Annotated in this window: 52 protein-coding genes, 1 pseudogene and 1 riboswitch (1 of these 54 running past the window's edge); of the genes and pseudogenes, 14 read left to right on the top strand and 39 right to left on the bottom strand. The window is 38.3% G+C overall.

Annotated elements, in window-relative coordinates; all coding sequences use genetic code 11:
• The 9 genes and pseudogenes from IPU53_RS12035 to IPU53_RS12000 form a co-directional block, all read right to left on the bottom strand.
• Window positions 1-908, bottom strand: the 5' portion of a protein-coding gene (locus IPU53_RS12035; RefSeq protein ID WP_242698247.1) for a cache domain-containing sensor histidine kinase. 886 nt of this gene lie to the left of the window's left edge; 908 of the gene's 1,794 nt are visible here — the first part of the coding sequence; the start codon lies at window positions 906-908; its stop codon lies beyond the left edge, outside the window.
• Between the two features lie 241 nt (window positions 909-1,149).
• Window positions 1,150-2,691: a response regulator transcription factor gene (locus tag IPU53_RS12030; protein ID WP_207450991.1), complete on the bottom strand. Its 1,542-nt coding sequence runs from the start codon at window positions 2,689-2,691 to the stop codon at window positions 1,150-1,152.
• A gap of 249 nt (window positions 2,692-2,940) precedes the next feature.
• On the bottom strand, window positions 2,941-4,344 hold the full coding sequence (gene gnd, locus IPU53_RS12025; RefSeq protein WP_207450990.1) for a decarboxylating NADP(+)-dependent phosphogluconate dehydrogenase: 1,404 nt from the start codon (window positions 4,342-4,344) through the stop codon (window positions 2,941-2,943).
• 53 nt (window positions 4,345-4,397) lie between these two features.
• Window positions 4,398-4,640 (bottom strand): annotated as a pseudogene (locus IPU53_RS12020) (GntT/GntP/DsdX family permease); the annotation flags it as partial.
• Window positions 4,555-4,755 carry a GntT/GntP/DsdX family permease gene (locus IPU53_RS25630; protein ID WP_396019945.1) on the bottom strand — a complete coding sequence of 67 codons (201 nt, stop codon included), beginning with the start codon at window positions 4,753-4,755 and terminating at the stop codon, window positions 4,555-4,557. The gene IPU53_RS25630 and the pseudogene IPU53_RS12020, both read right to left, overlap by 86 nt.
• Entirely contained in the window at window positions 4,728-5,837 is a 1,110-nt protein-coding gene (locus IPU53_RS12015; RefSeq protein WP_242698246.1) for a PA2928 family protein, read from the bottom strand. Before IPU53_RS12015 ends, IPU53_RS25630 begins: the two co-directional genes overlap by 28 nt.
• Window positions 5,838-5,879: 42 nt before the next feature.
• Window positions 5,880-6,695, bottom strand: a complete 816-nt coding sequence (locus tag IPU53_RS12010) for a S1C family serine protease (protein WP_207450987.1) — start codon at window positions 6,693-6,695, stop codon at window positions 5,880-5,882.
• A gap of 111 nt (window positions 6,696-6,806) precedes the next feature.
• Window positions 6,807-7,172: a hypothetical protein gene (locus IPU53_RS12005; protein ID WP_207450986.1), complete on the bottom strand. Its 366-nt coding sequence runs from the start codon at window positions 7,170-7,172 to the stop codon at window positions 6,807-6,809.
• Window positions 7,173-7,239: 67 nt separating this feature from the next.
• Window positions 7,240-8,319, bottom strand: a complete 1,080-nt coding sequence (locus IPU53_RS12000) for an AI-2E family transporter (RefSeq protein WP_207450985.1) — start codon at window positions 8,317-8,319, stop codon at window positions 7,240-7,242.
• Between the two features lie 298 nt (window positions 8,320-8,617).
• Here IPU53_RS12000 and IPU53_RS11995 point away from each other — a divergent pair, with 298 nt between their 5' ends.
• Both IPU53_RS11995 and IPU53_RS11990 read left to right on the top strand, forming a co-directional pair.
• A complete protein-coding gene (locus IPU53_RS11995; RefSeq protein ID WP_207450983.1) occupies window positions 8,618-8,902 on the top strand; it encodes a hypothetical protein in 285 nt (94 codons plus the stop codon).
• A 90-nt stretch (window positions 8,903-8,992) separates the two neighbouring features.
• Window positions 8,993-9,463 (top strand): DinB family protein, encoded by a 471-nt coding sequence (locus IPU53_RS11990; protein ID WP_207450982.1) that lies wholly within the window; start codon window positions 8,993-8,995, stop codon window positions 9,461-9,463.
• A gap of 423 nt (window positions 9,464-9,886) precedes the next feature.
• Here IPU53_RS11990 and IPU53_RS11985 read toward each other — a convergent pair whose 3' ends face one another.
• Window positions 9,887-10,396, bottom strand: coding sequence for a DoxX family membrane protein (locus IPU53_RS11985; RefSeq protein ID WP_207450463.1), 510 nt, complete (start codon window positions 10,394-10,396; stop codon window positions 9,887-9,889).
• Window positions 10,397-10,940: 544 nt separating this feature from the next.
• Window positions 10,941-11,041, top strand: a riboswitch (purine riboswitch).
• Window positions 11,042-11,121: 80 nt separating this feature from the next.
• Between IPU53_RS11985 and IPU53_RS11980 the strand changes: the two genes are divergently transcribed.
• Window positions 11,122-12,291, top strand: a complete 1,170-nt coding sequence (locus IPU53_RS11980) for an MFS transporter (RefSeq protein WP_207450981.1) — start codon at window positions 11,122-11,124, stop codon at window positions 12,289-12,291.
• A 55-nt stretch (window positions 12,292-12,346) separates the two neighbouring features.
• On the opposite strand, the gene IPU53_RS11975 is transcribed toward IPU53_RS11980, so the two are convergent.
• The 10 genes from IPU53_RS11975 to murA form a co-directional block, all read right to left on the bottom strand.
• On the bottom strand, window positions 12,347-13,306 hold the full coding sequence (locus IPU53_RS11975; protein ID WP_207450980.1) for an alpha/beta hydrolase: 960 nt from the start codon (window positions 13,304-13,306) through the stop codon (window positions 12,347-12,349).
• A 449-nt stretch (window positions 13,307-13,755) separates the two neighbouring features.
• Complete coding sequence (locus IPU53_RS11970) at window positions 13,756-14,115, bottom strand: hypothetical protein (protein WP_207450979.1); 360 nt, start codon at window positions 14,113-14,115, stop codon at window positions 13,756-13,758.
• 271 nt (window positions 14,116-14,386) lie between these two features.
• Window positions 14,387-15,088, bottom strand: a complete 702-nt coding sequence (locus tag IPU53_RS11965; protein WP_207450978.1) for an SDR family oxidoreductase — start codon at window positions 15,086-15,088, stop codon at window positions 14,387-14,389.
• 241 nt (window positions 15,089-15,329) lie between these two features.
• A complete protein-coding gene (locus tag IPU53_RS11960) occupies window positions 15,330-15,917 on the bottom strand; it encodes an AAA family ATPase (RefSeq protein ID WP_207450977.1) in 588 nt (195 codons plus the stop codon).
• Between the two features lie 309 nt (window positions 15,918-16,226).
• The gene (locus tag IPU53_RS11955; RefSeq protein ID WP_207450975.1) at window positions 16,227-17,702 is read right to left on the bottom strand and encodes an MFS transporter; all 1,476 of its coding nucleotides are present in this window, start codon (window positions 17,700-17,702) and stop codon (window positions 16,227-16,229) included.
• 254 nt (window positions 17,703-17,956) lie between these two features.
• The gene (locus IPU53_RS11950) at window positions 17,957-18,160 is read right to left on the bottom strand and encodes a hypothetical protein (protein ID WP_207451143.1); all 204 of its coding nucleotides are present in this window, start codon (window positions 18,158-18,160) and stop codon (window positions 17,957-17,959) included.
• A gap of 164 nt (window positions 18,161-18,324) precedes the next feature.
• Window positions 18,325-18,765, bottom strand: coding sequence for an OsmC family protein (locus tag IPU53_RS11945; protein ID WP_207450974.1), 441 nt, complete (start codon window positions 18,763-18,765; stop codon window positions 18,325-18,327).
• A 42-nt stretch (window positions 18,766-18,807) separates the two neighbouring features.
• The gene (locus IPU53_RS11940) at window positions 18,808-19,326 is read right to left on the bottom strand and encodes a hypothetical protein (RefSeq protein WP_207450973.1); all 519 of its coding nucleotides are present in this window, start codon (window positions 19,324-19,326) and stop codon (window positions 18,808-18,810) included.
• Window positions 19,327-19,362: 36 nt separating this feature from the next.
• Entirely contained in the window at window positions 19,363-20,907 is a 1,545-nt protein-coding gene (locus IPU53_RS11935; RefSeq protein ID WP_207450972.1) for an ABC-F family ATP-binding cassette domain-containing protein, read from the bottom strand.
• A 564-nt stretch (window positions 20,908-21,471) separates the two neighbouring features.
• Window positions 21,472-22,764, bottom strand: coding sequence for a UDP-N-acetylglucosamine 1-carboxyvinyltransferase (murA, locus tag IPU53_RS11930; protein WP_207450971.1), 1,293 nt, complete (start codon window positions 22,762-22,764; stop codon window positions 21,472-21,474).
• 251 nt (window positions 22,765-23,015) lie between these two features.
• On the opposite strand from murA, the gene IPU53_RS11925 reads away from it, so the two are divergent.
• The 6 genes from IPU53_RS11925 to IPU53_RS11900 all read left to right on the top strand — a co-directional run bounded on the left by IPU53_RS11925 (window position 23,016) and on the right by IPU53_RS11900 (window position 28,859).
• Window positions 23,016-24,092 (top strand): FecCD family ABC transporter permease, encoded by a 1,077-nt coding sequence (locus IPU53_RS11925; protein ID WP_207450970.1) that lies wholly within the window; start codon window positions 23,016-23,018, stop codon window positions 24,090-24,092.
• Window positions 24,092-24,889, top strand: coding sequence for an ABC transporter ATP-binding protein (locus tag IPU53_RS11920; protein WP_207450969.1), 798 nt, complete (start codon window positions 24,092-24,094; stop codon window positions 24,887-24,889). The genes IPU53_RS11925 and IPU53_RS11920 overlap by 1 nt, the downstream gene beginning before the upstream one ends.
• A 26-nt stretch (window positions 24,890-24,915) precedes the next feature.
• Complete coding sequence (locus IPU53_RS11915; RefSeq protein WP_207450967.1) at window positions 24,916-25,941, top strand: ABC transporter substrate-binding protein; 1,026 nt, start codon at window positions 24,916-24,918, stop codon at window positions 25,939-25,941.
• Between the two features lie 4 nt (window positions 25,942-25,945).
• A complete protein-coding gene (locus IPU53_RS11910; protein ID WP_207450966.1) occupies window positions 25,946-26,860 on the top strand; it encodes a ferrochelatase in 915 nt (304 codons plus the stop codon).
• A 244-nt stretch (window positions 26,861-27,104) separates the two neighbouring features.
• Entirely contained in the window at window positions 27,105-28,268 is a 1,164-nt protein-coding gene (locus IPU53_RS11905; RefSeq protein ID WP_207450965.1) for an MFS transporter, read from the top strand.
• Window positions 28,269-28,430: 162 nt separating this feature from the next.
• On the top strand, window positions 28,431-28,859 hold the full coding sequence (locus tag IPU53_RS11900; protein WP_207450964.1) for a DUF2383 domain-containing protein: 429 nt from the start codon (window positions 28,431-28,433) through the stop codon (window positions 28,857-28,859).
• A 102-nt stretch (window positions 28,860-28,961) separates the two neighbouring features.
• Here IPU53_RS11900 and IPU53_RS11895 read toward each other — a convergent pair whose 3' ends face one another.
• From IPU53_RS11895 to IPU53_RS11865, 7 genes are all read right to left on the bottom strand, one after another.
• Window positions 28,962-30,206, bottom strand: coding sequence for a cytochrome P450 (locus tag IPU53_RS11895; RefSeq protein WP_207450963.1), 1,245 nt, complete (start codon window positions 30,204-30,206; stop codon window positions 28,962-28,964).
• Window positions 30,207-30,395: 189 nt separating this feature from the next.
• Window positions 30,396-32,111, bottom strand: coding sequence for an ABC transporter ATP-binding protein (locus tag IPU53_RS11890; RefSeq protein WP_207450962.1), 1,716 nt, complete (start codon window positions 32,109-32,111; stop codon window positions 30,396-30,398).
• A gap of 48 nt (window positions 32,112-32,159) precedes the next feature.
• A complete protein-coding gene (locus IPU53_RS11885; protein ID WP_396019944.1) occupies window positions 32,160-33,188 on the bottom strand; it encodes an ABC transporter substrate-binding protein in 1,029 nt (342 codons plus the stop codon).
• Window positions 33,189-33,202: 14 nt separating this feature from the next.
• Window positions 33,203-33,964: an ABC transporter ATP-binding protein gene (locus IPU53_RS11880; RefSeq protein WP_207450961.1), complete on the bottom strand. Its 762-nt coding sequence runs from the start codon at window positions 33,962-33,964 to the stop codon at window positions 33,203-33,205.
• A 3-nt stretch (window positions 33,965-33,967) separates the two neighbouring features.
• Window positions 33,968-35,020 carry a FecCD family ABC transporter permease gene (locus tag IPU53_RS11875; RefSeq protein WP_441297447.1) on the bottom strand — a complete coding sequence of 351 codons (1,053 nt, stop codon included), beginning with the start codon at window positions 35,018-35,020 and terminating at the stop codon, window positions 33,968-33,970.
• Window positions 35,021-35,286: 266 nt separating this feature from the next.
• Window positions 35,287-36,366, bottom strand: a complete 1,080-nt coding sequence (locus IPU53_RS11870) for an N-acetylmuramoyl-L-alanine amidase (RefSeq protein WP_207450959.1) — start codon at window positions 36,364-36,366, stop codon at window positions 35,287-35,289.
• Window positions 36,367-36,633: 267 nt separating this feature from the next.
• A complete protein-coding gene (locus tag IPU53_RS11865) occupies window positions 36,634-37,467 on the bottom strand; it encodes a mechanosensitive ion channel family protein (RefSeq protein ID WP_207450958.1) in 834 nt (277 codons plus the stop codon).
• 220 nt (window positions 37,468-37,687) lie between these two features.
• Between IPU53_RS11865 and IPU53_RS11860 the strand changes: the two genes are divergently transcribed.
• On the top strand, window positions 37,688-39,733 hold the full coding sequence (locus tag IPU53_RS11860; protein WP_207450956.1) for a catalase: 2,046 nt from the start codon (window positions 37,688-37,690) through the stop codon (window positions 39,731-39,733).
• A gap of 73 nt (window positions 39,734-39,806) precedes the next feature.
• On the opposite strand, the gene IPU53_RS11855 is transcribed toward IPU53_RS11860, so the two are convergent.
• From IPU53_RS11855 to IPU53_RS11820, 8 genes are all read right to left on the bottom strand, one after another.
• The gene (locus IPU53_RS11855; RefSeq protein ID WP_207450954.1) at window positions 39,807-40,712 is read right to left on the bottom strand and encodes a DUF4367 domain-containing protein; all 906 of its coding nucleotides are present in this window, start codon (window positions 40,710-40,712) and stop codon (window positions 39,807-39,809) included.
• Entirely contained in the window at window positions 40,702-41,247 is a 546-nt protein-coding gene (locus IPU53_RS11850; RefSeq protein WP_313886479.1) for a sigma-70 family RNA polymerase sigma factor, read from the bottom strand. Before IPU53_RS11850 ends, IPU53_RS11855 begins: the two co-directional genes overlap by 11 nt.
• 304 nt (window positions 41,248-41,551) lie before the next feature.
• Entirely contained in the window at window positions 41,552-42,025 is a 474-nt protein-coding gene (locus IPU53_RS11845; RefSeq protein ID WP_207450952.1) for a hypothetical protein, read from the bottom strand.
• A gap of 398 nt (window positions 42,026-42,423) precedes the next feature.
• Window positions 42,424-43,161, bottom strand: a complete 738-nt coding sequence (locus IPU53_RS11840; RefSeq protein WP_207450950.1) for a 5-formyltetrahydrofolate cyclo-ligase — start codon at window positions 43,159-43,161, stop codon at window positions 42,424-42,426.
• Window positions 43,162-43,307: 146 nt separating this feature from the next.
• Window positions 43,308-44,735 carry a sodium:solute symporter family transporter gene (locus tag IPU53_RS11835; protein ID WP_207450948.1) on the bottom strand — a complete coding sequence of 476 codons (1,428 nt, stop codon included), beginning with the start codon at window positions 44,733-44,735 and terminating at the stop codon, window positions 43,308-43,310.
• A 1,289-nt stretch (window positions 44,736-46,024) separates the two neighbouring features.
• Window positions 46,025-46,585: a class I SAM-dependent methyltransferase gene (locus IPU53_RS11830; protein ID WP_207450946.1), complete on the bottom strand. Its 561-nt coding sequence runs from the start codon at window positions 46,583-46,585 to the stop codon at window positions 46,025-46,027.
• Between the two features lie 45 nt (window positions 46,586-46,630).
• Window positions 46,631-47,671: a serine hydrolase domain-containing protein gene (locus IPU53_RS11825; protein ID WP_207450944.1), complete on the bottom strand. Its 1,041-nt coding sequence runs from the start codon at window positions 47,669-47,671 to the stop codon at window positions 46,631-46,633.
• 200 nt (window positions 47,672-47,871) lie between these two features.
• A complete protein-coding gene (locus tag IPU53_RS11820) occupies window positions 47,872-48,417 on the bottom strand; it encodes an NADPH-dependent FMN reductase (RefSeq protein WP_207450943.1) in 546 nt (181 codons plus the stop codon).
• A gap of 451 nt (window positions 48,418-48,868) precedes the next feature.
• On the opposite strand from IPU53_RS11820, the gene IPU53_RS11815 reads away from it, so the two are divergent.
• Together IPU53_RS11815 and IPU53_RS11810 are read left to right on the top strand one after the other, a co-directional pair.
• Complete coding sequence (locus IPU53_RS11815; protein ID WP_207450942.1) at window positions 48,869-49,249, top strand: DUF308 domain-containing protein; 381 nt, start codon at window positions 48,869-48,871, stop codon at window positions 49,247-49,249.
• Between the two features lie 16 nt (window positions 49,250-49,265).
• Window positions 49,266-49,859 (top strand): PadR family transcriptional regulator, encoded by a 594-nt coding sequence (locus tag IPU53_RS11810; protein ID WP_207450941.1) that lies wholly within the window; start codon window positions 49,266-49,268, stop codon window positions 49,857-49,859.
• 431 nt (window positions 49,860-50,290) lie between these two features.
• Here the strand turns inward: IPU53_RS11810 and IPU53_RS25625 are convergent, their stop codons facing one another.
• From IPU53_RS25625 to IPU53_RS11795, 3 genes are all read right to left on the bottom strand, one after another.
• Entirely contained in the window at window positions 50,291-50,404 is a 114-nt protein-coding gene (locus IPU53_RS25625) for an NUDIX hydrolase (protein ID WP_396019947.1), read from the bottom strand.
• Between the two features lie 219 nt (window positions 50,405-50,623).
• Window positions 50,624-51,379: a phosphoribosylformimino-5-aminoimidazole carboxamide ribotide isomerase gene (gene hisA, locus IPU53_RS11800; RefSeq protein WP_207450939.1), complete on the bottom strand. Its 756-nt coding sequence runs from the start codon at window positions 51,377-51,379 to the stop codon at window positions 50,624-50,626.
• Between the two features lie 86 nt (window positions 51,380-51,465).
• Window positions 51,466-52,371, bottom strand: a complete 906-nt coding sequence (locus IPU53_RS11795) for an aminoglycoside phosphotransferase family protein (RefSeq protein ID WP_207450938.1) — start codon at window positions 52,369-52,371, stop codon at window positions 51,466-51,468.
• Window positions 52,372-52,587: 216 nt separating this feature from the next.
• Between IPU53_RS11795 and IPU53_RS11790 the strand changes: the two genes are divergently transcribed.
• A complete protein-coding gene (locus tag IPU53_RS11790; protein ID WP_207450937.1) occupies window positions 52,588-53,850 on the top strand; it encodes an MFS transporter in 1,263 nt (420 codons plus the stop codon).
• 415 nt (window positions 53,851-54,265) lie between these two features.
• Window positions 54,266-55,459, top strand: a complete 1,194-nt coding sequence (locus tag IPU53_RS11785; protein WP_207450935.1) for a chromate transporter — start codon at window positions 54,266-54,268, stop codon at window positions 55,457-55,459.
• A gap of 364 nt (window positions 55,460-55,823) precedes the next feature.
• On the opposite strand, the gene IPU53_RS11780 is transcribed toward IPU53_RS11785, so the two are convergent.
• The gene (locus IPU53_RS11780; protein ID WP_207450934.1) at window positions 55,824-57,044 is read right to left on the bottom strand and encodes a hemolysin family protein; all 1,221 of its coding nucleotides are present in this window, start codon (window positions 57,042-57,044) and stop codon (window positions 55,824-55,826) included.
• Window positions 57,045-57,671: the final 627 nt, after the last annotated feature.

Raw genomic sequence — 57,671 nt, 5'->3', positions numbered from 1 at the left:
TTTTTGTCTACTAAATTCTTTTTGATATTTTCGCGATCGATCAAATTAACAAGATACATATCAAAGGTCGGTACATATCGCGAAAACAATAAATAGTCCTTTCCAAATACATTGATTTGTTTAAATTCTAATTCATTATGCTCAATCTCCTTCACTTGTTTCAGTAGATTATCTTCCTCTTGGCCAATCAAATCCCGTTTATTACTTGAGACAATCTTGCCCGTTTGATCCATTAGATACACATCATTTCCATTTCCTGTATACCTTGAATACATCTGTCTAAAATCGTCTTCTCGCAACGATACATACATAACACCATAAATATGATTCTTAGAGCGATCCATCAATGCTTTAGTTGCGACAATCAGAGGTACTGTAGCATCTTCAGGATCTGCTGATGCATATTGATAGAGGATCTGGTTCGGGTTTTTATATGTATTTAATGTGATCGGGTGCTGACATAATGTTTCCGCTGCAATAGGCCAAGGCCACTTCACATAATTGGTGGAAAAGGTGCGCTGATTCTCTCCCATGATCACAATATTCCCTCCATCATGATTCAATAATGAATCATAATAGTTCATCTGTTGTTTAATTCTATAAGTGGCCTTTGCTAAGACAATCGGTTCATTATTGTGATCGGTCAAATAATTTTTGACCGATCCACTTTGTTGAGCTTGATGAATAGCAGAAGCAGTAGAGAAGCTATAACGTTCGAAATTCGCGGTGATTTGTTCCATCACTTTTACATTCGTTATACTAAATTGATTTATAAATAGCTTTTCAGACATTTGAATCATGGCAAAGGTGATACAGATCGACACCGCCACAATACTTGTCACCATCACAAGAAACATTTTAAAAAATAAACTATTCCTTTTAAATTTGCCTATATAATCTCTCATCATTTTATCCATTCCTATACCCGGCCTGAACGCCAGCCTGGATCCGCCCAGAGGACAAAGTGGCAGCGTTACTTTATCGTGCTTTTATCCCGGCGCAACCATCCGTAAGACCCCCACTTCAAGACTAGGAAATTTCAAAGAAGTCTAAGTGGGGGGTAACGGGCGCTAACACCCCGATAAGTCTCGCTAACCATCAGTGAGGATGAAGAAAACCCCTACTGATGGCAGTCTCACTTTATGTCCCTTATCCTAGGGAGATTTTCCGATATTTACTAGGCGACATTCCTGTCATTTTTTTGAATACTTTACAAAAATAACTATGGTCTGAATAGCCTACAAACCCACTGATCTCTGCAATGGAGACATTTTTGTTTTCCAAATAGGCTTTTGCTTTATCTATCCGAATTTGATTAAGATATTCATTAAACCCAATTCCGTGATGCTGACTAAAATAAGTCGATAAATAGGATGGGTTAAAATGAAAATGATCTGCTAAATCGCTTAGACTTATTGGTTCAGTATAATGTTGATCAATATAGCTGAGTAATTGTGGCATATTGGATTGGTTGTTCTCGTTCATTTGCGAAGCAAGCAAATGGTGAACTTCTTCTAAAAACGAGCTGAAATAGCTTATGGCGTGTTCAACGTCGTGCGCTTCATTAAGCAACGCAAAATATTGATATTGATCTTGTTGCATTTTGTTGATATCAAACTTTAAACCTTCCAAAACAATCGTAATGTTAAAAATAATATTGCCTAAAGTCGCTTTAAAATCATTTTCAGTCATAGTATATTTCCCAGAAATGTATTGGGTATATTGATTTAGTTCTGCGAAAGCCTTTTGGAAGTCAAAGCGCTTAAATAGATCTATGACATGATTTAATTCAAACCTGCTGTCCTCTGTAACCGCTGGCAATTCAGTTAACATAAAAAAGCTTTGATTTGGAAAATAAAATTGATAGTTTCTTAAGCGTTTGAGGTCGTCTTGATAATGCTGCTTCAATTCACTTATTTCTGCAAATGGTTCTCCTAGTATCCACACGAGGGACTGGCCTGATCTTTCTCCCTTTTTTGCTGTCTCCTTAATCTTTCTTGCAAGAGCTGAAAATTCCCCCATATCGGTATTCACGACATACGAGAAATGGCGATCCTCTAACAAAATCGGATAATAAAGTAAACCATCTAATAAATGAGACAATTGCTCTGTGATATGCTTTTTCTTTTTCTGGGCATCTATCTCTAATTTAAGATCAATTCCCACTAAGCAAAAATGGCTTTTCGGAAATGACTCATACTCTAATTGTTTCCGATTGATCGGTTCATGGCCAGCCATCAAATGCTGAATCCATTCTTCCATTGTTATAATTGATTGTTTAGACAAGCTCAAAGCAAAATTGGGCAATCGACGCAATGCCTGTTTAAGCGCTCTTAGTAATTCCGTACCTTCCAAATTTGGTTTCAGAATGTAATCAGCCACACCATTTTGAAAGGTCGAACGCACATAATCAAAGTCACTAAAGCTACTTAAGATTATTACTTCAATCTCTGGATAGTCTGCTTTCACCTTTTTGGTCAATTCGATCCCGTCCATTATCGGCATCACAATATCCGTAATAACAATCTGGGGATTTTCCTTTTTAATAATTGCGAGAGCCTCCTCACCATTGGAAGCCTCTCCAATCATTGTAAATCCTTCCTCCTCCCAATTCACATAATGCTTAATCCCTTGCCTAATTAACACTTCATCATCAACAATCAGTACCTTACATCGTTCTTGCTCAACCATTTTCTATCCTCTTCCTTGTCTCCCATATTAATTGTAAAGGTATCCAACATTATATCACTTTTTGTCGAATTCTTTATCGCTACCGCTCTATCATTGTTGAGGAAACCGTCTGAAAACACTTTATCAGTTGATGTTTCTCTAACACAAGTAAAATACTGGCTAACCAAAGCAAAACCCCTCTTTACATATGCCTTGGATCATCAACCAAAGCATATGAAAGGGGGAATCAAATTTTCATCTTGCTATCCTCTATAACCAGTCCGTATGGAAGGTCCCTTCCTTATCCACTCGTTCATACGTATGAGCACCAAAATAATCTCGCTGCGCTTGGATAAGATTAGCGCCACTTTCGGAAGAACGATAGCCATCGTAGAAGGATAAGGCGGCACTGAAACATGGTAAAGACAAGCCATTTTCAAAGCCTTTGATGACAACCTTCCTTAAGGAAAATTCAAATTGATTCGCTTTTTCCATAAAGAATGGTGTTAACAATAGGTTAGTGACCTCTTGATTTTCCTTATATGCGTCACTAATGTCATTGAGGAAGTCAGCTCTAATAATGCAGCCGCCACGGAAAATTAAGGCGATCTCTCCTAGATCCAGTGCCCAGTCTTTTTGCACGGAAGCCGATTTATATTGGTAAAACCCTTGGGCATAAGCACAGATTTTCCCCATATATAAAGCCTCTTTGACAAATTGAATCCACGCTTCCTTGTCACTTTCACCTGCTACAAACTCAGGGCCTGTTAAATGCTGCTCCGCATAGGTTCTTTCTTCTTTTAAAGAAGACAAGTATCGAGCGAATACAGATTCCGTCAGAATTGAGGAGGGTACACCCAAATCTAATGCATCCTGGCTTGTCCATTTTCCCGTTCCTTTTTGACCAGCTTTATCTAAAATTACATCAACCATTGGCTTACCTGTCTCTTCATCTATTTTTGTCAAAAGCTCAGAAGTAATGTCCATTAGATAGCTTTTTAACTCAGCTTCATCCCATGACTGGAATACTGTGGCAATCTCCTGAACGGTTAATCCAAGCTTTTTACGTAAAAATAGATATGCTTCGGTAATCAATTGCATGTCCGCATACTCAATCCCATTATGCACCATCTTCACATAATGACCGGATCCCGCAGGACCAATATAAGTACAGCATGGTTTCCCATCGACTTTTGCCGCGATTTTTTCTAGGATTGGGGCTACTTGTTGATAGGCAACTGGATTTCCACTCGGCATAAGCGCAGGGCCATGTAAAGCTCCCTCTGCTCCACCAGATACCCCGACACTAATAAAATGAATGCCTTGTTTCTCTAACTGCTGATATCTTCGGTTAGAATCATGGAAATCAGAGTTTCCCCCATCCATAATAATGTCACCTTGATCTAACAAAGGCACAAGTGATTGAATGACTGAATCTACAATCGGACCAGCTGTCACCATTATAAATATTTTACGTGGCTTCTCTAATGAATCAACAAAGTTTTCTAATTCAAAATGTGGCATCACATCTGGATGGGAGTATCCATCCACAAAAGCTTCTGTTAAATCCGGCATATAGTTAAATATGGAGACACGCTCCCCGTGATGAAGCATATTTTTAGCTAAATTCGCTCCCATTACACCTAATCCATAAACGCCAATTGTATTTTTCACTGTTCGATCCTTCCTTTACATGTGCATATTCAAAGTAGTTTTGTACGTCCTCTCTAAACAAACAAATTTATCACCAAGACACCGACTAAGCCGACTACTGAAATAATCGATTCTAGCGATGTCCAAGTTGCAAATGTTTCCTTTAAATTTAACCCAAAGAATTCTTTAAACATCCAAAACCCTGCGTCATTAACATGAGAAGCGATCAAACTACCAGCACCAGTCGCCAACACCATTAAAGCAGGGTCCACCCCTGTTCCTTGCATTAATGGAATCACAAGACCAGCCCGGAATAGAAATAATCGCCCCATAAATTAAAACCATACCAATATTCGCTTCATATTGTTGTGCAATAACTGTTGGTCCTGGATGAGGTGGAATGTTTAATTTTGATAGACAGGGATATTCCAACGCAAATGATACCTCAATGTTTCTTTTCCCGTCTTTTTATCTAACAATATAAACTCATCACCCGCTTGAATCACATAATAGCTTTTTAATACTCGAAGCCCAGGAATCTTTTGTTCTGCATTCACAGCACCAATATTTTCTTCAAACAAAATATGGTGTTCGTTCATGTCATAGAGCAATATCATTCGATTTGCACTTTCTCGCTTTGTTTCTTGATATGTCACCATCGCTGTTTTGTTCTGCAGATTCACATCTAACACATGAACTCCTAGATTTGCGAATGATTGAATGGCAGGCTCTGCCAAGAGATCGCTCATAAAATCCTTGATCTCTTGATACTCTCTCTTCTCTACATACGAATCAAAGTAAGTTGGCAAATCAGAATCCAAGGAAAAACGTACAGAAAGGAGATTTTCTGCTTCACTATCTTCGTTTAAATTTTTTCCGTCAAACTGGTAGTACTTTCCATCAATCCCTGCTAAATAAAGTTTATTTTGCCAGACCATTAGATTGTATGCACCCTGATCAAGAATATCTATTAAGCCTTTATGCTTCTGTGTAAATTCTTTCTTAGATAGCTCTTCTTTCCCCGTTTGAATGTTTAAAAGAGATAATTTTCCTACTTCTCCATCCCGATGATGAATAAGAAGTCCTCCCATAAAAGGTCCAATGATTGTCTCCTTACCTGAAGACGAGTTCGTCCATTGCTTTTCACCCGATTTTAAATCAATTGCGATAATCTGGTAATGAGAAATGAGCTGAGTAATACCGTTAGATGTTCCATTATTTTCAGTCCCTCTAACCATTTGGATAGCAATGTTTTGCGAATCATCTGTATAAACTGGTGATATAGCATTAATCGGAAAGCTTCTACCAGCGAGTCCGAATACAATCATCACAAAACTACTGAAAAAAGCATACGAAATAAAGGCAATTACAAATGCCCCAACACGTCGATATTTAAACATAATAAATAATAATAGTAGAATTCCTACACCTATCACGATCGCTAAAGTAATATCGTGACGAAGCCATCCGTTAAAGCGCCACGAATAAAAGAATCGTTGAAAAAAACTTTCCAATCCCATTCCTCCCGCTATTTTCTTACAATCAAAGCTTCCTCTTTACTGGGTGACAGCTTGATACAATTCGATTGGAATAAATAGGCCCACTTTTCCATATTCGGGAGGCTCCATTGTCGCAAAGATCACCCCTACTACTTCTCCTTTCTCATTCAGGACTGGACTCCCACTGTTTCCTCGATAAACCGGAGCTTTGATCATCACGACTTCCTCTTCCCAATCTGGTAATTTGGCCGAATCGATAATCTTGCCTTCATTGACAATCCCATGGAAACGAAGCGGGTTCCCAATGAACGTAACTGGCTCCTCTTGGTACCATCTTGCTTGTTCAGCTACTTTTAAATATGGCAATGATGCGGCCTCCACCTTTAATAAAGCAAGATCAATTTCTGGGTAAATGTCTGTGACCTTCGCTTGGAATATACCATTTTCCGGAAAAGCAACTGTCACTTCCCCGTTCCCTTCAATTACATGATAATTGGTCAAAATCTCCCCATCACTCGAGATGGAAAATCCTGTTCCTTTGCTTTCTTCCGTTGTAACAGTGACAACTGATTTTTTATACATCTGAATCTGTTCATCTTGTGATAATCTTGCCGATATGCGCAAAAATTCTAAAGCTGGGATGGAATATGTTTGAAAGACGAACGAAAATGTACTTAATAGAAAAACAACGACAATGAGTGTCAATATCCATTTATGTATACGCCGAGTTGGCGGGGGATGTTTGTGTTCTTGCTCTTCTTCTAAAAGAACCTCGCGCTGGGCCTCGCGGATCAGTTCAGCCATTTCCTCTTCATCAATGTCTTCTATTAAATGGCGATCCGGACCGTCAACCTTTTTTTCTTCCTCCTCCATCTAGTTTCACATCCTCATTTTATTGATCCATCATTCATTTGTAGTCTTCTACTATCAACGAAACCCCTCTACAATTTCATTCGGTAGAGGGGCTTCCTAAGGTTGAATGGATCACTTGTACAAAGTATCTTCTAACGAACCATCTACACGGTAAATAAAGAGAATGCCATCATGATCCGTGACATAAGGTTTTGCTTTTTCTAGTAAGTCTTCCTTATTACTTTCTTTAAAAATGGCTTGTTTCTTCCCTGCCTGTAGCAGTTTCCAAGAATCGTCCTCATTTTTCACCTTATAATGAACCCGATCTTTGCCATCATCTTCATAATATTCACGTGCTTGTGTCAAGCCAATTGAAATCGCTCGTCCTTCTTCATAATTTTCTCGCAAAAGAGCATTGCCAATTTCAATCGCTTTATTACGGACCTTGGCAGTTTCATTTTTAAAAGCTGCTGGATAATCATTTTTTGTCCACGGCATATGAATTCCTCCTTAAAGTTTTTCATATCCCAATTGGACTTTTTCAAACCTCCTATTTTCTTAAATTCTATACATCTTTCGTGGCCGCACTCTTTATTTTTATACGCTGTTCGTAAACATTGTAAATCACTACTTTAGCGACAGCATAGACTGGGATGGCAACAATGATCCCAAGAAAGCCAGCAATATTTCCTGCTGCCAAAATAATCGTAATTACAGTTAGTGGATGAATATCAAGTGTTTTTCCCATCACATTTGGTGTAATAAAGTTACTATCCGTTTGTTGTGCCACTAAGGTAACAATCGCTACACCGATCACTAACTTTGGATCCTGTAAATATGCAATGATCAGAGCTGGCGTTACAGCGATCCATGGACCAACGAAAGGGATCAGATTCATGAACAAGGCAAAAATGGCAAGCAGCAAAGCATATTGCACGCCTAAAATCATATAGCCTATCCAGATCAAAGCGGCTAAAATTGTACTAATCAAAAGTTGCCCTTGTATATACGAACGCAACACCTTATCAATGTCACCCATCGTCTTTTTAATCCATACTCGCCTTTCCCCAGAAAAGAAATTATAAATAATCGGCGCGAATTTCTCATGATCTTTTAACATGAAGATATAGAAAAATGGAACTAATACCAGCAAGAACATCGCCTGGAAGAACGATTGTAAAAATTGGACAATCCATATTCCAAATTTCATTGCAACAGATTGAAGGGAATTTGCTGCACTATTGATTGATTCCTGCAAGTTTTCAGGCAAATTATCCTTTTCCTGTAAAAGCTTGTCTTTTATGTCATCTAGTTCTTTTGTAATTATAGGAGCATTATCAACTAATGCATTGACTTGCTTTGTGATCGGCGGGCCAATGATTGCTACGAAAAGCCAAATAAGTAAAACAAGACCAACCAAAATAATGATGATACTGCCCCAACGTGGAACTTTCCGCTTTTCCAAAAATCGTTGAACAGGTTCTGTCATGTAATACAATACGCCGCCCAGTAATAGGGGCAGGATAATCGCTTTAACAATAATCACCACAGGTGAAAAGATAAAGCTGATTTCCATGAAATATTTAATGATCAGAATCGCTAATAATATACCGACCCCCACTTGAAACCATAGCTTCTTTGTCAAGTCCTCACTTCCTCATGCGAAAATAATACTCTAAGTATACGTTTAATTACGGACCATGTCGAAGAAAAGTTTCAAACTAATAATGGATTACACTGGATAGCGAGGAATCACGATGTCGTTTTTACTTACAAACCGTTCCCTAGAAAACGAGCTGTTTTTTCCTTTTCCATCCTCCTGTTCAAAAGAGACCAATCTTGACCCTTCGGTAAAGAAAAAAGGACAATTCGTCACTGTTCTTTTTTTCATAGTTACCACATATTTTTTATTAATGTATCCTTTTATCATAAGGAGTGACACCATGAATCTACAACATGATGAGATGACTTTTAAGGAAATAAGATTATATTTGCTGGGGATTATTGTCATCATTAGTCTATTCCTTCTGTCAATTATTTTTGGCGATTTCACCACGGCCCTACGGCTTTTACAATATCGTTTGACCATGCTGGTTGTTGGGACTGTCTACTTTGTCGGCGTATATCTGTACTATACGCGCATTTCGAAAATTTCTGCTGCCGTGATGCAAGATCGAATGAATGATGTCATTGTTATTTTATTAAATGGCAAGGAGTACAGGAGATAAGATTTGACTTTGGAGGTTCTCTTATTTGAATACAGTCTCCCCGATTCGTTATAATTAACATGATTATAGTAAATGAAGGGTGTGTTCAAATTGTATCGAAAAGTGGAAGATTTTATCGAAGACTGGTCCGCTTCAGCGGAAGGCACATTAGCAGTAATGAAGGCCATGACGAACGATAAGCTAGACCAAGCGATTATAGAAGGTCATAATTCTCTTGGGTGGCTAGCTGGGCACCTAGTTGGTGCAGCAGGGGCGTTCGGCCATTTTGCTGGCCTTCAAATTGAAGCTCCATCATCTGATCAACCAACACCCAAAGATGTTGCTGAAATAGTGGAAGCTTATGAAAAAGTGATGCAATCGTATAAAAATGAGGGACCGAAATTAACTGATGAGTCCTTATTAGAGGAAGTAACTGGCTTTGGTGGTCCTGTACCGCGCGGCAAATTATTACGCTCTCTTATTGATCATCAAACCCATCATCGCGGTCAAATGACCGTATTGCTTCGCCAAGCTGGATTAACCGTCCCAGGTATAATGGGACCAACAAAAGAAATGCAATAAGGAACTGGATGAAGAACAAAAGCGCAAGCGCCCGTTTAGCGACGTACAAACTTTTTAGGGTTCTGACGAGATAAAGGAAACACCATGAGCTTGGAAAGCGAATGGATGTTGACTTATCGTAGGAAGAAACCGAAAGTTTGCTAGTCGCTGGGCGCTGGAGCTAGACAACAAAACTCAAAGTTATAACTTATCCACAAGCTGCAATTTTATAATTTCCTAAACGACAAGAAAAGCGCAAGGCGCCCGCCTATCGGCGACAAGCAAATGTTCTGAGACAAAGAAAGGCGTTCTTTGCCTTTCATTGTCTCAGGTTATTTGACCTCGAGCCGATGGCGCCTGGAACTGGATCAAGCACTAACCAAAATTTATACTTTCCTATACTGGAACAAAAGGGAAAGCTTTTATCAGCTTTCCCTTCTTAGATTACTGTGTAGCAACCCTTCGGAATTTTTTAAAGATATTTTTGTCTTTCAAGTTTTTGATCGTAGCTGGGACTAAGAAGCGGTCAACTCCGTAATATACTGTTCCATTGATTACAAATAAGAGAATGATGGCTACGGCAAGTAAGATTGGATTTGTGCTAATCGTTCCTGCAAGTAAGAAGTTCAAGTTCATGAATGCTCCTGCAATCAGAGCTGGGATTGTCAATGCGCCGACAATTAATCCAAGACCAACAAGTATTTCCCCTGCTGGGATCAAGATGTTGATAATCTTCACATTTGGAAGGGCAACATGTTCAAGGAAAGCGGCATACCATCCTTGGACAACTGGTGCTTCTCCTCCTGCTTTGGCTAACGCCCCTTGTAAAAATCCCCCTGCATCAAATGCGCCTAATTTATGCCAACCTGCTTCTAACCATTGAACACCTAACCAAATTCTTAATGCGGCCCATACAATTGCTACCCAACGATTTTCATACCATTTATTCATCATAATCACTCCTGTTTATTTTATCGTTTGTGAAATTATTCACATAATAGTGTAAAAAATATAAGTGCACTGTATTGAAGGGTACTGTTTTTTATTTTTTCTTGTGAATACTTTCACTAACTTTCTACACTCTTAATATACTACGTTTTCGCCAATTACGCAAGGGTATTTCATAACAGACACAACATTGACACTTTTCTATAAAGTGAAACTTCATTCAGTGGGGTTTCTTTCATTCCCACTGATTATTAGTTGAACCAATCAGGTATCTACTGGCAGTTGATCCCCACTTACCATCTTGTTTCTCCTCGAATCCTTAAAATGGGGTCTTACTGCCAGTTGTTTCGGGATTAAACTTGCGAATTTCTCGAGAACATGTTATATTGCTGTTTGGAAATTTCGAATAAAAATAAAGTGAAACTTCATTCAGTGGGGGGTTTTTCATCCCCCACTGAATGTTAGTTAAACCAATCGGGGATTTACTGGCAGTAAGACCCCCACTTACAATTCTCGTTTTCACCTCGAATTCTTGAAGTGGGGGTCTTACTGCCAGTTAATTCGGGATAAATGTATAACCTCAATAATATGGTTTGAGGGTCTCTACCAGGAACCAATTAAATCCTGACTACAAATTTATTCTTTTGTAGTCGGGATTTTTTCTATACTTATATCTGTTTAAACGAAAGGAAGTCCCGCAGAGATACATAAGGGACCTTGGAGGTATGAATATGAATTTTAAAGTATTTATCCTTGCCATATCGACGATTATTGTTGGATTGGTGGAATTAATTGTAGGTGGAATCTTACCCATTATGGCTGATGATTTGCATGTTACGATTGGAACCGCAGGGCAACTAATTACTATTTATGCACTTGTATATGCCATTGCCGGCCCAGTGCTTCTATCTTTAACAGCAAAAATGGAACGCAAAAATTTATACTTGATCACCTTATTCATCTTTTTCATAGGAAATATCATCACCTATTTCAGCCCCAATTTTACATTCATTATGATCGCCAGAGTACTTACAGCGATGAGTGCGTCTTTAGTGATCGTATTATCTTTAACGATTACCTCAAAGATTGTGGAACCCAAACATAGGGCAAAGGCTTTAGGGGTCATTTATATGGGAATCAGTTCTTCCTTAGTACTTGGTGTACCAATCGGCATTGTCATCACAAATGCTCTGGGCTGGAGAACCGTTTTTCTCGGAATCGCCATTCTTACAATTGGCTCTTGCATTCTTATTTATATGTTTTTGGAAAAAATTTCTCCCGAAAATATCCAGCCTTTATCGATACAAATGAAAGCACTAGCCAACAAAAAAATTGCAGGCGCCCATTTGGCTACCATGTTTATGTTAGCTGGACATTACACGATATATGCGTACTTTACGCCTTTTTTAGAAACCACTTTACATTTAAATCAAAACTGGGTAAGCATTTGTTATTTTCTTTTTGGAATTTCTGCTGTAGGTGGTGGAGCATTTGGAGGTGGACTTGCTGACCGAATTGGTTCACAGAAAAGCATCTTAATGATCCTTGGTGCTTTTGCTTTAGTCCTATTTGTTCTTCCCTATTCCACTTTTTCCTTCCCTGTATTCTTGGTGACCATGATGATCTGGGGAGCATTAAGTTGGAGTCTTGCTCCACCACAACAGGATTATATTATTCGCACAGATCCACACACATCTGATATTCATCAAAGCTTTAATAACTCGGCATTGCAAATCGGCATTGCCTTAGGATCGGGTATTGGCGGCTTGGTCATGGAGCATACGGAATCCGTTGCTCGGACTGCTGCCGTTGGTTCAGGGGTAGTAATCATTGCCTTTATATGTGCTGTTATTTCTTTGAAAATTCCAGCACAACTTCATCAAACCGAAACAACGAACTAGATAAACAATTGTCTCAATTACAAAAAATGCAAAGGAAAGTAGTTCTCCTTTGCATTTATTCGATATAATTGGATAAAAAGTGGTTTAACCGCTCTTTATAAACCTCTTTTTCTAATACAAATGATTCACCATGATTGGCCCCATCCACAAGCATAAGCTCCGCCTCACTATTCGTAGATTCATAAAGTTCTTGTGCTAGTTTCGTAGGAACAAAGGTATCGCCCTTCCCATGTATATAAAGAATTGGGACATCTGTCACCTCTACTTCTTTTTGCGCATCCGCCTCCCTTAGCCAATAACCAGCCTTTATCTTAGTAACAAGACTTGTACTGTCCAAAATCGGAAATGCAGGCAGCTTAAACATACGCTTCATCTGATAGGCAAACAAGTCATAAACAGATGTATAAGCACTATCGGCCACGATGGCTTTCACTTGATCAGGCAGCTCTTTTTCTCCACTTGCCATTAGCACTGTTGCAGCACCCATGGACAAACCATGGTAGACAACCTGCGTATCATTTCCTAATTTGTTGACTAAAAGATTCGTCCAATCAATCAGATCAAGGCGATCAGGCCAACCAAACCCATAATAATCACCTTCACTATCTCCGTGCCCACGCGCATCTGCCATGAAAATATTGTAACCTAGTTCCTCATAATAATATTGACCAAATAGGCCCATTTGCTTCGCATGCCCTAGATAGCCATGAGTGAAAACAACCAACTTATCAGTCGGTTTCTTGGCTGGCAAGTAATAGCCTATTAATTCTAAACCATCACGAGATTTCATTTCGATTTCCTCAAAATCCTGAGTAGCTACCCATTCTCGCCATTCCCCATCTAACATTTCGTCCAATGATTCTGCTGCCACTTCCAGATCAGCATTTTCCTCGAGGAACTCCTTTGGTCCCCGCTTAATAGCCAAATTGTAGAAAAAGAAACTCGCTGCAATGTCTCCAATTAAAAGGATACCAATAAAAATTGTAACAACTTTTTTCCAATGCTTTCGTATCATGGCCATTTTCCCTTTCAAGTAAAATCAGTCACTCTATTCTTCTATTATACTAAAAAAGTAGATAGAACTCTTTGGCAGATTATTGAAGTGGGATCTCCACCATGTGGATCTCATTGGGACAGCCCTACTCTTTTTCTTGCCCTCTATCCTCAAATAGGGAATATGATGTAATGGGGTTATACACACTATCGAATTCAATTTATTCAAAAAACAAGGAGCGAAAAAGCAAGCCAACGTAGGGATCCGTTGCGTTCTTTTTTTGTTAAACTTTTTGAACATAATTCTATATGAGATTTATTTTCACTGTGGAATAATCAACGAAGCTAAGGATGGGATATTTGATAAGGGGAGCATGTTCCAAGTCATGAACAAGGAAACGTCTTTGATGTTTGAAAGTTCGATCGGAGTTTTTACTAAGAGGAAACTTGAATATCAAAAGGAAATACCCATCAGCGCCCGTAACGGGTTTCAAGTTCAAATATTCTTTGCTCTAGTTCAACGTTCTTATGCTCAAAATAGTGTATCTTTTTACTAACATGTTGACGATTATTATCTAATTTTTCACCGTTTTGGATAACCAGTTTTTCAAGATTTGTAAATCGTTCTTTTGTTTCTTGACGAAATTCTCTCATTTCCTCCTGAAAGCTCTTATGGCCTTCTAATTCTTCCTGCATAATTCGTTGACCTTCTCGCATTGCTTGCTGGTCTTCTCGTGTTGCTTGCAGTTCTTTTTTCATGGCTTGTTGGTCTTCTCGCATGGCTTGCAGTTCTTTTTGCACGGCTTGTAATATCTTTAAAACTTCTTCCATTTGTATTTCTCTCCTCCCTATCAAATTTTTCACTACTCTTTCATTATAACAGAAAAGCCCTCCTCTTTCTTACAAAAAAGAAAAGGTTTACACAAGTTTCTTCTCTTCTCAGCTCAATCTACTGCCCTGTAATCTGAGGTAGATAAGCTTCCTTACATTATTGAGGTACTTTAGTAGGGGATTGCGCTTCTTCCCTTGTGAATAACAGAATTTCAAAAACCCCGAATACTTCTATAGGTAGCAGTTTCGGGGTTTTCCTATTCATTCTTGTTCAAACCGGCCGGATGGTGATTTCATTGACATTTACATATTCTGGTTGTGTAACTGCGTAAACAACTGCTTTGGCAATATCCTCTGTTTCCAGTTTTTTCCGATCCATTACTGTGGAGTTACTTAAACTAGTCGCGACCATCCCAGGAGAGATATTTGTCACTCTAACGCCTGTTCTCGCCAGTTCCTTTTCCAATCCCATAGAAATAGCTCTAACAGCAAATTTGGTTGCACTATAAACCGTGCTCGTCTTTGTCACTTCATATCCAGAGACAGACGCGATGTTAATAATATTTCCGGTAGATCGCTCCAGCATCGATGGCAACACCGAATGAACACCGTATAAAACGCCTTTGATATTGACATCAATCATTTGCTCCCATTCCTCTACTTCACCAGAACGGATAGTCCCTGTAAGCATCTGTCCAGCATTATTCACAAAAATATCCACATCTCCAAAGGCCTCGTTTGCCTTTTTTACCATCTCCTCCACACTGTCTCGATTAGCCGTATCTGTTTTGACAGCTAGGGCTTTTCCTTTTCCATGTTGGTGAATCTCATTTTCTAGTTCTTTCAGTTTTTCCATACTACGGGCCGTTAGCACCACACTAGCTCCTTCACTAGCAAGTTCCCGTGCTATGCCTGCTCCAATACCACTGCTTGCCCCTGTTACAACAGCAACCTTTCCCTTTAATTTTCCCACAACAGTCCCTCCTTTGTTTCTTTCATTAAAAGCTTATCATGAAATATTAAGAAAAGCACAAGCGCCTTGGTCAGCCCCGACAAGCAAATGTTCTGAAACCTTAGAAGGGCGGTTTTTCCCTTCATAGGTTTCAGGTTATTTGACCTCGAGGGGCTAGGCGCTGGAGCTAGATCCCCAAAAAAAGACTGAACAAATCCCTTTGATTTGCGCAGTCCCTTATACCTTTTAGCAAAAGCTCTATCTATCGCTCGATAAAATCTACAAGATTTTTTATCTTCTCTTCTGTTAATTCTCCTGAGTTATCAAATACCAGAATATTTGATTCCGGAATTCCCCAAGCAACAGTCGGCAGATCTAAGCTTTGTTCATATTCATCCCAGTTGTCGATTTTCCATTGATCACGCTCCATTGCTCCCCGTTCAATAATCCGTTCTTTTTGTAACTCTGTATCCTGCAATGTAACAAATAAAACTTTGACCGTCACATCGACTCGTGAAAGCCCAAACTCAGTTAATTTCCTTCCTAGCCATTCTTCCGTTTCAATTTCTTTTGTAAATGGACCGATTAGAATGGAATCAAGCCCAAGTGTTGCATTCTCCATTGCCAAATTCATCGTCACATCGTACTCTAAATCACGGCAATGCTGCTTATAATATTTGGAATCCCGGTCACTGGGATCATACCCCGTTGCTTGCAAAAAATGCTCGCTAAACTTCCCACCAACTGTATCTTTATCCAGATAAACAGCAGGAATATACTTATGTAAATATTTTGAAACAGTTGTTTTCCCAGTCCCCGCAACTCCACTTACAAAAATAATTTTCGGCATAGCCCCTAACTCCTCCAAAACGCCTTCATATCATTGGATAAATATGTGAGCAGATTCTTTTTTTAAAACTATATCATCATTCATCTTATCTCTCAAGATGCTTATATCAAGCCGTACCGCTGTTTTCATTTTCGACAATGAGTAAGGAAGAGCTACTGTAAGACTCCTGCCATTCAGCGACAAACAAATGTCCTGAACCTAAGAAGGGCGATTTTCCCCTTCATAGGTTTCAGTTTATTTGGTGTAGCATCGGCTATGATTTTGCCACGTTCTGTGTTCTATCATTTGATTCTGGTTTCATTTTACATTCTAATCCCTTTCATCCGTTTCCTCTATTCTCTCATCAATCTTATGCTTTTCTTCTCCCCACCAAAGTTCATCCTCCAGATCTTCTATTACCTGCTTGATTTCATGTTTTTCTGCAACGGCAGGCGGAGAACCACGGAGCGGTTTTCCAGATGTATTTTTAAGAAAGAGAGTGACAACCACAATTCCAATCAATGAAGCAAATATTAAATAGAAGGCGGGAATGAGTTGGTTAGCTGTAAGATTAATCAACCAGGCAATTAGTAAAGGAGCCGTACCTCCAAATAGCGATGCAGAAATATTATAAGTAAAAGCCAGCCCTCCGTATCTTACTTCGGTGAAAAATAGGGATGGTAATTGCGAGCTCATCGTTGCCTTTATGGCTGCTAAGAAAGACCCCAGTATGAGTAATCCTAAAAAGACCAACCAGTTATTCCCACTGCCAATTAGTAAAAATGATGGAACCGATAATAAAATAATCCCAATCAAGCTCACTTGCATAATTCGTTTATTCCCGTATCGATCCCCAAAATATCCTATTGTCAATACAAGTGGAATCATAATAAACATAACAATGACAATCAACAAAAGTCCTTTTGTTTCTCCATACCCTAAAACAGCCGTTAAGTGGGAGGGCATATAGGTTAACACTGTATAATCAATGACATTATAGAAGAAAACTAAGACCAAACACATTAAAACGGAGCGACGATGGTATAAGAACAGCTCTTTTAATGAAACATGTTCTCTTTCCTTCGTTTCCCCTTCCTTTTGCTCTTCCATTGCAGCAAAGGCAGGGGATTCTTCAAGATGGGTGCGGAGGTACAAGCCGATGATTCCAATTGGAGCGGCAATTAAAAACGGCACCCTCCAGCCCCAATCGAGCATCTTATCTGAACCAAGAATAAAAGTAAGCAACGTTACCAATCCGGCACCAGCAATATAACCGACTAAGGTTCCCACTTCCAAACCACTCGCCATAAAACCACGGCGATTATCTGGAGTCGATTCAGCGATAAATGTCATCGCACCAGCATATTCACCACCCGCTGAAAACCCTTGCACTAGTCTAGCACATAACAGCAGAATTGGTGCCGCAATTCCAATCGTCGCATAAACGGGAATCAGTCCGATTGCTAGTGTGGCAAGCGACATGATAATCAATGTCACAGCTAATATCCGTTTTCTGCCTAAGCGATCACCTAGCATCCCAAAGAACATTCCACCAAGAGGGCGAACAAGAAAGGCAACGGCAAATGTTCCAAAACTAAAAACAAGCTGAGCGGAGTCACTTACACCTGAGTAAAATACATGCCCAATGATGACAACTAAATATGAATAAATCCCAAAGTCAAACCATTCCATGGCATTTCCTAATGCCGTTGCAACTACGGCCTTTTTCGCAATATCCGAATCAATGACCGTAATATCATCTTTATGTACTTTATATTTTTTTCGCTTACCTTTTTCTTTCTTCATAAATAGCTCCTCCTTGATACTCCTTTTCTTAGATGTTCCCTTAAATAGACCTTCCTATGAACAATCTTTTAGTATTTTTCACTTAGGGGTTTCCCTCAAACATGAGTGTTAAGAATAAAATGTCTTGATTATTTTCATAAATAGATCACATTTTTATAAGGATTGAGGTTTTATAAAAAAAAACAAAACTCCTATTGCAGAAAATCTGTTAAGAAAACAGAACAACTTTTCTACAATAGGAGTTTCTCTCCTGTTTACTTTAATTTATAAATATCATCTTTGGGCTGTTCTAGTTGCATCTGTTCTAGCTCAAGTTTTAGTTTTTCTGTTTCCAATAAGTAATTTTCATGCTTCAGTTTTTCTAACTCCAACTGATCTTGAATAAATTTCCCTTTAATTGTTGCACGTTCCTGCATGTGATTCGTAACAATGGCTATAATTGGTACGGAAAATATCATGACCCCTACAATCCACCACAAAGAATTCACCTCATTTAGTGTTATTTTTATTAAGTGTAATACATTATGAAGCAGATTTATATAGTTTGTTACGTTTGAAAAAAATTCGGGGAAAATACTTTTTGTGATTTCTTGTAGAATCATACTCCGAGATCAGCCTTTATTTAACGAATCGTTGCTTCCAGTTCTATTTCTACATTCCCTTTAATCGCTTTAGAAATCATACAGGTTTGTTCCGCTTTATAAATGAGCCTTTCAAGCAGCATGTATGCTTTCTCTTCTGCATTTTCAGTTAGGGAAACAGTTGGACGATGGATAATTCTTTTATAGGTAAATACACCATTTGTTACATCGACAACTCCTTCTGATTCTAAGGCCATTTCTTTTAATGGTAAATCTGCTCGTTCGATCATCGCAGCTAATGTAATGAAGTAACAGGTAGCAGCTGCTCCTAATAGCATTTCATCTGGGTTGGTTCCAATCCCAGGTCCATCCATTTCAGCTGGAATGGATATTTTCGTCTGTAAATTCCCTGCATCGATATACCCTGCACTATTTCTTCCACCTGGCCACTGCGCCTGCAAATGAAAATGGTGTTCAGCCATATAATCACCTCTTTTTCATTATAGTAGTTGGCCAACATTCTATCATTCAATACGATGTAACTGTTCTAATGATTCTAAAACGTATGTCAAAAATTTCTTAATGTCTCCCATATGCTCTTCAGTTAACTTTGGTTTGAATCGGACTTCAATCCTATTTATAAAAAGTTGAGAATCTTGGCCATATACGAAACTTATGGTTTGAGTTAACTCAATTTCATCCTCCCAAATAGAGTAGAGTACTTGTTCTATTTTTTGACACTGCTCTTGTGGTTCGTTTACTGGTTTTGTGAATCGTAAAAACAGGGAACATCCAGGTTGTGCTTCAGGCATTTCTAATATTTCGCCAGCTAAATCTTCAAGTAAACTCTCTAATCGTAATTCCGCCATCACTTCGGGTTGGTCAGCCAATATGAATTCAAGGGATAATCTTCTAGACAAAGTTGCAAAATCCATTTGGTCTTTTCTATTTTGTATCAGGATCTTCTGATCGATATTGTCCAAATCATAAAGATGGTTTTCAAAACTCACCTTTAAATTTTCAAAGACAGTTGGATCAAACATATTATTACCTCCGTCGGGGGACAGCCCCCTGATTCGTTAGACCCATTCTTCCATATCCCATACTTGAGTCACCCATGATTGATAAAATTCTGGTTCATGTGAAACCAGGAGGATGGTCCCTTCGTATGCCTGCAGGGCTTGTTGCAAAGACGCTTTGGTCAATGAATCTAAATGATTGGTTGGCTCATCTAATACCAGTACATTGCCTGGTGTTAATTGCAATTGACATAGACGGACTTTTGTCTGTTCACCACCACTTAAGGTACGGAGGGGTTGAAAGATATGTTCACTCCGTAATCCACATCTAGCCAGCATGGTTCTAGCTTCTTTTGCTGTCAAATGTGGAAATAACGAGCAGATCTCTTCCAAAGCTGTTTGGTTTCCTTTAATGAGAGCTTCTTGAGAAAAATAAACAGGCTGGACGCGATCTCCCAAAATGACTGTGCCATCTATAGGCTTGATTTGTCCAAGTAAGGTTTTCAAGGTCGTTGTTTTTCCAATTCCGTTATGACCTACAATCGCAACCTTTTCACCACGCTCAAGTTTGATATTCATCGCAGAGAATAAGGCTTCATGGTAACCGATTTTCAGATCTTTTGTTTCAAGAATCAGCCTAACTGGCTGGTGATGAACCTGAAAAGAAAAAGTTGATTTCGGCTGATCTGTTGGTTTATCAATTCGTACTATTTTTTCCAGTTTCTTCTCCCGGCTTTTCGCCTGCTTAGCCGTGGAAGCTCTCGCTTTATTTTTTTGAATATAGGTCTCTAGCTTTTGGATTTCCTCTTGCTGTTTTTGGTATTGCTGGTGAATTTGTTCCTTCCGCAGTTCATATGCCTTTAGGAATTGCTGATAATTTCCTGTATAGCGAAATAATTGTTTGTGTTCAAGATGATAAACAATATTTACGACTTCATTCATAAAGCTTGTATCATGACTTATCAATACAAAAGCATACGGATAGGTGCTTAGGTAATTTTTCAACCACTCGATATGGGCTAGATCTAGATAATTGGTCGGTTCATCTAGTAATAACACCTCTGGTTGTGTTAATAATAACTTGGCTAGTAGAAGCTTGGTCCGTTGCCCTCCACTTAGCTTGCTTACATCCGTCTGTAATCCAAGAGATGTTAGCCCTAATCCAGCAGCCACCTCTTCAATCTTCGCATCCATTTGATAAAAGTCATTTTGATCCAACACCATCTGTAAATGGCTAAACCGTTGCAATAATTTATCAAGCTGCTCCCCCGACACATCTCCCATTTCCATAGAAATGGCAAGCATCTCCTGTTCTGCATCCAATAATTCCTGAAAAGCACCTTGTAAAAAAGCCATCATCGTGACACCTGATTCTAATTGAATATGCTGCTCTAAATTCCCAATCTTGGCGGTTGGATTCCAATGAATATGGCCTGAATCTGGAAGGTGTTTTCCTGTTAACAAATTAAATAACGTTGATTTTCCAGCTCCATTCGCGCCAACTAAACCAATATGCTCTCCTTTTAATATCCGAAAAGATATGTTTTGTAAAACAATCTTGTCTCCATAGCTATGTGATAATTGTTCAACATCTAAAATACTCATTTTCTGCTCTCCTTTAGTGAAAAAATATACCCAAACACGGGAACAAAATATAAAAAGCAGGGCGAGATCTCGCCCTGCTAGTAGCCTTTAATAAAAAACGATCACTGAATAAGAAAGAGAAAGGAGGTAAAAAAGACACCAAACCTTATCCATGCAACTATAAAAGAGTGATTGTTTTATCTTGTTAAAGAGCTAATCAGTGAAGATCTACTGTAGAACTCATGTTTAGGCTTTGTTAAAAATGGGCATACGTATCCCGTTATCAAGCCAAAACGAGTTGAAGCACAGTAGAAATATTCATTGATAAAGCTCCCTCCTTAATCGAACTAAAATGTTTAAGAACATATTATAACAGATAATCCTAAATTGAGAAACCCTTAGCGAATTGGAATGGGACGCTTCAACAATAAAAAAGGGGGAAGCCTCTTGTTTTATCGTTGAATAACGCTAAGAAAATCGCTAAAAACGGCGATACGCCTGCTGGAATAGCATCGACCCCGGAGGCCGCGTCACGGGAGCTTTTTGACATTTTTCGACTTTAGGGATATCCCCATTCAGTTATGCTTATTCTGATGAAAAATATTTAACTTTTGCTCCTAACTCACATAACTTATCAACTAAATTTCCATGCCCGCGTTTTAAATGCTCTAATCCACTTACATATGTAGTTCCCGATGATGATAATCCTGCACAGACAAGACCAACTGCAGCACGTATGTCTTTTCCCTCAACAAAAGATCCTTTTAGGCTATTTACTCCATTAATTCTCACTAAATTTTCCGAACTAGCTATATCTATTTGTGCTCCCATCTTTATTAATTCAGAGCATATTGAAAATCTACCATTAAATACATGATCTATAATAATTGATTTTCCATTACATATGGTTGCTAAACTAACTACTAGAGATTGTAAATCAGTAGATAATCCAGGATAAGGCCCTGTCATCACACGAAATGATGATAATTTTTTCGATGTATCAACAAGTATAGAGTTGTCTCCGATAAATGATATTTCTAAACCGACATCTCTTAACAAAGAAATAATTGCATGATTGTGTCCTGGTATAACCCCATGTATAGTCCCACTTCCTTTTGTCATAGCAAAAGCGGTAAGTAACGCAATGGCTTCCAAGCGGTCAGGGATTATTTGATGTTTAATACCTTGTAAACGCTCGCTACTCTGTATGATTAATTTCCTATTATCTGTTAATTTGATATTGGCACCCATACTATTTAAAAATTGAATTAAATCCATTATTTCAGGGTCAATCGCAACATTTTCTATCATGGTTTCTCCAGTCGCTCGACAAGCCGTAAGTAGAGCCTGGACAGTTGCACCAAAACTAGGAAGTCTTAGTTTAAATCTTGTTCCTTTTAGAGGAAGTTCTTTTGCCTTTGCATAGACAATCCCATCCTCTACATTCACTTCAACGCCAAATGATTCTAAAGCACTTAGGTGGATATCTATCGGACGAACACCAAAATTATCTCCTCCTGGCAAGGAAATAGTTGCTTCTCCTATTGTTGAAACAAGAGGACCAAGGAATAAAATCGATTGGCGCATTTTTGACATTAATGTTTCGCTTATATGTCCATTTTTCAATCCATTACTTTCGATAGAAAGAGAAGCACCCTCTCTATAGCTTGTGACCCCAATTTCACGCATAATTTCAATCAATACATCCATGTCAGAAATAGAAGGGATATTTTCCAAATATGAAACGCCCTCAGACGCAAGACAGGCAGCAGGCACCAAAATTAAAGCCGCATTCTTCGCTCCATCTACTTTCGTCTCCCCAACTAATCTATTTCCACCCTCTATTTTCAATTTTTCCCCTTTAATTTGTACACCCATCTAAATACCCCCAAAAAATAAAATAATGAAAAGGAGAAGAAGTTTTACTCATACTCATTTGGTTATTCCTCTAAGATACTTATTGAAAAAAGTCTAAAGTATTCTCGGAATTATGTCTATTTCCTCATCCAAAAGCCCTATTGACAAAATAATCTATGGACAGCTAAGATAATCTTTAAAGTTTCCTAAGGCAAACTCTTTAACCTATATAAAACAATTTTACCTATAGTTAAATTTAAGAGGGTGAGGAATTGATCACAACAACAAATTCGGTAAACAGAGGAAACAAAATCTATATAGGTGGACAAAAGAAGAACGTCATTCGCTTATCTTTCTTTTTTATCATCTTGTCTTGTTTAATTATTGTGTCCACTTCAATCGGACCGTTCCATATTCCATTCCAGCATTCGTTAGCGATTATACTCGACCATTTACATATCACATCAGGATCAGCTTTTACGGAAAAAGAGATGACTGTCATTAAAAGTATTCGTTTACCAAGAGTCCTGGTCGGTGCCCTCGTGGGAGCTGGGCTTGGGATATCGGGGGCGATTATGCAAGGTATATTCCGGAACCCACTTGTGGAACCAGGCTATATTGGAGTTTCGAGTGGAGCGGCTGTCGCGGCTGTGATCGTGCTTTATTTTGGGCTCACACGATTCAGCATGTGGGTTCTGCCTTTGGCGGCCTTTGTAGGGGCAGCTCTTTCCCTGTTTTTCGTGTTAATTATTTGGCAAGTGAGCAAAAAGACATCTATCTCAACACTTCTACTCGTTGGATTGGGGATGAATCTTTTTCTTTCAGCTGTTATGAGTGTATTTATTGCGAGTGCTCCAAGTGAGCAAGAACTTCGAGGGATAGTTTTCTGGCTTCAAGGTGGATTGGAAGCAAGGACTTGGGAGCATGTCCAGCTGATTAGCCCCATTATCATCGGAGCAATTTTACTCGTCTCTATTTTTTCCAGGGAACTTAATGTCATGCTATTAGGCGATGAACAAGCAAAAAGTTCAGGGGTGAATGTAAAACGATCGCGATATATTTTACTTGGTTTAGCGGCGCTAATGGTTGGGGCTGGAGTATCGGTAAGTGGGACAATTGGTTTTGTTGGCCTTGTAGTCCCTCATGCTATTCGGCTAATTTTCGGACCAGATCATCGCTTTCTCTTGCCAGCAAGTGCTTTAGGGGGAGCTTCATTTTTAGTTCTTGCTGATATTGTGTCTCGTACAATGATTCAGCCTGTCAGTGTTCAAGTGGGAGTCGTCTGCTCCCTCATTGGAGCCCCAGTCTTTTTATTCCTGGTACTTAAATCAAGGAGGGGAAGCTTATAATGACAACACTTATTTCAGATCGCGTCTCACTGACTCTAGATGGAAACACCATTTTAAAAGACGTTTCGTTAACAGCACCAAAAGGAAACTTTATTGGTTTAATCGGACCAAACGGATCTGGAAAGTCAACCTGGATACGCGCTTTAGCAGGACTTTTAACATTTCAACAAGGGAATATCTATTTGAATGGAAAAGAAATCAAGCATTGTTCTCCAAAGGAAATAGCACTTATGATCGGCTATGTCCCTCAAGACACAAGCTTTCATTTTGATTTTTCTGTACATGAAATTGTTTTAATGGGAAGACATGCTCATATTCCTCGCTTTGGCTTGGAAAATCAAGAGGATTATGACATTGTGCAAAATGCTATGGAAAGAACAAATATTTCTCATTTATCGAGCCACTCGGTGAATAAATTATCAGGTGGTCAACGCCAATTGGTTTTTATCGCAAAAGCATTAGCACAGCAAGCAAACATTTTATTATTGGATGAACCGACTTCTGCCCTAGATATCAATCGACAGCTCCAAGTTTTAGAGCTGATCAAGCAATTAACCAAGGAAGGAGCCACGGTCATTATGGCTTTACATGATCTTAATTTAGCCGCACGATTTTGCGATAAATTAGTGTTATTAGCGAATGGACGCGTTCTTGCCTCCGGAGAGCCAAAAGATGTCTTCTCGCCTGGAACATTGAGAGAAAGCTACCAAATACATACCGCCGTGCGGTACGACGACCTTACAGAAGCCTATTATATTACGGCCTTGTCACAAATTGAAGAAACCGTTAGGATTTGAGAATTTTTTAGTAAAGGATGAAGAATATGAGATGTTATCGAGATGGAAGAAAAAATGGATTATTCATTGGTTTATTTCTTATAATAACCCTCTTATGTGTTACAGGGTGTGCTAGTGGGGAAAAAGTTGTACAATCTGAGTCAAATAAGGCTGCGGAATCTAATGAAAAAGGCAATTCTGTATTCCCACGAACGCTGTCTATTGAAGGGAAAGAGGTGACTGTTCAGGCACAGCCACAACAAATTGCCGCATTATCTTTAAATGTTGCGGAAACCGTCATAGATTTAGTAGGAGCAGATTCGCTTGTTGCAATCACTGAAAGCGCCGAGAATGCAAGCCTGTCTCATTATAGTCAAGAAATAGAAGAGATCCCTTATAAAGTCAAAGGCGCAACCTCACTTGATCCGGAAGTCGTCCTTTCTTATGATCCTGATTTAGTGCTATTGACCCTAACACATGGCGCAGAGCAAGATGCAGAAAAATTATTAGAGCAATCAGGCACACCCTTAGCTTCTTTTAGTCGCTGGATGACCGTCCAAGATGTGATGGAGAATTATCTTGCTATTGGCCAATTATTAGGAGAGGAAGAAAAGGCGGAAGAAATCGTCGATCAGCTGAAACAAAAAATTAATCAAGCTCAATCCCTTGTAAAAGATAGCGATCAACAGCCAACGGTGTTAATCCTTTCCCAAGTAGGATCCAACACTGGACCATATATACTCGGTCCCTCGAGCATTGCCTACGATTTGATCCAATTAGCTGGAGGCACCCCTGGTTCAGATGTATTAGGCTTGGAAAAATCGGCACCTGCCTCGATTGAACATTTGATTGATATGGATCCTGATTATATCATTCTCGTTGAATGGGGCACGACCAGTGATGAATTTCAAGATTTAGTCGATTCAGAAGGATTTCAAACCTTAACAGCTGTCCAAGAAGACAAAATCAAACGAATGAAAGCAAAGGATATTTCACAAGCCAATCGCTATATTGTCGATCAATTAGAGTCATTAGTAGAATGGCTCCATCCAAATGAGATTGGAAAGGAGTGATCATGTGATTGGCCTGATTACTTTTGCTTACGGAGCACCTACATCTTTGGATGATTTGTCTTCCTACTATGCTCATATTCACGGCGGGAAGCCATTATCAGCAGAGAAGCTTGAAGAAATGAAGAACCAGTTTAGACGTTGGGGAGTCGCTGATACATTAGGGAGCATTACAAAAAGGCAAATTAAGGCTTTGGCTTCTGTAATACAGCCTCATTTTTCGGAGCCTGTGCAAGGATATACCGCTTATAAACATACCTCTCCCTTTGTGGAGGAGACAGTGACGCAAATGATTGCTGATGGAGTGACAAAAATCATTACCATTCCGTTTAAACCTGTACATACGAAATCTGGAAATATCTATTACCAGACACTGGTACGGAATGCTTTACGCAAATTAAAAGTCGATATACCTGTGAAACATATTGAACAGTGGCATCACCATCCTTCATTCATAAAAATCTTCCGGGACCGTGTGAAGGCTGCTTGGGATTGGCTGCCACATTCAATTCAAAACAATTCGCTTGTGATCTTTACCGCTCATAGTTTAGCCGGGAAGGCCGAAGCACGACAAGCTTTTGAAAAGCAATTACTGGAGTTAGCCAACAGCATTGTGGCCCCATTATCATTATCAAAATGGCGGATTGCTTATCGTAGTGCCGGCTCACACGAGGGGCTGTGGTCTGAACCTGATATTCAAGAGGTGATCAAAGAAGAAGCAAACAGAGGCTGCCAAGGCATCATTGTCTGTGAATTACTAACCGTGACGGAGAATATTGAAGCATTATTTGATATTGGCTACAATGTCCAGGACCTTTGTCAGGAACTTGGTATAGAGGTTTTTAGAACTCCAATGCTCAATGATTCATTTGATTTTATCAAAGCTTTGGAGAAGATTGTCATAGAACAAATGGACGTTTGAACACGAAAAGTGCAAGGCCGTTGCCTAAGGGCGACAAGCCAAAGTTCCTAAACCAAAGAAGGGCGTATTTCTCCTTCGTTGGTTCAGGGTTATTTGACCTCGAGCCCCCACCGCCTGGAGCTTGGGCAACGAAAGGCGTAAGGCGATTGCCTAGGGGAAGCAAAGATGTAAGCTTCTTTTTCTATTTTAAAAAAGCTCGTCTATTATTTCAGATCCAGCATAGAATGGATTTGAGGTGAAATGTATGCATAAGACGACAATCGATCAATTCCATATTTTTATGACGATGTTTATCATTAGCCTAATCATGAGCGTACAAGGACCTATCTTCACTCCATATGCAGCCATGTTGGGAGCATCCAGTATCATGATTGGCATTATGTTAAGCACCTCCCAATTAGCCAGCCTAACAGGAAATTTAATGGTTGGTCCTTTAGTGGATCGATACGGAAAAAGATTATTCATAACACTCCCCTTACTGATTTCGGGGTTCTTATATATCGCCCACGGGTTCACTATAAACACTGCTAGTTTGCTTATTTTACGGTCTTTAAACAGTTTTGCTCTAGCCTTCTTAATGCCTGCTGCTTTAACGTTTATTTCTGGATATGCAGTCAATAGCCGACAACAAGGAAAAAATATGGCGATTATCGGCATACTTGGAATGATCGCCAATATTATCGCCCCCCTAATTGGTGGAAAATTAGGTGCATGGATTGGCTATGCCCATACCTATTTCGTCATCGGAGTCGGATTACTTTTAATTGCGGTATATTCAATGTTGTTTTTACAAGATCGACAAACGCTCGTTGTAAAAAGCAAATCATCCAGCTCTTTCCGTTTTCTTCATGTTTTGAGCAATCCAGTGCTTCAGCTTGTTTATTTAACAGGATTTGCGGTTATGTACATTCATGGCGTGATTATTTATGAAATTCCTTATTTAACGGTAGAACAAGGTGTTTCTACGATGAATACAGGTCAATTATTCAGTTTTATGGCGATCGGCACCCTTCTATCCTTATCATTATTTTTTATTCATCGTTTTGATCCAATTAAACGAATGATGGTTGGATTGTTTCTAATGTGTATGAGTTTGGCTCTATTTTTTACGGGCCTACTTGACTTGTCGTTATTTTTATTTTTCATGGGAATTTGTTTTGGTCTTACAATGCCTGCGGCCGCAACTGCTGTTACAGGTGCCGTGCCAAGAGAAGAGCATGGACGGGCCTTTGGGGTCATGTCAGCGGTATATTCTCTTGGAATGATTATCAGTTCTTTTATGACGGCGGTGATTCGACATATGGTTTCCCCTTACTATATCGCTTTTTTAGTCGGAATGATTTTCCTGACGATTATCGGGTATTTAAACTTCCGCACACGAAAGATGGTTGCAGTGGAAAGTCAGTAGAACACGGGATTTGCAAGCGCTGGTTGCGAGGCGTCGCATCGTGCTTTCGAGCCATTGCACACCGTTTTCGTGGCATCATACCGCACTTTCGAGCCATAGGTCGGATAGTTTATTGTATGTTGTATAAAATAAAAGCAACTACAGGGAAAGGGAGAATCATATATGGAAAATACCGTTAAAGAGCTAAACCAGTTTCTTGAAGGGAATTTTATGGCTATTCATACGTATGATCAATACATTCACCATATAGATGATCAGAAGCTAAAGAATGTCTTACAAGATATTCAACAGAATCATAAAGAGCATGCAGCCATGATTGCGAAGAGGATTCAAGATCTTGGGGGTGTTCCTGTGCATGATGTCACAGCCAAAGGTAAAATGGTTGAATTCATGTCTAAAGTAAAAGGAACGACGACAGATACTAGCTCTATCTTGAGAGATGCATCTGTTGGTGAAAATAGAGGTATTCAAACCTCAAAAGAACTTCTTGATGGGGATTTGGATGCTGAAAGCTTAAACCTGGTCCATAATATATTAGAGCGTGATCAACAGCATGTTGAGTTATTAAATCAACATATCGAATTTCATTAGTGAATATCAGATACCGAAGCCATTATTTCGGTATCTGATATTCACTCTGCGGATTGTCGGCTGGGGGATAACAGACATTAGCCCCCTATAAATCATACTCAATTACTTAAACTGGACATTAGCAATCCTTACTCTACTATCTGGAAGTGGTGGAATATCGTTCATTTCATAGTCAAGATTTTGTTTTGGGAACTTAAAAGTCAGATGGTTCGTGAAAAAATCTAATGTCACTTTTAACACATCGATGGTTAACCATTCTCCCGCACAGCGGTGACCGATATCAAATTCACCACCTCCTTGAGGAATAAAATCGAACGGAGATCCCTTCCATTCTTTAAATCGGTCTCGTTGAAATGTATTCGGATTATCCCAGATGGCAGGATCATGATTGGTGCCATATAGATCTAGCAAGGTTAAAGTCCCCTCTTTAAAGGTATAGCCTTTCCACTCAAAATCTGTATTTACACGAGCAAGTGCAACGGGGAAGAAAGGGTAAAATCTTCTCACTTCTTGAATGAACTGTTCTCTATCTGCTGCTGTTTCCAATTTGATGGCTTCTTCTGGATGATCATGAATTGCTAGTAAAACAAAATCAATATACACTGAAATAGCTACAATCGGACGTAATAGATTCAACAATTCTACTGCCACAATTTTTGGGTCAAGCAAATTGTCATCTAAATCACGGTGCCATGCAAAATGATAAACGGCACTATCTTCCCCTACATCTATTTCTTTTTTTCGCACGTCTTCTACTAATTTCACGATCCGATCCTCTGCTTTAGATCTTGATCTCCTAGCTTGGAAATGCTTCAATCCCACCGCTCCAGCGTCTTCAAACATATCGCTTAATTGATCGGTCCATTCTTCTATTTGATCATCCTGATAAGGAACACCTGTCCATCTTAAAGCTGCTCTCGTCAATACATATTTAGCTGCCTGATATACATTTATCTCCTCTCTTGATTGCCTCTCTATCTCTCGTTCCCATTCATCTTGGACCAATGAGTTCATCCTTTCCAAGCTCTGTTTTGTCATGAATGACATAAATAGTGCCTTTCGATGATGGTGGGCTGCTCCATCCAAACCTTGTACCCCGCCTTTTCCAAATAATGTCTTTTGGATTCTAGCTGGCGAGGCATCCTCTCGAGAAAATTTCGCATTATCATAGAAAAGTTCTGCTTCGTCCTTCCCAACCATACAGATAGCCTTCTCCCCTAATAAGCGGGTTGCAAAAATGCGAGAATGAAACTTATCTGAACGTTTCATGATGAAAAGGTATCCTTCATGTAAAAGTTTTAACGTATGGTCCAATCCTTTATCCTGCGGCATATTTGTTTCTTCCATGCTTTACCTCCTAACAGGCTACTAGCGTGATAATTAGAACTTATTAATAGTTGCAAAACAACTAGGGAATTACTGCCCGTTAAGGCGGGCTTTGTAGTCGCTATGTTTCCCTTTTTATCGCCAAATAAAACAAAAAGACCAAATCCGTTAAAGTGATCTACTCACTTATCAGATTCAGTCTCACTCTATTTAACCAAATTGAGCTTGATGTAGTCGACTATACGTTCCTGCCTGTTCAATTAATTCCCGATGTTCTCCTTGCTCCGCGATTCCATCCTTTGTTAGGACAATAATACGATCAGCATTTTTGATTGTCGCTAATCGGTGGGCTATTACAAGAGTTGTCCGTCCTTTTGAAAGTTCAGCCAATGACTGCTGAATCGCTAGCTCTGTCTCCGTATCGAGGGCAGAGGTCGCTTCATCTAAAATTAAAATTGGCGGATTCTTTAAAAACATGCGAGCAATGGATAAACGTTGCTTCTGGCCACCCGATAGCTTAACCCCTCGTTCTCCAATCACTGTTTCTAAACCATCTGGTTGCTCATGAATAAAGGTTGCCAATTGAGCTTTTTCAGCTGCTTCCATAATTTCTTCATCTGTTGCTTTGAGCTTGCCATAAGCAATATTCTCTCGAATCGTGCCTGAAAACAAGAAAACATCTTGCTGAACAATGCCAATTTGATTGCGTAATGAATGAAGGGTGAAATCTTTAATATCATGGCCATCAATCGAGATCGCCCCTTCTTTTATTTCATAAAAACGCGGCAGCAGACTGCATAATGTGGTTTTCCCAGCCCCCGAAGGACCGACAAAAGCAACAGTCTCCCCTGGTTCTATTTGCAAACTGAGATTATTTACAATATTCTCAGTGGGGCTGTAGCCAAAAGATACATTTTCATACTTGATCTTTCCATAAACTGGAATATCCCTTGCATTAGGGTGATCCACGATATCCGGGTGCATATCCAATACCTCTGTATAGCGTTTGAACCCTGCAATCCCCTTTGGATAGCTTTCAATAATTGCATTGATTTTTTGGATTGGCCCTAATAGAATATTGGACAATAATAGGAAAGCAACAAATTCACCATATGTCAGTGAACCGTTAATGACGAACCAGGTACCAAATAATAAGGTAAACAAAGTAACCACGCGCATCAAAAAGTAATTGGACATCACGTTTTTTGCCATGATCTTGTAAGATTCCAGCTTAGTCTGGCGATATCTCTCATTATTCTCAGCAAATTTCTTTTGCTCATACTTTTCGTTCGCAAACGCTTGTACTACACGAATTCCACCAATACTATCCTCCACTCGAGAGTTAATATCGGCAATATCACTGAACATAATACGAAAGGTTCGTGTCATTAATTTATTAAAATGAATCGCAAGAATCATTAATAATGGAATGACAATAAAGGAGATAACCGCTAGTTTCCAATTGATCCCAATCATAATAAAGAATGCACCTACTAGTGTCATGATGGCCACAAAGGCATCTTCAGGGCCATGGTGTGCCATTTCCCCGATTTCTTCTAAGTCTTTCGTTAGTCTTGAAATAGAATGACCGGTTTTATTATTATCATAATGACCAAAGGATAATTTCTGCATATGGGTAAACAGTTTTTGGCGCATATTTGTCTCTATATTAATGCCGAGCCTATGCCCCCAATAGGTCACTACGTATTGAAGCAAGGTATTCATCCCATAAATTACCAACAGGGCGATACATGCCCAAATAATAAGATTCCATTGTCCTTGTGGTAAAAGATGGTCGATCACTTGGTTCACAGCAAGTGGAAAAGCCAATTCTAATATCCCTACGAAAATGGCACAGCAAAAGTCTAGAATAAACAGTAATTTATAAGGTTTATAATAAGAAAAGAAACGTTTTAGGTATTTCATATAGACCTCCGAGCGTTTTAATGTTCTGCTGCTAGCTGCCCACAGTGGTTATTCGAATAAATCTGGATACATCTCCTTCGCTAGGATTTCCATACCATCGAGAGCGTTATAGCTATAGCCAAACATATAGTTATAGTCAACGATATAGATTTGTTCATTCTGAATCGCCTTCATACTAGATAGTTTCGGATTATCATATATGCCTTCTTTTACCCGCTCTGCATTCTCGGGTTCACTGTCTATCCATGTTGGAATAATTAATACGTCTGGATCTTTTTCAATTAGCATTTCAATGCTCACTTCTCCGCTTTCATCTTTAAAGGCATTATCCAGTTTTACCTTACTGAATACATCATTAAAAAAGCTCTCACCACCTGCGGCAAATACAGAGACTTCATCAGGATCTGTCATGTGTAAGTATGCGAATGTTTTGTTTTCCTTAATACTAGACAGATTGTCAATAATCCTTTCTTCTTGTTCTTTTAATTGATCACTAAATTCCTTGGCTTTTGCTTGCACATTAAAGATAGCACCTATATTTTCAATATCTTTATAGATGGAATCATAACTTGCCCCTTCAATAGAGGATTCAAGTATATAGGTGTTCACATCCATTTCATTTAAAGAGTCTACTGTGCCAACTCCCCACTCTTCATTCTCAAACAAGCCACCTCGTCCAAAAACCAAGTCTGGATCAGTTCCTAAGGCAACTTCTTTACCGATATAGGAGTCACTGAGAATATTTAGTTCATTGTATTCCTCTTCCACTATTGGGTCTGGTGCTCCGAAGCTAGCACCAACACCTGCAATATGATCCTTTAAACCTAAACGCAATAACAGCTCAGCTGCGGGCCGTGTATTCGCCAATACTCTTTTTGGAGCTTGATCAAACACTTGGTCTTTCTCTTTCCATGAGGAACCGCCCTCTGCCTTTGTATAGTTAGCAATCATAACTGGATACGTTTCGGTTGTTTCTTTCTTTTCTTCTGTTGCATTGTTTCCTTGCGCTTGATTACCACAAGCCATAAGCATAGTAGTAAAAGTGAACGTTGCTAGTAAAAGTAGATATTTTTTCACATTCGTTCCTCCAATTATATTTGATAGACAAAACCAAGTTGGTTTGTCACAGGATTTGTATAGGTTCGACATTTTATTTGGTATAACTTACTAATGGTAGCTGGTGTTAGTACTTCATCTGGCGTACCCTCTGCATATATCGTTCCATCATGAATAGCATAGATATAATCACAGTATTCTGCAGCCATCTCCAAATCATGCAATGCTGCAAGCACCCCGATATTTAGTTCTTTTACACATTGAAGAATTTCTAGCTGATAACGAATATCCAAATGATTCGTTGGTTCATCTAAAATCATAAATTGTGGCTGTTGGGCAATCGTCCGCGCCAGAATCGTCCGTTGCTTTTCTCCGCCAGATAATGATAAATAGCTGCGATTTTTATACTCTAATAGATTGGTTCGTCTCAAGGCTTCTTCCACAATGTCCATATCTGCCTGATTGTCTACTTCCAGCAGTTTTTTATGCGGTGTTCTTCCAAGCAACACCATTTGATGAACCGTCAAATCAAAATTCATCTCATTGAATTGACCCACTACACCTAGTTGCTGAGAGATCTTTTTTTGTGGGGCATGCAGCAGATCCATATCGTCTAAATGAACCGATCCTTTATGCGGTAGAATACTCTTGTAAATACTTTTTAGTAATGTTGATTTCCCACAACCATTTGGACCGATTAACCCTACAAACTTTTGATTCTTGACTAACAATGAAATATTTTTGACGATGTCCTTCTTTCCAATCTTTGTCTCTAGTTGCTCCACTACTAATTGCATATGCTACCCTCCAAAGTTATAGCCTCTTTTTATGATCATATAGATAAATAATGGTGATCCAATCACAGAGGTAAGGATACCAATTGGTAATTCCACATTTTCAATGAGAATCCGTGATAACACATCTGCCCACATAAGAAAAAGTCCTCCTAATAACAAGGCACCTGGCAATAGTCGTTTATGATCCGAGCCAAACAACCCTCGGCATATATGCGGGATAATCAACCCTACAAAACCAATCATTCCTGAATAAGCCACCATCGTACCCGTAATCAGCGCGGCAATAATCATGTATAGCTTACGGAACAGACTCAAATTGATCCCTAAGGTAATCGCTGATTCATCTCCTAAGAGCATGGTATTTAGCACACGATGCTGGAAAAGGAACAGAAAGCAGCCGGCTAATACAATAATAGCCATGATCGGTACCTTTCCCCAGCTTGAGGAGGCTAAGCTACCCATAGTCCAAAAGGTAACACTTTTGATTCCCTCTGCATCATTCGCAAAGAAAATAATTAAACTAGATAAGGAGCCACATAAGGCACCAATCACCACACCTGATAACACTAATTTAATCGAGGTTACTTTACCACCAATGCTGGACAAGATAAGGACCAAAGCAGAAGTAACCATTGCACCAACAAATGCACCAAAAGCAACACCGAATTGTGCTAAGATCGTTCCGCTACCAAAGCCAACAAGGATAGCAAATGTTGCTCCTAATGAAGCTCCTGAGGAAATACCTAGGATGTATGGATCCGCTAGCGGATTCTGTACAATGGCTTGCATGACCACCCCACAAAGGGATAGACCCATCCCTATTAGTAAGGCGAAAATCACGCGAGGCATACGCACCTGCATAATAATATTGGTATATGAGTCACTCTCCACTTGATCTAAAGAGCCAAAATGTCCGCTTGTAATAGTATGTAGTACAATCTGCATGGATTGCTGGAAAGGAATTTGGACTTGACCAATGGAGACAGAGTAGACTGCTGTCACCGCGATGCTGCAGATAAGGAAAATTAAAACAAAGATATGGTACGTATTCTTCAACCCTACTTTGCTATTTTGTGCGTTATTCAATTGTTCACCTTCTTTTTGTTTTTAAATGATAATGATAATCATTTTCATTATAGAATGTGACTATATTTTTTGCAATCTATTTTTTAAATATTTCTTCTACAAAATATGACAACAGACAAAAAAAGAGTTGCCACAACAGATCATTTTTCACTGATCTGTTATGGCAACTCCAACATTATTGACAATAATTTATTATATTCTTCTGAGCATTACAAATAATGTATAATCTAGTCCATTTATTGAGCAAAGTAATGGCGAATTCCTTCAACAATCCCATTTGCCACATTGTTTTGATATTCTTGCGTTTGAATAAAGGCTAACTCATTAGGGTTCGTGATAAAACCAAGTTCTACTAGAATACTAGGTGCATTATTTTCACGAATAACCTGAAAGGCACTCTGTTGAATCCCGCGTCCTCTCAGTGGTGTACTGCTTTCTAATTCTGCTTGGACTTCTTTCGCTAGTTTATAGCTATTTCCGCCCGTATAGTAATGTGTTTCAATCCCACCAACATTATGAGCAGAATGGGCATTGTAGTGCAAACTAATAAAAACATGGGTATTATAGTCCCTACTTATCTGAGTCCTATTTTCTAATGATACAAAATAATCATTATCCCTTGTCATAATAACTGTGGCACCAGCATCACGTAGTTTTTGTGCTACAACATTGGCCGTGGTCATCGTCATATCTTTTTCAAAAACATTATTTAATCCTATTGAACCTGGATCTACTCCACCATGTCCGGGATCAATCACAATATTATATCCACTTAAAGAAGAGGTGTTTTTAGACTGTTCCACTATCGGAGTAGATACCGGTGCAGTTTCACCACTCATATCTGTTAACCACATCGCAATCCAACCAGTAGACCCATCATCTAATTTGACTTCTACCCAATCATTTGATTGATTTACTATTGGATACGTCGAATTTTTAGAAACTTGTTTTATAATGCCGTAATCCGTACTTGGACCAGTACGTACTCTTACATCGTTATCAATGATGGTAACCTGCTCTTCCTGTCCTGTCGTAGCTGTGGTATTTGATTGTTTAGACAAATATTGCGAGGCAACCCAAGCTTCTTCGCCTCCGAAGTATGTCTTCACCCAACCAAATGCATTTTCTTCAAAAACCCGGATCTGATCACCCTTTTGGAGTTCCCCTATTATAGGTGCGCTATGAGACGGGGAGGATCTTACATTTAGGTTAGAGGATCCAACTTCATAAGTTTCTATGTCCTCTGCTAGAGCGGATGAAATCATTAAGCCTAGTGAAAGGAGTGTAATCACTATGCTACTATATAAAATTCGCAATACTCCTCCTCCTTTTCTTAAGTTTTTAGAACCGAAAAGATACAACTCTATTATTATTTTATTTTTTATATAATTGCAATGTTTTACATGGTAAATTATGGAAAATAATTCTAAATGACTAGATTGCTTTGAATAACTTTAGTCAAAGTTGCCTGAATTTAAAAACGGGAGGATCAAATGAAGCGCCCACCTCTAATTGAGCGCAAACATTCAACCCTCCCTAATCTAAAAAGTCAAAATTCCACACGCTACATCCTGCAAATGACCTTACCCTTCACTTGGATCTTTTTCAAAATATACTTGATCAGAGTCCATTTTATTTTTATCGAAGGCCTCTTTGATCGCTTTACGAAGTTGTCTTTCTACTCCCCATTGTTCCATACTCTCTGTTTTGGCAATAATGCGCAATGTTACGTCGGCTTGGCCAATCATTTGAACACCAAGAACATCTGGTCCTTCGACAATCTTATCATTTTCTTGTTTTACTTTGTCACAAACCTCTTGTAACACAGTTATGGCTTGATCAATATTATCCTCGTACGGAATACCAATATCTACGAGAGCCTGCATGCTTCCACGTGAATGATTGCTTAATGAGCCAATCTCTCTATTTGGAATATATTGAAGTGTTCCATCAAAACTACGAATTTGCGTTGTTCGCAGACCCACCTCTTCAACAATCCCCTCATATCCGGCAGTTGTCACATAATCCCCCACATCTATTTGCTTTTCGAGGAGGATAAAAAACCCGGTCACAATATCACTAACAAAGCCTTGTGCTCCAAAGCCAATGGCTAAGCCAACAACTCCTGCCCCTGCAATCAGGCCAGTCGCATCAAAATCAAATATCCCTAATATGATGACAAGGGTAATAAAAAATAAAACATAAGAAAAGACACTTATCGCTAAAGCTTGTAATGTTTTCGTTCTGGCTACAGACATCTTTCTTTTATTTTGTACTTTTAAAAAAGAAGATCGGATGACTTTCTTTCCGACAGAACGAACAATTAGAAAAACAATAATGGTTGCGATTAGCTGGATAAGTGTAATCCCTATATTTAAGAAAATCTGTTCCCAATTAATATTCTCAATCCAATTCATGTCAACTTACTCCTTTAATATTTGCTATGGATATTATACCAAACGAGATTATACTAGACAAAGTGAAATTGCAGAATAAAAGTAGAAGTCATCACGCCATTTCGAAGGGAATAAATCAGGTAATCTATTCGCCTTGGTATTTTAATAATGTTTTATCATTTTACTCTGAGGGAACGGTATAGTAGTAGAAATCATTCAAGAGTCGGGAGGATAAAACGACATGAGTGAAAAAAACAAGGTAAACAAAAATAGTAAAAATCAGCAATTGGATCGATTTCGTAGTGATGATCGTGATAAGAAAATGACGACCAACCGAGGCTTGAAAATATCTGAGGATGAATTTTCATTAAAAGCAGGAAGCCGCGGGCCTACTCTGATGGAGGATTTTCATTTCCGAGAAAAAATGACGCACTTTGACCATGAGAGAATCCCAGAGAGAGTTGTCCATGCACGAGGGTATGGAGCACATGGTGAATTTGAACTATATGAATCAATGAAACCATATACAAAAGCCAAATTCCTACAAGAGCCGGGGACAAAAGTTCCTGTGTTCACGCGGATTTCCACGGTAGCGGGATCAAAAGGCTCTTTCGATATTCCTCGAGATGTTCGCGGGTTTGCCACGAAGTTCTATACGGAAGAAGGAAATTTCGATCTAGTGGGCAATAATATGCCAGTATTTTTCATTCAGGATGCGATTAAATTTCCTGATGTTATACATGCTGTCAAGCCTGAACCAGATACTGGTTATCCGCAAGCTGCTTCCGCCCACGATACATTTTGGGATTTTATTGCCAATAATCAAGAATCCGCTCATATGGTAATGTGGCTGATGTCCGATCGAGCTATTCCAAGAAGCTTGCGGATGATGGAAGGGTTTGGGGTACACACCTTTCGTTTTGTCAACGATGAAGGAAAATCCCATTTTGTCAAATTCCATTGGAAGCCACAACTCGGTATTCATTCAGCTGTTTGGGACGAAGCGCAAAAAATTAATGGTAAAAATCCCGATTTCAATCGCCAAGATATTCATGAGTCGATTGCGAATGGCGACTATCCAGAGTGGGAATTGGGGGTACAAATGGTACCAGAGGAAGATGAATTCAGATTTGATTTTGATGTCCTTGACCCTACAAAATTATGGCCAGAAGAAGATGTCCCCGTGAAAATCATTGGTAAAATGACATTGAATCGCAACGTGGACAATGTGTTTGCTGAAACAGAACAAGTAGCCTTTCATCCGGGAAGTGTAGTGCCCGGAATTGACTTTTCCAATGATCCTTTACTGCAGGGAAGACTTTTTTCATATACAGATACTCAACTGATCAGGCTTGGCGGACCAAACTTCCATGAATTACCGATCAATCGCCCTGTTTGTCCATTTCACAATAATCAGCGTGATGGCTATGGGCGGCAAACGATTAATGTTGGAAAAGCTAGCTACCATAATAATGCAATTGCTGGAAACACTCCTTCCACAGCATCAGTCGCAGAAGGTGGATATAAGCATTATCAGGAAAAAGTGGACAGTCGGAAAATACAAGCCCGCAGTGAGAGCTTCAAAGACCATTTCACTCAAGCAACGATGTTCTGGAATAGCATGTCTGAGGTAGAAAAAAGGCATATTAAAGAAGCCTTCTGCTTTGAGCTTAGTATGGTCAATGATAAGACCATCCGTCAACAGGTTGTCGATATGATTGCGCATATTCATTTACAGCTGGCCAAAGAAGTTGCGGTAAATGTCGGTGTAGAGGAACCATCCACTGGTGGATCAGATGTGACGAAAGCCTCGCCGGCCCTTAGCCAGATGAACACGATCCATAAACCTGATACCTTGAAAATCGCTGTCGTTCTTGATGAAGGCTACGACGACGCAGTGGTGGAAACAGTTATCCAAGGATTGAAGGAGAATCATACCTATCCAACGGTAATCAGCTCAAAACTCGGAAAAGTCAAAGGGAATAGTGGAACTGAAATAGAAGCTGTCGCTACATTTGATACCGGTGATCCAGTATTATTTGATGGCTTATATGTCGCTGGTGGCAAAAAATCAAACAAAGACTTCATCAAAAAAGCCACTTATATGGTGCAAGAAACATTTAAGCATTTTAAGCCAATTGGCGCAACAGGAGAAGGCATTGACATTCTGCGTACAAATGGTGTGACAACAGAGCCTGGGGTTATAACAGGTGATCAGCCAGACAATTTCATCACGGCATATATAGATGCTTTAACTGCACATCGTCATTGGAACCGTAATGTTTAAACAACGAGCGGGACCAAAGTATCTTAGGTCCCGCTCGCTTGCAAATTTATTCTATTCTGAGAAAAAATCCCCACTATTCAACCATTGACAGCAATACCTTTTCCATTTCTTCTTTAGATAATATAGCTGCATCAATAATAATTTCATAGCCTTCTTTAGGAATCGTAACTCTCATCGTCTGTACATTACCGTGACCATCGTTATAACCGTACCCATGCTCAAAAGCATACCCGTTTAGTTGATAGGAATCGATATGATCGTATCCCCTCAACTCTAGTTCATCCTCTTTACTCTCATCTATTTTCTGTGTGATTGTATAAAAGTTAAATTCTCCTTGCTTCTGTTGATATTGTAATATAACCTCTGGGTCTTCCCCAACATGTGCTTCCTCTGTGTGCGCTCTTTCTTCCACCAGCTTATAGCCATCCGGTATAAAAGTTGGTCGATTGATCGGATAGCTGGCCAGTGCCTGAGCCTCTTCCACTGTATGATCCGTCAACGCGTAAATTCCGTATTGCTCAATTTTCTTCGAAAGTTTATCCATCTCATTCTCATAATCTGCATGAGGATTTTTCGCTCGTTTCATATCAAGCTGCATCAATTCCTTTATCAATTTACTATATTCCGCGAATTCTTCAGGAGAGAGATGTGCTTTTGCTAGTTCTAGATGCTGCTCCATTTGTGGCAAATATGCTTTCGCCTCTTTCTCTGGAATACCTTCAAAGGCTTTTTGAATCTTTTCCTCTGAACCAAATAATTTCCCCAGCAAAGTATCGGCTGCATCAGCGATATATGATCCGCCAATTGAATAAGTTCCAACGATGATGATGACAGAAGCTGCTGCTCCTATGATCCATTTAGGCGTCCGATTCTTTTTCTTCCCTTCTTGCTTTACTCTCTTAATCCCTAATTCTACCCTTGAATCCAATTCCTTAGGAATCTCAATCTTTTCCATTTCACGCTTAATTTCATTGTCCATAGATATCCTCCCTTTTCACCTGTTTGCGTAATTTATCTAAAGAACGATATAAAATAGTTTTTACTGTCCCAAGCGGCATGTCTAATATATCGGCAATTTCGCTTATCGTGTGCTCTGCGTAAAACTTTAAGAGCACAACACTTTTTTCATTTTCATTTAGACTTTCAATTAAATCTTTGAGTGTCATTTGCAAAGAAACATCTTTTTCATCTGCAGTAAACATATCAGCATATTCTGGGTTCAAATGAACAATCTTTTTTCCCTTTCTGAGATGACTGATCGCAGTGTTCATCGCAATTCTGATCACCCATGTTTTAAAATACTCAGGATTCTTCAATGTTTTGATCTTACTGAATGATTTATAGGCTGTTTCTTGGACGATATCCAATGCGTCTTCCTGATTTTTCACATATACATAGGCAATCCGGTAAATGTCTACTTGATATTGTTGAAAAAGGGCGAGATATGCTTTTTCGTCTCCTTTTTGTGCTTTTTTAACTAATTGGTTAATAAAGACCACCTCTATATTTGTCACTATGTTTGCTAGGGTCGGAGGGAAGCTATTCTGCCTATGTATCTGCTATCGGCTTTTTCACAAACCTTTCACCTCCATTTTTTAATACTACTTATTAGACAATCGATCAGATCATTTGGCTTTCAATAAATGGAAATATTTTATACAAAGTAATGGGATGGATTTTATTCTGGGGTGAGGATGGAGCTATGAGACTATCTGTATGATTATTTTAAAAAGATCACCCAGCGGAGTGATCTTTTTTCCTTTTCTATAAGTTCAACAATTCAAACTTGGAAGGACATTCCACATCTCTCCGGCAGTTTCAATCTTTCACCGGTCCAAATCCTTCCTCCTGTAAATAACTTTCAGCATCGTTATAGGACGTGAAGCTTTCAACTAAGTTCAAACCCGCATAGATATTCCAAAGCATTTCTTCGCATGTCAAAATCAGGCTATGTCCTTCTTGGTCACGCCACTCAGATTCAGATGTCACTTCGGGATCCTGCTCGGCTTCCGTTCCTACAGATAAATACTGAATGGAATCTGTAATGGCTTTCCGCAGCTCTTCTTCAGAAGTATCACGTATATTAATTAACCCCTTTTTATCTGCCTGATACTCCTGCAAATCTCCAACAAAGACAAACCCATTCCCATTCGGATGGAGATGGTAAACAACCGTCGTTTTATCATACAGACTATCTAGATAATGGTAATTCACTCGTTTCATTGACACTTCTTTACGAGTGAGCTGGGGATATGATTCTATAATGGCCCGCTTTTCTTCGAACGTAAGCATACATATTTTCCTCTTTTCTATTCCGTTCGGATTTGTCTATCATTCCTATTTTTTTAAATCCGTATTAGAAATTTATTTACACTCAATACAACTTATCATAAAAACAATAGAACAAATAGCATTTTTTACTCTGTTAAACCAAAGAAAGCGGATCTGTCTGACGAACAGGCCCGCTTTCTATTTTTGAAAGATAAGAAAGTATAAAATTTTGGCTAGTGTTTTGATCTAGCTCCAGCGCCTAGCCCCTCGAGGTCAAATAACCTGAGCCAATAAAAGTCAAAACCGGACTTTTCTTGTCTCAGAACATTTGCTTGTCGGGGCTGAGCAAGGCGCTTGCACTTTTCTTAATAATCTATTCGCTATGGCCTTTCACCATTAACAGTGTCTGCTCAGCACACTTACTTCCCTTTCAAACGATAAACTTCCTGCAATGGAGGAATATTTTCAAACATTCCAGCCTCTAGCTTGTCCCAAATGATGCCTAATGTTGGTTTAGGATGGTTGTTTTCTGTTTTGACGCAACGTGTTGGTGTTACGATATAATCAACAACAGTATCATATTCCTCTGGCTCAATTTCCGCATCAACAATTTGACAGTCATGACCAAGACCAAAAACAATAGACTCCGGACTAACGATACCCATTTCCCACATCATCCCCCACTCCAGATCAAAATAGCCATGACCTTTTCCAAAGCGAAGACCATTTGGTTTCATCGCAGAAGCTCCAGTGAATAGCAAGGGTATTTGATCGAACTCCTCTTTAATTTCCGCTAGTGTAATCGGAGTTATAAACAGCTCAATCCCATCTAATGTAGAAGCGAGTTCTTCTTTGCCTTCAGGTACATCCCCAGGACGAACGATTTGGAAACCACGATTAATGCCGTATGTCGTCATAATTAAAGTCTTTTTATCTTTCAATGTATACTCTCTTAATTTTCTCATGTTGTTATCCGGGGTAATAAATACAACCGCTGCTTGCTGATAAGCTTCCTGTTCACGAACAATCTCCGCTCCTTGATCACTGCCTACATAATCCGCAATAAATTCTGCAAAGTCCCAGTGAAAACGTGTATCTGGTTTTCCCACTTTTCTTAGCTCAGCCCAAATTTGTTCTCTTGCCTGTTCTGCGTTCATGTTCATTCCCCTTTACTCTCCTGTTTATTTTTAGAATCCGCTACACTAAACCAAATCTGAAATCCGAAGTCTACCAATAACCCAATAAGTGAAATCCAGATCAGTATATTGAAAAATGTTAAAGAATACATGGGCTTCACCCTTTCTTAGTCTAGGCTTTTTATCGTTTCCTTTAATTGATCAAAATTGTATCCTACTTTCGAGAAAGTTGCTCCTATAAATACAATGAGAGATGAAATCACAATCGCAACCACAAAACTATATAAATTTTCCCCTATTACATATAGTGGAATACCTAAGACCAATCCAGCAATCGTACCTGTTGCAGCCAGTTTCCCAGTGATGTTCCTATTATATAAACCAGCGATAACTGGAACGACTGCAGCTGCTGCAGCTAAATCAGCAAAAAGTAAAATTTGTAAGATCGATGGTGCCCGAAATGCAACAAGCATTGCTACAACTGCAAAAACAATCGTTGAAATTCGCGCAACCTTTACTGCAGCTTTTGGATCCATATTTGGCAATAAACTTTTCATAATATCTAGTGACGCTGTCGAGGAAAAAGCGGCCAATGCATCTGAGCCTGTTGAAGTTGTTGCAAGGACAATAACTAATACAAACAGCATTGATCCCCATTCGGGTAACACTGTATGAGCTACTAATGCCGTACCGATCGATGTATGTGGCAGATCCATCCCCATAGAAATCGCAATCAGCCCGAAAACTCCGGCAATTATAGCCATGGGGAAAGTCATAATCGAGGCATTTACTAATCCCTTTTTTACAACTTTAAAATCTTTTGCTGAATAAACACGTTGCCATAACGCCTGATTTAACAATTCAGCTGAACAAACTGCAATAATGATCATCAATGCAAATTCTACACCAGATGCATGGAAGATATTCATCATTTCTGGTGCATTTTTCACCACACCTTCATACACAGCACTCGTTCCACCTAGATTACGAAAGGCAAAGAAGGCAACGACAAATAGTAGCGGAGTTAACAAAATTGCTTGAATACTATTGGTAAAAATCGCCGCACCAAGTCCACCATAAGTAGTATAAATCATGACTGGAATTCCGATAATTAATACACCTGCGTAAATAGGCATTCCACCGAGATACTGAAAGGCAATGCCTGCACCAATCAAGTTGGCAACTAGCAAACAGAAAAGATAAACAATAATGACAAATAAAACAACGATAAACATAAAATTTCCATAGCGCGCTTTTACAAATTCCCCGATGGTGTTTCCCGCTGGAAGAAGTTCCTTAATTCTACGAGAAATAGGAATGAAGACAAGGTAGGCAATCGAAAGTGCTAGTGCGTATCCGATCATTGCCGTCATACCATCTAAATAAGCTGATTCAGCTGGTGAAAAGATCAACCCTGTACCAACCGCATATGCAATAAATGTTGCCGTCATAAAGGCAACCGTTATATTACGACCAGCCGTGAAATAGGAATCATTATTTTTCATCTGTCTTTTACTAAATAAATACCCTAGAACAGAGATAGCGAGCATTAGAATGATGCTAAATACAATCATATATAAACCAAAAGTGTTCAAAAATGTATACCTCCCCTGAATGTCCCTTTTATAAAAAAATGAATATTATCTTATTTAAAAATATAATCATTCACCTTTTCAATGGTAAAACGAATATTTACTAGAACAAAAATCATAATAACAGTTAATAACCGAACAATCAACCGAAAGATATCATTTAGCTCCTAATTATTAAATTTTTGTCAAAGATACCGATATATCCCTTGGGTGAAAGCAAAAAGGGATATAAAGAGAAATTCATCATTTAAAATTGGGGGTTAAGAATATGGTACAACTATTGGCCCTTATTTGCTTTGGACTCATTACAGCATATTTTGCTAGCAAAAAAGGTATCATTCAAAAGGCAGAGGTATAGAAGAATTCCTTGAAGATATACTGAAAGGGAAATTAACTAGAATACAGTTTACCTTTGGCTTTATCGGATTTTTACTTTCATTATTACTCGTTGTGGGGCGGAATAAACAGCAACTGATTAAAGAAAGTTATACCAATTTTTCAAAGACTAGAGTATTTCAGTTTCTAACTAAATGGAGAAAAAAGATTATTATATCCCTTATCCTCCTGATTGGTTTTGGTTATAGTTTTGCCGCCGTGGGATATTATTATAAGCAATTTAACATTGAACGGAATCCTGAAAATTACTATTTCAATCAATCTGAAAAAAGAAGTGAGGAACCTCTTTCCTCAACCCAACAGGAACTTATATATCAATTTTTAAATGGAGAAGAATATATTATCAAGGGAGTAACCTTAAAATAGGCGGAAGACACAAAAGGTAAATTTAAAATTTTTGGCTATATCCTTGGCATATCCCTTATCTTCTATCTAAATAAGCCCTTATAAAGCACGCGCCTAAAGAAAGCCTTCAAATAGCAGAGGTTTGTAACAAAACAAACATCTTTTATAACATAGTTGGTAATCTGATTGTAATCCCTCTCTAATCTTCATTTGATAAGCTTATCTATGAAATGAAGATTGAGGGAGTTACGAAATGAACATAAAAGCTTTAATATGTAAATTCTTAAAAAGACATAAATACAACTACTATACAGATGAATGTATTAGATGTGGAAAAACGAAGAAATAACTTTACAGAAATAAAACAGCGGGCCTGTCCCAAAAGTCGAAAAAGAAGGAGGAATCATTTCTCCTTTTTTTCGTTGCCGAAGACTTTTTGGACAGCCCCTTCCAATTTCGATAATCTAAAAGTCTTTCTTTTATTCTGGGATTACTTTCTGGGTGTTCTACTTTTTCCGAGTGTGAGAAGTTCTTTCCTTTTGTTCGTTGATTTAAAACGGTTTTATCGCATCAACAATGAGGGAAACAAAACCAAGTTCTCCATTTTTGTTTCTGTGATCAAATCGTTTTGATCGATAAATAAACCCTTGATGTTCATCCCAATCATTATAATGAAATTTACCCCTTTCATCGCAATACTCTAAAAGGGAAACATTAAAACCAGCCTCTTCAAACATTGACGTAATCGTTTTATAATTATGAACAATTTTATGGCTTGCAGCAGGATGATCTTTAGGCCCCGGCCCCCCTACTTGTACGCCAAGCTGATAATCTTCATTAGGGAAAAAGCCATCAGGTACAGCACAGCGAACATATCCTCCAGACTTTAGAAATTCAAAACATATCTTTGCAGCTTTTACCCCTTCTTCATAAGTTAAATGTTCCCAAACGTGTTCGGCTAGGATCGCTTCTAACGAATTCCGAGTAAAATTCCCTTCCCAATCAGCCTTTTTTAATAAATTTAATTCCGTTTCTTGCGTTTGAAGCCAAGTCGAATTGTTATCATATTCTCCTGCACCAATCACAATTTTTAAATTTTCTTGTGTATTCATTTAACTATTCTCTCCATTCATCAATTAATAGCGCGAGTGGATTCGCTAAAGCGACATAAATGAGTTATATATTTCTCCTATAATCCCTTCCATTTGATGAACGCCTAATTCTGCATTTGTCATGATAACAGCACCCTTTTCTGAGTGTGGAATCGCTACCAGCATACATTGAAAGCCTACTCCCCAACCGAGTGATGTAATTGTTAATTCGTTTTCAGAGCCTTCAAGAAACACCCCTAAGCCAGTCCAATTCATACCTTTTTGCGGGGTGATCATTTCTTTTGCTAAGCTTGCTGAAATGCCAATTTTACTTTCTCCTTTTAGGGCATTTAATAACTCAAGAACTAATCTGGCTAAATCTAAAGATGTTGTCCATAACCCAGAAGCAGCTGGATAAGGATAGATAGGATACTTACCGTCTACTAATTCACCGTTTTTATTATGACCACAAGTGAGTTGCTTTTTATCCATCTCTAACACTGTTGTATTAAAATAGCTATTTTCCATCCCTAATGTCCTAAATATTAACTCATTCACCACCTGGTCAAACTGCTTCTCGGTAACATCTTCGATGAGCTGCTGAATAACACAAAAACCTGCATCTGAATAGTGGAATTCGCTCCCTGGTTCGCACTGTACTTTAATAGGAACTTGACAATAAGAGGTTTTCCCCTGTAATAATTCGGTCATAACAGGGATTCCTATTTTTGCATTCAGTTCAGAAAAACTACCCTCAGGATCTTTAATTCCAGATTGATGACTAAGCAATCTCTTTAATGTAACGCTTTCATTTCTCGTAAACTCATTTTCCGGTACCTTCCACGATACAAGTCTTTTATTTATATTCTCATCTAAATCAAGAAGCTCTTCACCTACTAGTTTCATAGCAATCATTCCTGCTAAGAACTTGCTAATAGAACACGCACTAAAAACAGAACTTTCATTTACTTTCCTTTCGCTTTCTACCTCTAGTAAACCGTAATTTTCTGTGCTACTAATTTTCCTGTTCACAATCAATGCAATACTTAAACCAGGCACATTATAATGCTTCATTCGTTCTTTGATGTTAATATTTTTTAATCTCATATTTATTCCCCTTACAAAAAATGTTTTCAAGTAAGATTATAACAGGAATATACGTTCTCATACAGGAATTTGGCTCAATTAACATTTTATTTTTCAGTAAACGATTTTGGTGCACAAATACCCTTTCTATTGAAAATAATAAAAGGACTAGGTACCAAGAAAATCATCAATGTTCTGGTGCCTAGCCTTTACCTATAGCCCTAATAATCGCTATCCAATTTCTCTGTCACCGTGACAAGCATCTTTCCAAAATCCCTAATTCTTTCCTGCACTCGCTTATCAATGATGATATTATCCTCAGGGTCAAATTGGTCAAAGTTAACAAATACATTCTGTGGAAGAATCATTCCTCCAAGAAAACGAATGATTGGCTCCAAATTGAACTGCGCCACCATAAAATGCTTATCCGAACCAGCGTTGGAAATATAACCAACCACTTTTCCTTTAAAAGCTCGCTCTGGCATTAGATCCAACAGATTTTTTAAGCTCCCAGAAATCGATGCCTGATAAATCGGCGTACCAATCACGATACCATCCGCCTGTAAGATCTTGTTTATAACTGTTTGGGTATCGTCATTATAAACAGATAATGGAAGTCCTTGCATAAACTCTATATCAAAATCCTTTAGGTCAATTAACTCAATTTCTACATCCGAATTGGCTTTCTTCGCAGCATGTAAACAATCATAAACCATCTGAGATATCTTTTGACCTGAGAGCGCTCCAGAAATACCGACAATCTTCAAAAAAATCCCTCCAAATTACAATTTCTATATAGTGAACAGCCCACCACTTATCACTTTTCAGATTGATTGAAGTGGATACTTCTTGGGTAATTACCACTTTTCGTAGCAGATGAATTGGGCCATGTTAACCCTTTGTTCCGAAAATTTATATCTACATCAGGCAATCACCAGTAAGCGTATGCCTTCTTTTTGATATTCAGTGTAGTGTTTAAAATCATATTTCTATTATAGCACTTCAAACGTCACTTTAATTATTCAGAAACCGATTTTCCTTCAAACCAACTGTGAGGAAATGGATAACGGCCAATTGATTTTACAGGAATTGAGATTGCAGGCTGTCCATTTTTTTCTATATTCACTTTATGATGACACCTCCTAAAATAAATGATACTATTAGTGGTGATACTAATAGTAATAATTATAATAAAAACTAATTACGGAGGGATGTGTTATGCAATTTTTCCCATTAATGGGGGCATTCATCTTTGGATGCATTACTCTTTTCACATTACTAGTCACTTTAGGTACACCATTAGGTGAATTTACGTTAGGAGGAAAATACAAGATTTTACCTACTAGAATGAGAATAACAAGTGGGATATCGTTGATTGTTCAAATTATTGCAATTATAACTATACTTGTTGCAGGTGGAATAATTGCTATCAGTTTTCCTTTTAATGCTGAGAGAGTATTATGCATTTTCTTTGGTTGTTATCTGTTATTAAATACGGTACTGAATGCCATATCTTCTAGCAAAAAAGAAAGGTATTTAATGACTCCTTTATCTTTATTGTCATCTATTTGTTTTTTTATTACCGCATTTTCATTTTAAAAAAGGAGCTAATGCTATGGATAATATTATTTTGGGATTTCTTATGATTCAGGCTTCGACGATTTATCAATTGCGACAATTTATCAAAGACAGCTTATCAACAGTTAGCAGTGATAGTACAGGTAGTATTCAAGCAGGAATAAAAAAATTATTAAAAAAGGAATTAATTACTGTCCAAGAACAAGTGGAGAACGGCGTAAACAAAAAAACTTATTTTATCACGGAGGCTGGGAAAAAGCATTTTAAAGAATGTATATCCATTCCAATGTTATACAAAGAAAAGAATATGGAATTAAGTAAATTTTTCTTCCAAGGATTCGCTAATAAATCAGAACATGAAACATTTATCAGCCGCTATATTGAAGAATTGGAAAAGGAACTAGATCATTTAGAAGCTATTAATACATCGATTAATCAAAGAAACAATTTCAGCGCCGAATATATTAACAAATTAAAAGAGGCTGGTGGTGCCGCAGAATTTATGACTGAATCTGGCTTGAAATCAATTGCCTATTTCCAGCATGCAACATTGGACTTAGGTATAGAGAAGATTAAATTTGAAATAGAATGGTTTAGAAAATTTCAATCTAAATTAAAATCCGAGAGATAGATCATAACAGAGGAACAAAAGGGCTTTAAAGAACAACAAGTGCTAGCGTCTTGCTCAGAACATGAGGCCTCAACGGATAAAATCTCTCGTGAAGCAGTCTACTGGCTGGAAATAGTTGATATCTAACGTGGGTGATTCTGTTTTTTGGAAATCCAAGTCCGAAAGAGAAAATCCGCAGAATACGGATATACGCAAGCCTGTTTTTTAATTTCATTATAATGTATACCCTAACGGATTTCTTCTTCCTAATTGTATCATTATGTAATTTAACGCTTCTTTTTAATATGGCAAGGGGACTAGAAAAAGGTGTCTCTCGAAAATTCAATGAATGAGAGACATCTTTATTAAAGCTGTTTTACGGGCATTTATGATCAGCTTAAACAGTATTGCAGCGGAGAGGCAAGCCAACGAAGAAATTCGCAGTGTCATTTTTACCGGAATTTTGAACATCCCCTTATCGCACAATCCGAAGGTTCCTCATCAGTTTCGATCCTCCCTCCAGGCAATGTCCACAAAGTGTTACCTTGATATGTTTGACGAACCATCAATATTGAATCATCTTTAATAATTGCTGCACAACTCCTAGTTCCCATTCTGTCTCCTTTCTACCTTGACGATACATTTTTTTGTTTAGCTGTTTAAGTACAATCCTCACAATAGCAACTACTCTACATGAATGTTCTCAAAGCTGAAACACCAAACTAGCCGCTGCAACGAGGATTTACTTTCAGTTAATTTGAAGCATTAGAAAAGAGTTTTTCAATCTACTTATTTTTGCAAAAATCAACAACTTCACTATAAGATAGGTCCCCACCAAATAAATCTAATGAACTTCCTATCGTTAAATCTAATTTTCCGCTAGATAGTTCGAAAAAAGTCTCTACATCCTTTAACGATCTTATTCCACCTGCATACGTGGTTGGAATCGAAACCCATTGAATTAATTGTTTAACCAAGTCTTCTTGAATTCCAGTACGTTTTCCTTCCACGTCAACTGCGTGTATCAATAATTCATCACAATACTTCTCTATTTCTTTAATATTCGATTCATTAACCTCAAAATTACTAAATTGAGTCCATTTGTTTGTCACTACAAACCATTTACCGTTTTTTTGCTTGCAGCTTAAATCAATTACTAACTTATCCTTCCCAACTTCGCTAACCAATCTATTTAATCTATCTATATTAAGTTCGCCATTCTCAAATATATATGAGGTAACAATTATATGGGAGGCCTTATTTTCGAGGTAAAAAGAGGCATTTTCCGCTGTAATACCACCTCCAAGCTGTAAGCCCAAAGGGTATTCTTTTAACGCCTGTATTGCAGACTCTTTATTCCCCTCCCCTAACATTATTACATGTCCTCCCTTTAAATTGTCCCTTCTAAACATTGATGCATAATATGCGGAATCATAATTTGAAACAAAATTTTCAACTGTCCCCTGATTGAAACTAAAAGTATCTCCTATGATTTGCTTAACTTTCCCTTGATGGATATCTATACACGGTCTGAATTTCACTTTTACCACTATCCTTTTCTATTAATGAGCGATGAACTCTTAACTTCTGAATTTCAGTAATCGCGATTTTTACTGAACAATATATATTACACGCTGTTAAACCATTCGGGTGGTTGATTATTAATGTAATCGTGGGTTTCAATTATATATCGAGTTCTTTCTTGGACGTACTCTAAATTCCCCATTGTATAACCACCAATTTGGCTCGCATGCAAATTTAATGCAACAAACAAGTTATACTTTCTCCAGAATAAATCAGGAATTTTGTTATCAAAGTATCCCATTACCTGCCCCTTAGCAAAATAAGCGCTTACCTGAACAGTATATTTGGGTAATTTGAAAAAATCCTCTAATGGGTCCCCCCAATCAAATGAATCAAAATCAATAATACCATTTAATTTCTTATCCTTTATAATTAAATTTTGAGGATGAAAATCGTCATGTTGAAAACAAATCGGACTATCCTTGATAATCGATATGTTCTCATCGATATAACTTTCCATAAATCTCTGTTTATAGAAAGTAAGTCCTAATTTTTTGCATGTCTCTACTTTATTTAGATATTTTTCTAAGCGTTTATTATACCAATTAATGGAGCTATCGTGAGTGATTAAATGAATCTTTTTTAGTTCCTTTCCAGACTGCACCCCAATCTTATATTGTAGATCCGTTCCTAATGTTGGCAAAGCTACATCTCCGCTCATACCATTTATGTATGACAATAATAAATAACACACCTGCTCCTCTTCGTTTAATTCAAATATAATTGGTTGTTGGCACAAAACATTATTTTCATAGTGTCTCTTTAATAAATCAAATTGCAGCTTAATTCTATCCCTTTTCTCAATGTTGTAGACTTTCAATAGATATAATGGTTTGTCGTTACCTGAAGAAAGCTTTAATTTTTTGGCGCTTGAATATCCAGATGCTAATTCTTTATATCTGTCCACGGGTAAATGGTGATAAGAAATAATATCTTTTATATTAATCATTTATTCTCCTTTCTATTTTCATAATCTTATATGATCGAAAGTGAATCTCCATTGTAAGTTGCTTTTTTAATTTAATCAATTTGAGTTATCTTTTTTTGTATCTTATTATTATAAAATATTCATATTCCTGAATATATAGACTTCGGTAAAAAGAAGTTCCTAATATTATTGTTATCCCATATACATAAGAGTAAAAGGCTACGGGAGTAGAAATCATTGAATAAACAAAATAGCAGGTTTAGATGGGTTGTATTTGCTGTTGTGACATTTACTTATTTATTCATGTCGAGTCAGCGAACGGCACCAGGTTTGATTACAGACCAATTGATGAGCGATTTTGCTATAACGGCCTCAACAATTGGATTATTGGCAAGCATACAGTTTTTTGTATATACCGGTTTGCAAATTCCAATGGGTATTTTGGCTGATCGTTTTGGCCCCAATTTTTTTCTAATTATTGGAGCTATCCTGACAGGGGCTGGTACGATTATTTATAGCCTTGGTACACATGAATTTATCCTGCTTTTCGCAAGAATACTGACAGGGATAGGGGATGCGACGATCTGGGTCAATTTGGTGTTAATTTTAAGCCAATGGTTCAGTGCAAAGGAATTTGTAAAATTAATTGGCTTAGCTGGAATGACAGGAAGCCTCGGGTTCATTTTGGCAACAGTTCCTTTTTCTTTATGGATTGACCTACTTGGCTGGAGGATGGCATTTTTTACAGCAGGACTATTATTGTGCCTATGTGGGTTATTTCTTTATTTTGTACTTGTAAAAAAGCCGCAGCAACCAGTATTTGTAAAGAATGAAGCACAACAAGAAAAAACGCTTGTTTTACTCAAAAGAATCTGTTCAAGTTGGCAAGCATGGGCTTTATTCTTTTGTCACTTTGGGATGGTCGGTGCGTATGTTGGATTTATCGGTTCATGGGCAGTGCCCTATGGAATGAATGTGTTTGGGATGACACGGTCAGATGCAAGTCAGCTTATTTTGGTTGGCCTAATCGGGGCACTTATTGGTGCACCGCTATCCAGTTGGATTTCAAGTCGATTAGAAATGGTGAAACGCCCATATGTTGTGGTTCATACAACAATGTTATTGAGCTGGTCTGTCTTTGTGATCTTCACTGGGAAGCCGCCGATTTTCTTGGTTACAATCCTTTTCTTTGTTATCGGCCTTTGTTATGGGGCATGTATGCTAACCTTCGCCTTCATCCGTCAATCTTATCCTATATCAGAATCCGGCCTTGTTTCCGGGTTTGCAAATACAGGCGGGTTCCTGAGTGCCGTATTGCTTCCAACCATTTTTGGCAGTATCTTAGACCATTTTCAGGCTTCAGGCAATATAAACGCCGGCTACCACTACGGTTTCATCATTCCAGTCATCTTTTCCATCATCGGTTTAATCGGAGTGCTTTGTATTAAGGAATATAAGGGTGAGCGGCAGGTACTTACCGATTACGCTCGTCACCAATAAAACGAAAGAGGATGCCGCAGGAAAAACGAAACTCACTTTTCCGGCGGCATCCTCGATAAAGTCGACTTTCTCTATAAATCCTAGTAAATCAACGTTTATAGGTGATCTCTTACATTATTTCACCCATAAATCATTTTCTACCTATGTACGCACAATTGTAAAGATTATGTAAATGTTCAGTTTTATATTGAAAGCAGTCAGAGTGTATCATACATTAATTATATCGAAAGTTGATATTGTTGGTTTCCTATACGATGGAATCTGGTGGTCTTCTAACAAGTGGGGATAAGAATGTAGAGGGTAGAATCAAGAAATATAAAACAACTACCGAAAAGAGGAACTAATCCTTATGGAAGCCCGAGAAAAGTACATGAACTCTTCAAGGAACTTAAAACATAACAAAAAGGAGTTACCGATGAAAAGAACTAACTCAAATAGGGGATTCAAGTCACTTTTAGAAATATTTTTAGTTTCAACACAACTTGGGCTAACATCTTTTGGTGGACCAACAGCTCATTTAGGGTATTTTCATGAAGAATATGTACGGAAAAGAAAATGGATGGATGAAAAAGGTTATGCTGATTTAGTTGCTTTAGCACAATTCTTACCGGGGCCTGCCAGTAGCCAAGTGGGAATTGGTATAGGTGTTATGCGTGCAGGGGTATTAGGCGGAATTATATCCTTTATTGGGTTTACATTACCTTCAGTTATTGCACTCATCCTTTTTGCCTTACTGCTCACTGAATTCGACATAGGTAGTGCTGGATGGATACACGGATTAAAAATTGTAGCAGTAGCAGTAGTGGCACATGCCATAATGGGTATGGCAAAAAAGTTGACTCCTGACTTAAAAAGAAAAGCCATTGCCTTATTTGCACTACTTGGTACACTTATTTGGCAAACAGCTTTTACGCAAGTAGGCGTCATTTTAATAGCTGCACTTTTTGGGTTTCTTCTATATAAACAACATCAAGAAAAAGAAGAAGTTGGTTCGCAATTTCCAATTGCCAAAAGCGTTTCAGTGATGTGTTTACTATTGTTTTTCGTTTTACTTTTCCTTTTACCAATTATCAGGGAAGCAACCGGATCGTACTGGGTCGCTATGTTCGATAGTTTTTATAGATCAGGTTCTTTAGTCTTTGGTGGTGGTCACGTAGTTTTACCTTTGCTAGAACAGGAACTTGTGCCAAAGGGCTGGATAAGTGAAGCAGCATTCTTAGCTGGTTATGGTACTACACAAGCAGTTCCAGGTCCTCTATTTACTTTTGCTGCCTATTTAGGTGCTGTAATGAACGGATGGCAAGGTGGATTAATAGCAACGGTCGCAGTATTCTTACCTGCTTTTCTTCTTATACTCGGCGCACTACCATTTTGGGATATTTTACGAAACAATCCAAAAATTAAAGGGGCAATAATGGGTGTAAATGCGGCGGTTGTGGGAATATTAATCTCTGCCTTTTATAATCCAATTTGGACGAGTTCAATTTTAGCTCCTATCGATTTTGCTTTGGCTGCAATTTTATTTAGTATGTTAGTTTATTGGAAACTACCTCCCTGGATTATTGTGATGACTGGTGCAATTGGCGGATCACTCATGACGTTAATTTAAACCATCTCATACCAGGTGGTGAAGGTTAGCCCCATTAACTTATTTTAAAAATTATAACCTCATAGAGATTGCCAACTATAAGTACGTGTTCAAACAGGAGGATAAGCTAAAGGGCCTGACGTCCTGTTAGCAACGCCCACACTAGTATATCCTGTACGTCGAAAGTTCGAGGCGCGCAGTTTCGAGTACAATGATAGCTCCCGCCAATCTGCATCGCCCGAAGGAAAAGTGATTTTCTTTTCTGAGGAACGTAGAAACAAGCCTACAAAGAATTTTGCAGTATCATTTTTACCTTACTTTTTGAACACCCTCTACAATAAATTTGGACTAATCTGCAAGCAAACTGATGTATGTATTAAAATTTTCACTTAATAATTTGAACCTTTTTGATCGCCCGGCCATCTATTTCAATTATTTTAAATGTTAGATTGTTACGCTCTATTACCTCTCCCTCATCAGGAAAATCGCTAAATTCTTTTAACAGATAACCAGCAAGAACATCCTCTTCTTCTGGAATTTCTGTATGGAAAATAGAATTTAAACGATAAAGAGTTATTTTCCCATCACAGATAATTTCAGTCCCTGTCAACTTTTCAACGAGTTCTTCCCCTTCGAGGTCCGTTTCATCTTCAATTTCAAAACCAAGCATTGCCTCGATGATATCTTCATGCGTTAGAATTCCTTCTGTTCCGCCATACTCTTCTAAAACAATTGCCATATGTTTTTTCTCTTTTGTCATTTTACTTAAGACCCGTTCAATCGAATGAAATTCGAAGATATATAATGGATCTATATCACTAAATGCTTCCAATGGTTTCTCTGGTTCAGTTGACCAAGATATCAAATGTTTTGAATGGAAGACGGCGACAATATCATCAATATCTTCTCTATAAACGGGATATCTGGTAAACGGATTTTGAATCACAACGTCCCTTATCTCTTCAAAAGTAGCCGTAGTAGGTAATGCGATAATCTCTACCCTCGGTGTCTTCAATGCATCTTTTACATTTAAATTGTAAAAATCAAGTACTCCCTTAATACGATGAGATTCTGCCTGATTAAATGTTCCTTCCGAACCTGCAATATCAATCATAGTACGTAATTCTTCCTTTGAAATGGATACATCATTTGGTTGCCCCTTTAAAAGCGCCCTTGTAATAAAGCCAGTAAGCCAATTTAGAACGATCGTTACCGGTTTGAAAATAATAACAAAAAATCGAATGACCGGATAGACAAGGAATGCAATACGATCTGGGAATACAGCTGCTACTGATTTGGGTATTACTTCAGAAAAGATGATAATCGCAACTGTTAAAATTGCGGAAGCAAACCCTATATTAAATCCATATTGAATTGCAATCGTTGTCACAAGGGTTGGAAGCAATATATTTGCAATATTATTTCCGATTAAAATAGTCGTAATAAATTCACTTGGTTTAGAAACCAAATTTAAAAGTTTTTCAGCCTTTCTATCATTATTACTAGCTTTAGTTTGCAGCCTCATCCTATTAGTAGCTGTCAACGCTGTTTCACTTCCAGAAAAGAAAAATGAAACAAATAATAAAAAAATGATCGCAATGATCACAAGAAATTTCCTCCTTAAAATGGAAAATTTACGTAATATTATGCATTAACAGATTTCTCTGTATCATCAATACTCTCTTCGACTACAGACAAATCAATTAACTCGTTGTCCCTCGAATCCCATCGGTTATTTGGATTATTTCATCCCTTTTTTCAATTAGAACTTTTCCTTCGATAGAAAAGTTAACTTCTAAATCATTAGATTCTGCTTGAACAAGATGGTTGGAACTACCGGTGGACAGGAGACCGAAACAAGAAAAAATAACAATAAGAAATTAAAATTTTCACTTTTTATTCTTATTGTGATCAAAAAGAAAACCAAGTAAAACCAATAACACGCCCGACATTAATAGTATTGGTATCAGATGAAATTCATCATCTATATTTTTATGCCTAAAAGCCCCTATTAGAATTAAAGCGGTCATACAAACGAAAAAAGCTGCCCAATGGAAAAAGTTATTATATTTTTTTCAAAAATAACATCTCTGTTCTCTTATTTTTCTTAATATTAATATATCAGGGGTGCCCTTATATATAGAAAAAACAAACTTACTTAAAAATGCAGAATGGGTTAGAGAAGAAAAAGTGCCACACTTAATAGTTATGTCACACCTAGACGGAAAAATCA

Origin of the sequence: Bacillus sp. SD088, from assembly GCF_017355205.1 — a bacterium.
Classification (GTDB): domain Bacteria; phylum Bacillota; class Bacilli; order Bacillales; family Bacillaceae_C; genus Lederbergia.
The sequence above is the reverse complement of the archived record's forward strand: the minus strand, read 5'-3'. Positions and strand labels throughout refer to the sequence as shown.

Excerpts from the sequence above, each read along its gene's own strand:
- IPU53_RS12030 (WP_207450991.1), bottom strand. The coding sequence starts at position 2,691 with ATGGTTGAGCAAGAACGATGTAAGGTACTGATTGTTGATGATGAAGTG.
- IPU53_RS12010 (WP_207450987.1), bottom strand. The coding sequence starts at position 6,695 with ATGGAGGAGGAAGAAAAAAAGGTTGACGGTCCGGATCGCCATTTAATA.
- IPU53_RS12005 (WP_207450986.1), bottom strand. The coding sequence starts at position 7,172 with ATGCCGTGGACAAAAAATGATTATCCAGCAGCTTTTAAAAATGAAACT.
- IPU53_RS11995 (WP_207450983.1), top strand. The coding sequence starts at position 8,618 with ATGAATCTACAACATGATGAGATGACTTTTAAGGAAATAAGATTATAT.
- IPU53_RS11985 (WP_207450463.1), bottom strand. The coding sequence starts at position 10,396 with ATGATGAATAAATGGTATGAAAATCGTTGGGTAGCAATTGTATGGGCC.
- IPU53_RS11980 (WP_207450981.1), top strand. The coding sequence starts at position 11,122 with ATGAATTTTAAAGTATTTATCCTTGCCATATCGACGATTATTGTTGGA.
- IPU53_RS11975 (WP_207450980.1), bottom strand. The coding sequence starts at position 13,306 with ATGATACGAAAGCATTGGAAAAAAGTTGTTACAATTTTTATTGGTATC.
- IPU53_RS11970 (WP_207450979.1), bottom strand. The coding sequence starts at position 14,115 with ATGGAAGAAGTTTTAAAGATATTACAAGCCGTGCAAAAAGAACTGCAA.
- IPU53_RS11960 (WP_207450977.1), bottom strand. The coding sequence starts at position 15,917 with ATGCCGAAAATTATTTTTGTAAGTGGAGTTGCGGGGACTGGGAAAACA.
- IPU53_RS11955 (WP_207450975.1), bottom strand. The coding sequence starts at position 17,702 with ATGAAGAAAGAAAAAGGTAAGCGAAAAAAATATAAAGTACATAAAGAT.
- IPU53_RS11950 (WP_207451143.1), bottom strand. The coding sequence starts at position 18,160 with ATGATATTTTCCGTACCAATTATAGCCATTGTTACGAATCACATGCAG.
- IPU53_RS11945 (WP_207450974.1), bottom strand. The coding sequence starts at position 18,765 with ATGGCTGAACACCATTTTCATTTGCAGGCGCAGTGGCCAGGTGGAAGA.
- IPU53_RS11940 (WP_207450973.1), bottom strand. The coding sequence starts at position 19,326 with ATGTTTGATCCAACTGTCTTTGAAAATTTAAAGGTGAGTTTTGAAAAC.
- IPU53_RS11935 (WP_207450972.1), bottom strand. The coding sequence starts at position 20,907 with ATGAGTATTTTAGATGTTGAACAATTATCACATAGCTATGGAGACAAG.
- murA (WP_207450971.1), bottom strand. The coding sequence starts at position 22,764 with ATGGGTGTACAAATTAAAGGGGAAAAATTGAAAATAGAGGGTGGAAAT.
- IPU53_RS11920 (WP_207450969.1), top strand. The coding sequence starts at position 24,092 with ATGACAACACTTATTTCAGATCGCGTCTCACTGACTCTAGATGGAAAC.
- IPU53_RS11915 (WP_207450967.1), top strand. The coding sequence starts at position 24,916 with ATGAGATGTTATCGAGATGGAAGAAAAAATGGATTATTCATTGGTTTA.
- IPU53_RS11905 (WP_207450965.1), top strand. The coding sequence starts at position 27,105 with ATGCATAAGACGACAATCGATCAATTCCATATTTTTATGACGATGTTT.
- IPU53_RS11900 (WP_207450964.1), top strand. The coding sequence starts at position 28,431 with ATGGAAAATACCGTTAAAGAGCTAAACCAGTTTCTTGAAGGGAATTTT.
- IPU53_RS11895 (WP_207450963.1), bottom strand. The coding sequence starts at position 30,206 with ATGGAAGAAACAAATATGCCGCAGGATAAAGGATTGGACCATACGTTA.
- IPU53_RS11890 (WP_207450962.1), bottom strand. The coding sequence starts at position 32,111 with ATGAAATACCTAAAACGTTTCTTTTCTTATTATAAACCTTATAAATTA.
- IPU53_RS11880 (WP_207450961.1), bottom strand. The coding sequence starts at position 33,964 with ATGCAATTAGTAGTGGAGCAACTAGAGACAAAGATTGGAAAGAAGGAC.
- IPU53_RS11865 (WP_207450958.1), bottom strand. The coding sequence starts at position 37,467 with ATGAATTGGATTGAGAATATTAATTGGGAACAGATTTTCTTAAATATA.
- IPU53_RS11860 (WP_207450956.1), top strand. The coding sequence starts at position 37,688 with ATGAGTGAAAAAAACAAGGTAAACAAAAATAGTAAAAATCAGCAATTG.
- IPU53_RS11855 (WP_207450954.1), bottom strand. The coding sequence starts at position 40,712 with ATGGACAATGAAATTAAGCGTGAAATGGAAAAGATTGAGATTCCTAAG.
- IPU53_RS11845 (WP_207450952.1), bottom strand. The coding sequence starts at position 42,025 with ATGCTTACGTTCGAAGAAAAGCGGGCCATTATAGAATCATATCCCCAG.
- IPU53_RS11840 (WP_207450950.1), bottom strand. The coding sequence starts at position 43,161 with ATGAACGCAGAACAGGCAAGAGAACAAATTTGGGCTGAGCTAAGAAAA.
- IPU53_RS11830 (WP_207450946.1), bottom strand. The coding sequence starts at position 46,585 with ATGAATACACAAGAAAATTTAAAAATTGTGATTGGTGCAGGAGAATAT.
- IPU53_RS11825 (WP_207450944.1), bottom strand. The coding sequence starts at position 47,671 with ATGAGATTAAAAAATATTAACATCAAAGAACGAATGAAGCATTATAAT.
- IPU53_RS11815 (WP_207450942.1), top strand. The coding sequence starts at position 48,869 with ATGCAATTTTTCCCATTAATGGGGGCATTCATCTTTGGATGCATTACT.
- IPU53_RS11810 (WP_207450941.1), top strand. The coding sequence starts at position 49,266 with ATGGATAATATTATTTTGGGATTTCTTATGATTCAGGCTTCGACGATT.
- IPU53_RS25625 (WP_396019947.1), bottom strand. The coding sequence starts at position 50,404 with ATGGTTCGTCAAACATATCAAGGTAACACTTTGTGGACATTGCCTGGA.
- IPU53_RS11795 (WP_207450938.1), bottom strand. The coding sequence starts at position 52,371 with ATGATTAATATAAAAGATATTATTTCTTATCACCATTTACCCGTGGAC.
- IPU53_RS11785 (WP_207450935.1), top strand. The coding sequence starts at position 54,266 with ATGAAAAGAACTAACTCAAATAGGGGATTCAAGTCACTTTTAGAAATA.